The organism is Vibrio sp. SCSIO 43140 (assembly GCF_023716585.1).
Taxonomy (GTDB): Bacteria; Pseudomonadota; Gammaproteobacteria; order Enterobacterales; family Vibrionaceae; genus Vibrio; species Vibrio maritimus_B.
Genome location: NZ_CP071850.1, coordinates 1,207,716 through 1,265,386, shown reverse-complemented (window position 1 = coordinate 1,265,386; position 57,671 = coordinate 1,207,716). Strand labels below are relative to the sequence as shown.

Sequence of the window (57,671 nt, the reverse complement as noted above, 5' to 3'; positions counted from 1 at the left end):
AAAGCTTAGGAACCCTAGATCAGCAGCTATCAAAAACCAACCCAATTGTCGGCAGACTCGAAGAGCAAATCATTGAAATTCGTAGCGAACTGACACTGCTTAAAGCAAAGTACACAACCTCTCACAGTGCTGTTCAAGCCAAAGTTCGTGAGCTAAAACGACTAGAGCAAGAGCGAGCAGTGCTACTAAACAGCGAACAAGCTGGAATCAATTCGGAGCAGCTTTGGGATATCGCTAGCGCAACCAACAGCAGCAACCGAGAGCTGCAGCCATTGCTCATCACTCAACTGCAAAACTTGCAAATCGTTCGTGGTCGTTACGAATCGCTTAAGCAAGAAACTGCCAGCCTAGAATCTATGATCAAAGAGCTTACCGACAATGCCCAAAACTACGGCAGCAATGCCAAGCAGCTACTTCAACTCCAGCGTGACGTTTCCCTTAAAAGAGAACTCTACGATGATTTAGTTGAGCGATATGAAATGGCTGAACTGACCGGTTCACTCGGTGTATTCGAAGAGAATAAGCGCGTCAAGGTCATCGATCGTCCCTTCACACCGAGCAGCTCAACGAATCTGCCACCGGCTATTTTTGCGGTTTTAGGGTTAGTTGCGGGGATTGCACTAGGGATCGGTACGGCAATATTTCTCGAGCTCTTCGATACAACTGTCCGTCGTCGCCAGCAGTTAGAAACCGCAGCCAAAGCTCCTGTCATCACGACGATTCCGCAAATTGTTCAATCCGATTACTAATTTGAGAATCATTTCGACAACCCCAAAAAAAACCATCGTAAGCCATTGTTAAATTGAGGTTTTTAAACCTGGCATACAAGCTGCAAACATTTAAAAGCAGAAAGAGTGAATCTCAAGGAGAGAACCATGAAAACCAATAGCACAAAGGCTAAACAAGGTGGAGATATCCAAAAGCCGACGCTAACGACAGTTCACATCGTTCAGCACTTAGCGCCAGGTGGGTTAGAAACCATGGTTATCGAGCTTCTTAAGCAAACCCCCTCTAACGAGGCGTGCTTCATCATCAGCTTAGAGGGCAATGTACAGCAAGCGATAGAATGCTGGCCCATCTTAAGACATTATCAAACCAGTCTGGTTTTCTTAAGCAAATCTGATGGTCTACAACTCTCTCTTTTCAATCAAATCAAGCACGAGTTAAACCGACTCAACGCTGACGTGGTTCATACTCACCACATTGGTCCGCTTATCTACGGTGGACTCGCTGCCAAACTGAGCCGAGCACGCACCCGTATCCACACTGAGCATGATATGTGGCACTTACAGAACAGCAAGCGACGTTTGGTGGAGAAACTCGCCCTGAAAGTCGTAAACCCGATACTCGTCGCAGATGCGGACGAAGTCAGCAAGCAACTCAACGAAATGTTTCCGTTTACTCACTCAACCGTCATCAAAAATGGCATCGACTGTAATCGATTTGTCCCTTCGAATCGCGCTGCAGCAAGACGAATTCTGGGTCTACCAAACGATACCATCGTCATTGGCACCGCGGGACGATTAGTGCCGGTTAAATCGCATACCACGCTTATCAAGGCAGTCTCTCGTTTGCCAAATAATACACACCTCGCGATTGCAGGTGCCGGACCGCTTGAAAACGAACTAAAGCAACTCTGCCACCAGCTCGGCATCAGTCACAAGGTTCACTTCCTAGGTCTTGTAAACGATATGCCAAGTTTTTATCAAGCTTTAGATCTATTTTGCCTGCCTTCAAGCTGTGAGGGCTTTCCTCTTTCCCCGCTTGAAGCGCAAGCCTGCAACATCCCGGCGGTAGTGACGGATGTGGGTGCAGCCAAAGAAACCTTATGCCCCATGTCTGGCATTGCAACAAAGTCCAAACGAGTGTTCAGCCTTCTCAAAGCGTTGGAGCAAGCGCTCGCAACAAAACACCTATTTTCACCACGCGATTTCGTGGTCGCGAACAACGATGTGCGAGCGATGAGTCAAGCATATCGCCAATTGACTATCAAAGCCTAGATTCAAGGCATCAGCAACTCAAGGAGCAGATATGCAAGTTTTATTGATGGGCTTATTTTGGACGAGCGCTTTCTTAATCGTCTATCATCACGCGATTTACCCTCTCATTCTGCGATGGTGGGCCAAGCGTCACCCACTTCCTGAGATTGAAGACTGTAGTGCTACTTTGTACCGCACTACTGACAACAGTGTACTACCATCCATCACAATCATCATTCCAGCTTATAACGAAGCAGAGTGGATTGCTGACAAGATTAGAAACTGCGCGTCACTTGACTACCCCAGAGACAAGCTCAGTGTCGTGATCATCAATGATGGCAGTACCGATGACACCGCCACGATCGCCGAATCAGCGATACAGGAAGCGATTTGTAGCGACACCCTTTTCACCATCGTTAACCACAAAGACAACAAAGGAAAAATATGCCGACTCAATGAGTCTTTACCTGTTGTCGATAGCACTATTACCTGCATCTCGGATGTATCGGCACTTATTTCAATCGATGCGCTTAAGCTTGCCGCCACGCATTTTGAAGACTCCAAGGTCGGCGTGGTGAACTCAACTTACCAACTGCTCGATCAGCAACAAAGGGGCGAATCTCTGTATTGGCGCTATCAAAACCAATTGAAATACAGTGAATCAACTTTGGGGTCTACCATAGGCGCACACGGTGCACTCTATTTCATCAGAACGGGTCTGTTTGAAGCTCTGCCGTTTAACACAATTAACGATGATTTCATCATCCCTATGAACGTGGTTCGTGCAGGCTACCAAGCGGTCTACGAGTCAAACATGAATGCCATCGAGATGGAGCCGACCGAAGCAGCCCAAGACTTCAAACGTCGTTTGCGTATCTCTGCGGGCAATATGCAACAACTTCTTGTTTTACTACCTCTGTTCTCGCCTCAATACAAAGGAACAGCACTAACCTTCTTCTCAGGCAAGGGACTCAGAGTGTTAACGCCCTACTTGATGCTGATATGCCTTGTAACCTCAGCGATCCTGGCGAAGAGTTCTACTCTGTTTTTGGGACTACTAGTGATACAGGGAAGCATCTATCTTACTGCTGCAGCTAGCGTACTAATACCTGCACTTCAATCATTTACCGCAATACGAGCGCTCACGTATCTAGTCGTTGGGCATACCGCAAACCTAATTGGTGGTCTTCGCTATCTTGTCGGGTTGGAAAACGGAGCTTGGAAACGCACACCACAACAGGAGAATCATCATGAAAAAGGTTAATTTAGAAAAATCACTTATTCGCACCTCTAAGCGCATCTTTGATCTAGTTGGCGCGAGCGTCGGCATGATTATCCTTGGTCTCTTTTTTGTGCCTGTTGCTATTGCTATTAAGGCAACATCACGTGGCCCAATATTTTATCAGCAGCTTCGCGTTGGTAAGTGGAGCCCAACCAAAATGGACTTCATTCATGTCCTTAAGTTCAGAACCATGTACATCGATGCGGAGTCTCGAACTGGTGCTACTTGGGCGACGGAGAACGACCCGCGTATTACTCCTGTCGGGCGTTTTCTTCGCAAGACTCGCTTAGATGAATTACCGCAGTTCATTAATGTACTGCGCGGCGATATGTCATTAATTGGCCCACGTCCAGAGCGACCTGACTTTTATCAGAAGCTTGAAAAAGACATCCCGTTTTTTGTGGAGCGTACCTACGGTGTACTACCGGGAATCACAGGTTTAGCCCAAGTCAATCAAGGTTACGACACCTGTATTGAAGATGTACGTAGCAAAGTGGGTTTTGACCACAGCTATGCTTTGTCGCTCTCTTCTTTTAAGACATGGCTAGTAACCGATATTCATATCGTACTCAAAACACTCAAAATCATGGTTGACGGGCGAGGACGCTAACCAATGGCGACAACGCGCCTATACGTTAGCAAGGAGAATAACGATGAAAACGACACCTTTACTTCCACTAGAAAGCCCTGGCAAGCCACGAAGAGTAGTATTGATCGTACAGCACTTGGTGCGTGGTGAAATTGAATTTCAAGTGCTTGAGCAGTTAAAGCAAGCCAACGCTAATGAAAGGATCTTCATCATCAGCCTAGAGGGCAATATAGAGCAAGCGATTAAGTTGTGGCCTGAGCTAGAAACCTATCGACAACAGCTGTTTTTCTTGCGTAAAGAGCCTGGAGTGCATCCCTCACTATTAGTTGCTCTGTATAGACTACTAAAAGTACTAAAGCCTCAAGTGGTTCATACTCATCATATAGGCCCTCTACTTTATGGCGGAATTGCGGCAAGACTTAGTGGAGTTCGCAATAGAACGCACACAGAGCACTGCACGAAACACTTAGAATATACTCGGCTTGCACGCATTGAAGATGCTGCATTTAAAGCAGCCAGACCCGCTATTATCGCTGCGACTCCAAAAGTAAAACGCTCCCTGGCGAGCCTATTTCCAAAAGTAACTGCAAGAGTCATTAGACCTGGCATCGATTGCAATAGCTTTTCAAAAGGGGAACTATTGGTCGCAAGAGAGCAGCTCAACTTACCCAATGAGGTTGTACTACTTGGCGCCGATTGTCATATCGGGGACTCTCCGGGATTACTGAGCTTAATGCGAGCACTTTATTACCTGCCAGAAAACGTACATCTTGTGCTAAACAACTCAATGGAATTATCGAGTTCCATCAGAGTGTTATCAGAAAAATTAAGGGTCAGCTCACGAGTGCATCAGCTCCAGAACATAATTGACGAGCCATATTTTTATCAGGCACTAGACTTGTACTTCCAGCTTGGTTCGGGAGGCATACATGCGCTATCTGCTTTACGTGCCCAAGCCTGTGGCATTCGTGTGATAGCTTTGGAGAGTTGTACAAATAGTGAGGCGCTTTGCCCAAGTACTAGTATCATGACTTCAGGACATCTATTTGCGCTACTGAAACAGATTGAGATCGCGCTCAACACTCACGTTTCACCTTCTCCTCGCAAGTACACTATAGAAAAGTTTGATATTCAACGAGCTTGCGAAGAGTACCGCTCATTAGTGACGAGACTCACCATATGAAAACAGCAATCAAGAGTGAGTAATAAAAAATCCAGCCTAATCGCTGGATTTTTTTGCAGTAAATATAAGCGCAAGTCCGACAAGAATACACGCTATACCTGATAATTTAGTTAAGCTAAACGGTTCATCTAGCCAAGGCAAGGTAACCGCGAGTACATACACCAAAACATAGCTCAAGCTTAACAAGGGATAGGCGACGCCCAATGGTAAATGCTTCAATGCCATTACCCAACAGGCCATGGATAATGCATAGCAGCCTAACCCAAAGGCAACACACAATAGCGCAGGCCATACCGTGGAAATCAGAGGCGTCACATCCAGTGTATAGAGGAGCGGCTCAATGACCTCCCATTGTTTCGACAGATTACCCATCCCCCATTTCATAGCAAGTTGAGCAACTGAAATCAAACAAACACTAAGAAGCGCAACGGGAAGACCTGCCTTGATATCTTTCAACACCATTAGTGGGCGCCTCCCAGTATGCCAACACCCACCATAATCATCATCACACCTAGCCATTGCTTAGGGACAATAACTTCGCCAAAGGCAAACTTAGAAACCAATAGCATGATGACAAAATTAACGCTGAGTAAGGGGTACGCCACTGACACATCCCATTGCGATAGTACACCAAGCCAAGTCAGCGCACTTGTGCCTAAAAAGCCAATGCCCAGGATCATAGGGAAACTTAACAGTTTGCTAATGGCACTCAGCTCTGGGTTTTCTTCAAAATACATTGCAGCCCGCTTTTGCCAATATTGGCTAAGCGAGCTAGCAAGTACAGAAATGATGTACAGTAGGACCGTCATTACTCAGCCGAAACTTGATTGAAGATCAGCGCATGGTAGCGACCACGATCGACGTGTTCATCCGCAACAGGGAAATCTTCTGGTAATGGTGGCAAGTTTCTAAAGTGAAGCAGTACTGGTGCTGTTTTTTGCTTCTCTTTAATAAACGCACTAATGTTTTCAAACGGTATCCAGCGATGGTTAGCATCATCGTAGTTCAAACCGTAATCAACCTCACCCATACCCTTAGTTAGGTAGACGTCAGTGCGCTTCAAGTACCAGTTCAGTGCCGACATCGTGTCAGGGTAATCAGCAATCAACACCATCTCGTCTGTGACTTTTGGAGCAAGCTCTTCCATAAAGCGAGCTGGCATTTTTGAATCGATCGTGCTGTTTGGCACCACTGTTGAGAACAGTGCAAATAGCGCGAGCGGCGACACCATGTAAGCCATGAACTTGTGCTCAAATGCACTCGCTTTCGCTGCGTAAAATGCACATGCGGCCCAGAAACCAAGAATAAACAGTGCAATCCAAGGGCGGTAAGACTCAGTCTCATCCAATGGCAGCTTGCCCATAAAGAACATAACCATCAGCGTCACTGCTACGAGACCAAAAAAGGCACCATTGATTAAAGAGCCAATCGTCAAACCTTTCGCCTTGCTGTTATAGGCTTTGATAATGCCGTGTGTAAGCAAAATCGCGATTGGAGCCATACATGGAAGGATGTAAGTCGCCAATTTACCGCTCGCATAAGAAAACAATAGGAAAGGCATGACTGCCCACCAAATTGAATAGCGAATAAGTGGCTTACTAAACTCACCCTTAAGTTGCACGAGTGCGGACGGTGCCCAGAAAACCCAAGGTAACGTGCCCAAGAAAAGGAATGGGATGTAATACCAAGCCGGCGCAGCATGTTGAGCGTCTTCTGCAGAGAAGCGGTGGATGTGCTCTTCCCAGAAGAAGTAATTCCAGTAATCTGGTTCCGCCGCGTGAATCGCTAAAGACCAAGGTAAGCAAGTGATAAATGCCACCAGCATTACCCACCAACCCCAGCGAAGGATCTCTAAGAACTGCTTCTGCATAATCATGTATGGAACAACGACTATCACAGGCAATGCTAAGGCTAAGAAGCCTTTTGTGAGAACCGCACAACCACAGAAAAAGCCCGCTAAGCCATAGTAAAGCCAACGCTGTTTGGTGGTCGTCGATTCGGTTGCAAAGAAGAAGGCGGCATAACAAGCTGTCAACCAAAACGCCAGCATGCCATCAAGTACGCTATAAGTACCGATCGCTGCGACCATGAACATGCTCAAGAATACGCCCGCAGTAAGCCAACCTTGTCTGCGATCGGTCATACGACTAACCAAGGAGACAAGGAATAAAGCACCACCTAAGGATGCAAGTGCAGAGGCGATTCTGACTGCAAAGTTGGTGTCACCGAAAAGCACCTGTGCTATCGCGTTAGACCAATAGCCCATGATCGGTTTTTCAAAATAACGAAGATCGTTAAATGTAGGTACTATCCAGTTACCTGACTCGACCATCTCGCGCGAGATCTCACCGTAACGCAGTTCATCTGGCGACCATAGCGGACGCAAATCTAGCGGGAGTATGTACAGTGCAATAAAAAACAGCGGTACCCATACCGCCCAGTTAATTCGTGATTGTTGCATTCTTCATCCAGTTGAATAAAAGCCCATGCAGTCATGGGCTCTGATTGATGGCACGTGATAGCGTTGTTGTGCGATTTCTTCGCGCGCTGTTTTACCCCCTCTAACTCCCCCTTATCAAGGGGGAGAACCAGAACAGGCAAAGCCTGTGCATTTTGCTCCTCCCCTTAATAAGGGGAGGCTGGGAGGGGTAAAAACAGCGCGCGAACCTAAACCCAACTCACCGTAACTAAAGCCCCATGCGCTCCACAAAAGACGCCTGGTGCGTTAGCCACCCTTCTCGCCCTTCCATCTCGATATTTTTAATCGAGTCTTTAGGAAGTGGGGTTTCTGCTTCATTAAGCAGATCTATCATCGGCACGAATTCTATATTTTGTTGCTTAGCTCTGACAATCAATTCTTCAAACATATCAGCACAAACAATACCTTCCACCTCTGCATGGATGGTATACACATTCAGACCATCACGCTTGATGAGCTTAAGAATCGCGTCGTTATAGTTACTGTTATCGACACCATCTTGACCGACTAACTCATCGTAAGTTGGAAGTGTTACAGGAATTTGCGGAGCCATTCCCTCACCCGGAGAGAAGATATGATCGCCGCGGCAATCACTATTATATTTGAAAGGAAATGCGTCTTTTTCTACCAGTGTTTGATCGGTACAACGCCAACCGGCTACCGCACTGCAAGGTAAGTCACGACCAGTGATCTCCTTGAGCATTGAATAACCTTTTGTGATTTCACCACGCAGCTGTTCGGCCGTCATAGTGTCAGTTTTCATCTGCCACTTATGATGATCCCAGGCATGAAGCCCGATTTCATGACCTGCCGTATCGGTCGCTTCGATAATGTGGCGCAGTTTCTTACCGATCACTGGACCAGGCCAGATCGTTCCACGAATAAGGATATCGTAACCATATAAGCTGGCGGCTTTAGAGCGAAGCATCTTCTTCAAAAATGCAGGACGCAAAAGGCGCCAAATATGGCGCCCCATGTTATCAGGTCCAACAGTAAAGAAGAATGAAGCCTTCACTCCGTGCTTCTCGAAAATCTCGAGTAGCTTAGGTACACCTAACTTGGTACCTCGGAAAGTGTCTACATCGATACGAAGACCGACTTTAGTGACTTCATTCTGTTCCATTACTTCTCTTCTACTACTGCACCTTTAAGGAAGAAATCTAGTGTCTCTTCGATGGTATCGTTCATGTGAACTTTTGGTTCCCAATCAAGCAGCTTCTTCGCGTTTGCGATGCTTGGTTTACGGTGTTGAACGTCTTGATAGCCGTCACCGTAGAACGCTTTACTCTCAACTAGGTTGTAGCCAGCGAATGGAGGGAACTGATCACGAAGTGGGTGGTTCTCAAACTTCTCTACCAGCGTCTCAGCAAGCTCTTTGATACTTGCTTCGTTTTCTGGCGCACCAATGTTGATGATTTGACCGTCACACAGACCTTCTTTGTTTTCGATGATGCGGAATAGCGCTTCGATCGCTTCAGAGATGTCAGTGAAACAACGCTTCTGCTCACCACCGTCGATAAGCTTGATCGGCGTACCTTCAACTAGGTTTAGGATAAGCTGAGTGATCGCACGGCTCGAACCGATACGCGCAGAGTTTAGGCTGTCTAGACGTGGACCCATCCAGTTGAACGGACGGAATAGCGTAAACTTAAGACCGTCTTTCTTACCGTAAGCCCAGATCACGCGGTCTAGTAGTTGCTTAGATACTGAGTAAATCCAGCGCTGACGGTTGATTGGACCAACAATCAGTGGCGAGGTATCTTCATTGAACTCAGAGTCTGTAGACATGCCGTAAACTTCAGACGTTGACGGGAAGATAATGCGCTTGTTGTATTTCACACATGCACGAACGATCTTCAGGTTCTCTTCGAAGTCCAACTCAAATACGCGAAGTGGGTTACGCGTGTATTCGATAGGCGTTGCGATAGCCACTAGCGGAAGAATGATGTCACACTTCTTAACGTGGTATTCGATCCACTCATTGTGGATAGTGATATCACCTTCAACGAAGTGGAAATCAGGGTGGCTTAGGTGCTCTTCGATCTGGTTCGAGTTCATGTCCATTGCATACACTTCGTAACCACCGTCGTCTAGAAGACGCTTAGTTAGGTGAGTACCGATGAAGCCGTTTGCACCAAGGATAAGTACCTTTTGACGCTTCTTAGCGTTAATAAGTGCACTTGCTTGAGGACCAAAACGCATGCCTTCAACAAGGTGAAGTTCTGCAGCTAGCTGCTCGCCACCTAGGTAAAGACCGTTTTCAGCCTCACCAGACTTAACAATCAATGAGCCTTGAGCACAAGCGATGGTTAGTGGAGATGTAGCAACGATAGTGCCCGGAGTCACGTCGTAAGTTTTATCACTCGCTTCCGCACCCCAGATAATAAGTTTGCGCTCACCTAGGAAAGTGAATGCACCTGGGAATGGTTCAGTCACAGCACGTACTAGGTTAAATACGGTGCGAGAATCATTTGACCACTTTATTTCACCGTCAGCTGGCGTGCGACGACCGAAGTAAGTCGCTTTGCTTTCGTCTTGAGCCGTTGCAGTGAACGAACCATCAACGATAGTTGGCAGCACTTTGCTTAGAAGATCGCTTGAAGCCGCGTTCATGCGCTTATGCAGTGTTTCTGCAGTATCTTCATCAGTGATAGCGATCTTTTCTTGACCAACGATATCACCCGCATCCGCTTTCTGAACCATTTTGTGTAGGGTTACACCAGTCTCAGTCTCGCCGTTTACTAGTGCCCAGTTGATTGGAGCGCGACCGCGGTAAGTTGGAAGCAGAGAACCGTGAAGGTTAAAGCCGCCTTTAGGTGCAATATCCAGCACTTCTTGGCTGATCATGTTGCGATAGTAGAATGAGAACAGAGCATCTGGCTTCATTGCACGGATCTTGTCTACCCATAGTGGGTGGTTTACGTCTTCTGGAGCGTAAACTGGAATACCGTTTTTCGCTGCTAGCTTAGCTACAGATTCAAAAAACACATTCTCGTTGCTGTCATCAACATGGGTGAATACTGCTTCGATCTCAACACCTGCGTCTAGCAAGCTGCGAACACCAGTACAACCGATATTGTGGTAGGCAAACACTACTACTTTCATGGAATATTCCTCTGGATATAAATCTTATTCTTTATTCTTTGATTCATCAGTCTCACGTGCTTTTTGAGTGGCTTCACCCACCAAAACATCTTGCACGTAAAAACGCGGGCGGGCTCTAACGTCAGAGTAAATACGCCCGATGTACTCGCCTAGTAGTCCTAGACCTACAAACTGCGCGCCCACAAATACAAATAGGATGGCAAATAGAGTAAACAGACCGTCACCTGCCCACTCAGAGCCGAATATAATGCGCATCAGCATTAGGATAATACCAAATGCGATACCTGCCGCAGCGATACCACCACCGACGATGCTCAGCAGACGCAACGGCGCCGTAGTCATACTGGTGATCAAGTCAAACATTAGGCTAATAAGCTTCATAAAGCTATATTTCGACTCGCCGTCCGCGCGCTCATCATGGTGAACGTCAATCTCAGTTGTGTGACGAGAAAAACCATTTGCCAAAACAGGGATAAACGTACTGCGCTCGTGACATTCAAGCATGGCGTCAACAACATGGCGACGATACGCTCGCAGCATACAGCCGTAGTCGTTCATCTCAACACCGGTAGAACGCTTAACTAGCTTATTGATAAGCTTTGAAGGATAGCGACGAAGCGCGCTATCTTGGCGATTCTTACGCACGGTGCCGACTGAATCGAACCCTTCTTCAGCTTTAGCGACTAGATTCGGGATCTCTTCTGGTGGGTTTTGCAGATCCGCGTCTAAAGTGATAATGAGGTCACCACGAACTTGTTCGAAACCCGCCATAATCGCATTATGCTGACCATAGTTGCGGTTAAGGATAACGCCAACCACATGGCTACCTTCTTTCGATGATGCTTGTTCAATGATTTCTGCACTGCGGTCACGGCTACCGTCATCAACGAGAATAAGCTCATAGTCTTTACCTAGGCTATCACCAGCTTTAGTCGTGCGGTCAATCAGTTCTTGCAGGCAGTTTTCTTCGTTGTATACCGGTATTACGATAGACACGAAGTTAATGGCTTCATTGTGTTTCATGGTTTATCCAATTATCTCTGACACGGCACTCACTACACGCTCTACGTCGTCCTGAGTCATATCAGGGAAGAGCGGCAACGAGCAAATTTGATTACTGTTACGTTCTGTATTCTGAAGGTTTGGGTTCATCGCCCCAAATAGTTCCGCATAGTTTTCGCGGTAATATTTTTGTGTGTGGCATGCCTTGAAGTGGATACCGGCGCCGATGCCCTTCTCTTTCAAAGCAGCAATCAGGTCATCACGCGTTAGCCCCGCTACCGCAGGATCAACACGGACGATCATGAGATGCCAACAGTGTTTGTGGTCATGTGAAGCTAGACCTAGCGGCGTAACACCCTTGATCGACTCAAGTTTGCTACGATAAGAGAGCGCAATTTCTGTACGCTTTGCCGTGATCGCTTCAATACGATCCATTTGCCCAAGCGCCAAAACAGCACAAATATCAGGCATGTTGTATTTGAAACCAGGCTCGACAACTTCTGCTTGTGGCGCTCTGCCTTGCGTTTCTCGGTCAAAAGCGTCAACACCCAAGCCATGAAACTTGAGACGGCGAACTTTGTCAGCCAATTCAGCATCATGTGTGGTTAGAATACCACCCTCGGCTGTGGTTACGTTCTTGATAGCGTGAGTTGAGAACAAGCAAGTACCGCGCTCACCAATAGGCTTCCCTTTATACTCTGTCCCTAAAGCGTGGGCAGCGTCTTCGACGACCGGAATGCCATACTTCTCGCCCAAGGCATAGATTGGATCAAGATCAAGGGCCGCTCCCGCGTAATGAACAGGAATAATCAGCTTTGTCTTGTCATTGATTAGGGGCTCAATCTTATCTGCGTCCGTCATCAATGTATCGGCATCAACGTCAACAAATACTGGCTTCGCGCCAACCAAGGTGATCATGTTGACCGTCGACACCCACGTAAGTGACGGTGTAATCACCTCATCGCCAGGTCCAATACCCATAGCTAGCAAGACCAAGTGCATACCCGCCGTCGCACTGCTGAGCGCGACACTATGTGGTGCACCTGTATGCTGGGAGATTTTGGCTTCTAGTTCTGCGTTTTTTGGTCCGGTGGTTATCCAACCTGAACGAAGCACATCGACTACAGACTGGATGTCTTGCTCGTCGACAGCAGGTCGACATAACGGAAGAAAGGACTGGCTCATTTTTTAAACTCACAGTTAGTTCGTGATGTTAAGCACGAAAAATTGACAATAAAGTTTACTAGGGCGTTCAACGAATTAAAAGGCTTGATATCTATTTCCCACACAAAACATAGACACTCTGTACACATTTGCCGCAAACATTTCTTGGTTGAATTAATATTTACTCATTTTTAGTAAAAAAATAGTGCCAAATGGGCTCTTCGTCTAAAAATGTCAATTAACTCGACAAAAGAGTGGCTTTTTAGCAGCAAAAAACATCGCTAATTACGCAACGTCAACTTTGTGTCAATTTCCCTAGCCCGCTCTACCGACCGCTAGCATGATGGCATAGCAAAGCATTCGACTATGTAACGGTTTGTCGTGAGTTCGTTTGTATCTATCTACTTCAGAGAGTAAACTCTCGCTCCTTTCTTGCCATAACTGACATACCAACAAAGGTAGCACCCGTGAAACTCAATGACAGCCCAGTAACAGAGCATCACTTTCAAGGTCATCACTTCTACCTAAAAAGGGACGATTTGCTCCACGGTCACTTTAACGGCAACAAAGCCAGAAAGTTTATGACTACTTTGCTTCAACCGTTAGAAGGCAAAACCAGGTTAATTGGTTGGGGTTCAGCTCAAGCCAACTCGCTTACTTCTCTTGCTGCACTTGCGAAAATTAAAGGGCTGAAACTGACATTTTATGTCGACCACAAACCGAGTTGGTTAGACGCGAAACCCATGGGTAATTACCGAACAGCATTGGAGTTAGGTGCAGAGGTTATCTCATTGCAAGAGACCATTGGGCCTAATGCACCACACCCATCAGAGTTTGTCATTCAAGAGCATGGCGATGACCCAGATTGTTTGATAATTCCGGAAGGAGGCCACTTCGAGCAAGCAAAAGAGGGAGTCACTCAACTGGCTAATGAAATTTTATCTTGGTCTAGATTTGAGAAAGGTCGCAGTATAAAAGTCGCGCTCCCTTCGGGTACTGGAACGACGGCACTTTACTTAAGTCAGGTTCTTAAGCCACAAGGCATAGAGGTACTGACCTGCCCTTGTGTTTCAGGTAAAGATTACTTGCTTAAACAGTATACGGCGCTTGGTGAAACCGAAGACCTACCTACTATTTTAGAGCTCGACACTAAGCATCACTTTGGCAAACTTTACAAACAAGATTATGAGATATGGCAAGCTTTGCAGGAAGAGACCCATATTGAATTTGACCTTCTCTATGACCCCATGATGTGGCGCTGTCTGCTACCTTGGTTGGAGACCAATCCAGATACCACAATTCTGTACGTCCATCAGGGCGGGCTCTTGGGAAATGAGACTATGTTGGCTCGTTACCGTCGCAAATACTGTGATCAGCAGATCGATTGGTAGTAGCAACAAAAAAGGAAGCTCGAGGCTTCCTTTGTAGTACTTGGGTACTATTGATCATTGATGCGAGGTGTATTGCTCAAGATATGACTCTGCTTTTGTTTTCGCTTCAGCAAGTTGACTTGCAGAAAGCTTCATCGCTAGGTCATCACGCAGTTTTTCCGCGGTAGTATAACCGTTTGTAGAGGCAACTGACGCCCACGCATACGCTTCTACATTATCAAGCTCAACGCCCTCACCCAGAGAATATTTAAACGCTAGGTTTCTTTGACCATAAGCGTAACCATTTTCCGCTGAGCGACGGTACCATTTGACCGCTTCGTCATCATTTTTTTCGATACCGAGTCCTTTAGCGTACATAACCCCAAGGCTATTTTGCGCGACATCAAAACCTTTCTCGGCCGCCAAACGGTAGTACTCAACTGCTTTCTCGTTACTCTTAGGAACACCGCGTCCCCACTTGTACATCCCAGCTAAGTAATATTGCGCTTTTACGTGACCCTGTGCCGATGCTTTTTCAAACCAAGCGGCAGCTTCTTTTGCGCTATAAGCAACACCATGACCGTTGTCATACATCATGCCAAGCTTGTACATCGCCGTTTCACTGCCTTTCTTAGCGGCTTTGTGATACCACTCGACAGCTTTCACGTCATCTTCTTCTAAGCCATTACCCGTAGCTAAACGATCTCCGAGCTCAATTTGAGCATAAATATCGCCACGCTTCGCTTCTGTAGTGACTTCCTTGTTGCTTCGCTTTGAATAATCCTGGACAAATGCAAAGCTCGTTGCACTAAAACACAGACCACATAGTGAAACCGCTAACAGTGTTTTCCGCATCATCTTTTCCCATCCTTAAAGAATTCGTCAAATTCTGCCATATGATGATTAATGTTCTCAGCAAAATATGAATAATTGTCGATACTCTGACAAAGAGTTTCGTTCAAGTCACAAAAACATAAGTATTTGCGTACATTATAGCCAATAAGTAGCACGTTATTTTGTAAAGCAACAGTGGCTAGAAACCAATGTTTACTTACTGTAATCGTTTGCAAATACTTCTCGTTTTAGAGTGTGTTATTTTGTAGACTTGCAGTATCGTACTGAGAATTAATCAAGCATCTAGAATTGGAGATATTATGGCGTCTAAATGGGCAAAACGATTCATTCAAATGGCAGAATTGGTCGGCTCATGGAGTAAGGATCCATCAACACAAGTTGGTGCCGTCATTACCAAGCAAAATCGTATCGTGTCGGTTGGCTTCAACGGCTATCCACACGGTATCTCTGATAGCGCAGAAGTGGATGAGAGAGAAACTAAATATCTGAAAACGCTGCATGCTGAAGAAAATGCTATTTTGTTCGCAAAGCGAGACCTCGACGGCTGTGAAATCTGGGTCACACACTTTCCATGCCCAAACTGCGCAGCGAAAATCATTCAAACTGGTATTTCAGTTGTCCATTGCCCAGCTCAAACCGAAGATTTTTTATCTCGTTGGGGTGAAAAAATTTCCCTTAGCCAAGATATGTTTGATCAAGCGGGAGTAGAAGTAGACTGGCTTCCAATAGAAAACTAATGTTGTGTAGCGTGTGCAACACGATGCTTTACCAAAAGTTTATTTTTAACTGACTTATGAACTAATCCAAATTTCCTGCCGTAAGTCTCTTTGCGAATAACATGAGCATAGAGGCTTACCATGAATATTATTAAAACATCAGTTATCGCAGCCGCAGCAATCACCATTGTCGGCTGTGGCAGCGACTCCGACTCTACACCCACCACGCAAGTTCGCGTAACACATGCCAGTCCCGACGCCCCTCTCGTCGAAATAAAGGCGAATGGTTCGGTAGTAAGCGGTTTAGGTAATGTAGATTATCAAGAAAGCAGCGGTGTGATCACTCTAGACGCGGGAACCTACGACTTCTCGGTGGATGCAAAACTTCCAGGAGTTCAGACCGTACAGGTGTTAGACCTAGCCGGAACTAATTTGGCCGCAGACATGAGGTATGACGTGATTGCTATCGATAATGTCGACCTCTCTGGCGCGAGCCCTACGATTCAGGGGTCGGTCATTGCTCGCAGCTCGACAGCACCTAGCGGTGACATGGCAAGGCTTTCGGTGCTGCATGCACACCCAACTGCCGGAGCGGTTGATGTTTATTTGACAACAGACGCCACCCTAGACCAAGCATCTCCAACCTTGGACGACTTCGCATTTACAGACACATTTTCGGGTGAAGTCCCAATGGGCGATGTACGAATCCGAGTCACAGGTCCAGACGACAAAACCGTCTTGTTCGACACTGGCGAGGCAGCTATCAACCTGGCTAGCGGAAGCGATACTATCGTCGTCGCAACGGAAAACACGCGTGTCGGTGAAAGTACTTCTCCTTTAACGCTACTTGCTGGGTTTGGAACTGCAGCCTTATCGCCGGTCTACTCCTCGACTGAAAATGCAACGGTAAGAGTCGCGCACTCAGTATTCGGCTTAGGCGGCGTTGACGTAAATGCCTCTGGCAGTGCCGTTGACGGGCTCGTCAACATCACTTTCCCAACGGATGTGACGATCTCTAACTTCCGCTCGAAAGACTTACCTGGCGCGACAGCATTTGATCTCACCGTATCTCCAACAGGTGACCCCAGTACCGTCGCTATCGACCTCGGATCACAAACGTTTGATGCAGGTTCGGAGACCACGGTATTTGCTGTAGGAAACGCTGACGGAGACCCTGAGGCAATCTCGGCACTACCAATCGTAGACGACATGCGTAGTGTTTCTGCTTACGCAAAGGTGAGAGTCGTACATGCGCATCCAGAAGCCGGACTGGTCGACATTCATGCTGTTGCCGCAGGTGGAGATTTTGACACCACCACAGTTGTCGTAGCTGGCGTTAACTTTAAAGACTTTACCGAAGAGCACCTGATCATTAACGCGGGGATGTATGATCTAGCGGTAGCCGAAGCAGGAACCACGAACGTTCTCCTATCACTTAACGGTGCTGATTTGACAGGCGGATTGGTCGCCACAGTCTTTGCTACTGAAAACGGAATAAAAGTAAACGTAGACAACAGTTCTGGTAACTAGACAAGCCAAATAGCGATCCCGAAAGGTCACAGCTAATACTGTGGCCTTTTTGTATTTAAAACTTCTTTTCAATCAGACTTTGCTCATCTACAATCCGCCAACCTATAATTGTGATGTATATCACCAACCCTTTGGAAAGCGCATCCTTATGACATTCAATGCCAAAACACCGTTTAAAGTAATTTCTTTGGCAACATTATTTTTCTCTAGCTGTGCAGCAGCTATTGAACTTCCTTTATTTAAAAAAGAAGCGGAAGAGCGTGGTTATACACTACCAGAAGCCGTAGGCCTCAGCCTTGGGTATATGAATGTCTCTCAAGGGATTAATGTGAATTCGATAGCGTTATCTGGTTTGCCAAGCATAGTTAAGAACCTCAACATCAAGACTGAAGGTGGTTACCAAGAGAGTGAAGTCTTAACGCTTAAAGCGGATGTTTGGGTCCTGCCGTTTTTAAACTTTTACGCTATCGGCGGTAAGCTGAACGGCTACTCCGAAACAACCATCAAATCCGTCAGTGGAACATTGGATTTCGGCATTTTCGAGCGCGACATCGAGATTGATAACATCAATGCTCCCTTCCGGTTAGATCTAGATGGCTACACCTATGGTGCAGGAACGGTTATTGCAGGTGGATATGAGAGCTTCTTTGCATTGGTAGATGCGAGCTACACAAAAACTAGCCTTACAGTGATTGACGGTGAGATTGACTCAATAGTCGTGTCTCCAAGAATTGGTTGGGATTTTTCTCGAAATACAGATTGGCCGCTTCGCGCATGGGTCGGAGCTCAATACCAAAATATCGAACAAACACTGAGTGGTAATGTTAAAGATCTGCCACTTGGTTCGTTGAGCGACCTACCTCTGCTAGACGATGCGAGATTTACAGTAAATCAGAGCCTCGCAAACAATTGGAACAGCCTTGTTGGCGCACAATACGAATTCACACCAAACTGGGTATTGATAAGTGAGCTAGGTTTCGGACAAAGAAAGAGCTTCTTTATCACTCTCGATGCCCGATTCTAGACACTAGCTACTGATTTAAGCCCATCACTCGATGGGCTTTTTCTTAGTCACTTCTAACAATAATGGCAATAGTACAAGACTGAAAACCAATATGCTGCTCAATGCAATCGTCAGAACTAAGCCTATAGAATGCATGCCTTGATGCTCCGCCACTATCAGCGCACCAAAAGTCGCTAGCGTCGTTAAGCAACTTACCAGTGAGGCTTTTGGCGTCGAGGTATTAAAGAATGCGTCTAAAGTTCTTACCGAGCGGAATCGCTTAACAATATGAATGCCATTATCCACCCCCAAACCAAAGATTAGGGGTATTACGATTATGTTAGCCATGTTCATTGAAAGATTGAACCAGTGCATCAAGCCAAGCGTTGTCAATGAAGCCAGCCCTAACGGAATAAAGATAAGAATGACGTCTCGCTTCTTATCGACGGTCCAAATCAAAATAAGTGCAATAGCAAATACCGACATCATGATTGCCGCTTGAAATGCACCCGTGATAATTCCGCCAACTTCTTGTTCCGCCACGGCTCTACCTGTGGCATTAGGCGCTATTTGCTTACTCTCTTTAATAAAGGTTTCTAGCGCCTTCACATTGGTCATATCTTCTTTAGGTGAAATGACAACTAACCATTCTCCTTGCTCACTGATATAACGCTCTCGTAGTTCAACAGGTAGCGAATCTATGGTGACTTGATCCTGATGAGTTAAAGCAGTCAAACTCTTTGAAAGATCCCCAAACAAGTTTGACGCGGTTATAGTTGGATCAATTGTGGTTGAAAGTTGAGAGCTTCCACTCCAATTGTTCTCTTTCGCCTGCTGCAAAAACTGCTCGTAGCTCATTGGAGCAACGGTAACTGGCTCATTGAAAATGGCTTGGATTCGCGCCGTTCTCTTTTCTAACTCATTCGGCATAAAATCACTCGCGATAACCACAGAAGCGATAGACGGTTGCATCGCCAAACGCGCTTTCCACTCTTGAGCTTGTTTTTGGTCTTTTGCAATGGCAAACAATTGGTAGCTTGAGCCTAGCCCCTCTTGTTGCAGTTGATTCAGCGCCAATACAGATTCTGAGCTAGGGTTTTTCAACACCAAAGTCGAGAAATCAAACTTAAACTGAGTCGCGCCGTACCCCATCACCAAAGTAAGTGCGACGACAAGAGTAAAAATCAGGCTTTTGAATCTAATGAGCCGGGAGCCAAACCAAGCAAACCTATGTGTATCGGTTTGATGACGAACCGTAGGGTAACCAAACAAGGTAAAGAAAAGTGGAATAACAACGAAAGTCGCAATAAGCCCTAAGATCATTCCAAGCGCTGAAACTATCCCCAGTTCGCCCAACCCTGTGTAAGCGGTAGGATAAAAGCTAAGGAAACCCAGAGCAGAAGATAGTGCGCATAAAGAAAGAGGACGAATCGAGTGCGCTATTGCGTGGCGCATCCCGACTTCATTGCTTTCACCTTTGACTCTTAGCTCTTGAATATGAAGGCACAGATGAATAGAAAAATCGACGGCAAGACCAATAAACATGACCATAAACACGATGGAGATCGTGTTGTAATGACCTATCACCAGAAGACCTGCGGCAAAAGTCCACGCTAAGCCAACAAGCACCGTCAAATAACAAGCAATGATCACTCGCAGAGAACGAATACCAATCGCGAGAATAAGGATTAGCCCTAACAGAGATGCAGTGCCAGCCACCGCGATGCTGTTATTGGCATCTGCAATTTCATCGAAGTCGAGCGCGGCCTGCCCCGTCACCTTTACGTTAATACTGTCGGGCAAATCAGCTTGTTTTATACTAGCAGCGATCGCATTCATAATAGCGCGATTCGGTTCTGTTGCAGTAGAGTCCGCATCAGCGACTAAGGTAATGGCATACGCGGATGGCAAGGTCACATCTTCTTGGAAGAAACTCGGCCAATCAACACGATTATCCTCTGTCGCTTTTATTAGCGGATTTAGATTTGGACTTTCGCTTTCTGCTAACAAGGCAAAGTACAGCTCTAAGCTGTTTGCTTGCGCAGCGACAGCAGCCGGTCGTACGGACTCTTCGAGAGACGCCTTAATCTGCTCGAACTCTTTATGAGACAAAAACCCGAGCGCATGCTCTTCAAACCAAGGCAATATTTGTGGTGCAAAGACATGATGAACCAAGGACTGATCGTTTAACGCTTTAGCAATGTCAGAAACAGAAGATTTCAGGACAGCTGGATCGGCACCGGTGACTAGTAACGTTACGTTACCGGAATCAGGGAAGGCTTGATTGAGGTGGTCGAGTTCATCAACCCAGGCTCCCTGCTGCTCAACGAGTGACGAAAGATCAGCATTCATTTTAAAATGCTGTTGTCCGTACCAAACAGAGATAGACGTCAGAATAGCGACGAGTAGAAGAACAAGCCTAGGAAAGCGCTGGATCAGAGAGAATAGACGTTCCACAGAATCGAGATTAGCAAAAATACAATAGGATAATTGTATCTTAGTTATTGAAGATAGATAGTTAGATTCTTGTCATTTCAAGTGTAAAAAAGGGGCGAAAAGCCCCTTAGTTTTATTATAAATAGCATAAAACCATTATTCTTGGTCAATCATCCATTTACGGAATTCTTTGCGTTCAGCCTTTGACGCTTTTAGGTACCAAGCTTTGAGCTGCTCAACAGTCTCTGGATTGTTTACTACCTGTGCGACAGCGTCATTAGACGAGTCACTGTTTGCTACTGCCGATACAGACGCGGTGGTAGCAACCGTTGCTGCCACAGGTGCGGCACTAGCTTGTGCTGCTGCGCCCTCTACAAATGAAATGCTTCGCTGTTCATTATGCTTAGCAACCAACTCTCCTATGTTAGAGTATGGAAGGAAGCCGTCACGACCTTGAAGCTTTTCCTGAGTGAACTGAAGGGTATTCCCATCTTGTGTGATTCGCCATTCTGGTTCACTGGTGCGAAATGCGGCTTCTGCCTCTTGTTTACTGCGAGCAACTGGATGGTTAACCTTAACCTCTTCTCCAGTTACATTAATGTTGATCACATAAGGCGCCGATGTATACACAGTTTGGCTACTGCCACGCCCTACTTTTTTATCCATTCGCAAAACAACTTGATTTTTGCCTTCCTCAATGGTGTTTGCAGAGGTTTTGCTCTCCGCCTCCTGGCCATTTATGTAAAGTAAAGAAACCCCTTTCATTGGTACCAGAGTTGCCGCGCTTGCAGACAATGTGAAACCAACCGTTAATAATGCAGCTACGATAGACCTCTTCACTATGGTCACTCCTTTATTATATTTTTTGATGTTTCCCTGCTTGGGAGTTACATCATGCCATATTGTGGTTATTACCCAAACATTTACATCGAGAAAATGAAGACTCTGTCAAGCGAGGTTTGGGGTAATAACTGAACTTACTTAAACAAAAAAGCCACCCGAAGGTGGCTTTAGTCATTTCACAATCAAACAGAATTAGAATTCTGCTTTAGCACCGATAGCGAAACCTACATCGTTCTTAGCGTAGAAGTTGTTATTACCTTGGCTGTAACCATCGTTACCACCAACTTCAGCGTAGATAGTTGCACCAGGAGCGATTAGGTAACCTGCGTTAAGGAACCAACCTGTTTGCTTGTCTTGAGATTCTGTAGTGTTTGTACCAGTTTGGAACGTTGCTTCGTCAAAGCTAGCGAACTCTAAACCACCAGCGAAGATGAACTTGTTGTACGTGTAGTCAGCAGCTAGTGCGAAGATGTCGTATTTCATCTTCTCTGCGCCATCATCTTGGTTTTCTAGGTGGTAGAAACCCGCTTCAAGATTTAGATTTTCGAAGCCACCGTAACGAAGTTCAGCTGCGATTAGACTCTCGTCGCCATTTTGTACGTTAGGGCCATCAAACTTAGAATCACCGTAGAAAATTGTTGCGTCGAAATCAGCGACGCGTGCACCGATTTTTGCATCAACCATGTTACCGTTTTGACCAAGACCTGAATTTTGATTCTTGTCTTGCTTGTATGCTAGAGCACCGTAGAAAGTACCTTTGTCAATGTCGTAACGGATAGATTCGTCAGCGCCGAATGGAGAGTTGTTTGAGAAGAAAGCGCTTAGACCAAACTGGTAGTCTGAACCGATACCAGCGTCATCAAGTACTGAGTCAAGACGACCAAACTTGATAGAGCCTGCTGTTTGTGAGTAAAGAGCTACGTAAGCGTTGCCCGCTTTAGCAGCGTTGTCTAGAAGACCATTGTCCGCGCTACCGTCAAATTCCCAGTAACCGCCGAATTGTAGGTCATCGTTTACTGCGTAGCGTACGTCGAAACCGAAATCCGCGTCTTGGATTTCTTGTTTCATTTCTTCGTCAACGCCAATGCCTTGCTTGTAAACAACTTCGATGTCACCAGCTAGGTTAACTGTTACACCGTCTTGATTATAAAGTTCGATTGCTTGCGCAGAACCAGCTGCCGCTAGAACTGCTAGAGCTACTAGAGTCTTTTTCATGATAATCCACTGCCTTTTCTTAGATGGGAATTCCTTTTCGGTTCCCTTTTTTAATATATGTGACGTCTAAATCTTCCAGAAGAACGACAACCTTTTGTCCTTTGGTTGACTTAGCGTCTTTAAATCTCGGAACCAAGAATGCAAAAGTTCTCAGTAGTTGTCAAACACTCTAAATAAAAATAACAAAAGAATATAAATTCAATAAAAACAACAATATACAAAAACCTCAGTGACAAAGCGCAAGTTTTTTGAACACCTTTCGATTGCAACTCACACACCGTTTTTGATGCGCCAACTTATATAAGACTCCAAAAAATGCGACCAATAACACTATTTACCAGGATAATAATCTAGCAACATATATTTTTTGGAGTTTTATATTTTTTAGACACCAAAAAATATAGCCCCTTGTGAAAGTTCACTCGATTTTTGTGATTTTGATCTAAATACCAGCTGTAAGTTTGAGACTACTTGCCCATATTTTTCGCCGCTCGAAGTGTGGTACACTCCCCGCTCGTCTACATAGGGCTTATCATGCTGACCAGTAAAATCCAAAAATCCATTCGCCAAAGCTATCAAAACCTGCAAACTCAATTAGATAATTTCGTTCCTAGGCGAGCTCAGAACTATCTTGTTTCAGAAATCGCTAAAACACTCTGTGGTCAATATCACAAGTCCACACGCATGATCGTTGCTGAGGCAGGAACTGGGATCGGTAAAAGCCTTTCGTATTTAATGGCAACCATTCCTGTCGCGGTCCAAAACAACCGCAAAGTCGTCATTTCTACTGCGACGGTGGCACTTCAGGAGCAGTTGCTTAATAAAGATCTACCGCTGTTCAGACGGATTACCGATCAAAACTTCTCTTTTATCATTGCTAAAGGTCGCCAACGTTATTGCTGCGCGGAAAAACTTGCCGTGGCTTGTGGTGCTGACGGCGGTCAAATGGCGATGTTTGAAACCAAACCCAAAGCATCTGACATTGCTCAGCTACAACTTATGTATGAAAAACTGGCGCAAGGTAAATGGGATGGTGATAGAGATTCATGGCCTAAACCTATCGATGACGCCATCTGGCAAACCATTGTGAGCGAAAAACACAGCTGTAATAACAGTCTTCCAGCACACCGCGGCTGCCCGTTTTCTAAAGCACGCTCAGAGCTCGATAAAAATGATGTGATAATTGCTAACCATAGTTTAGTGATGGCAGATGCAGACTTAGGCGGCGGGGTGATCCTTCCAGAGCCCGAAAACACCATCTTTATATTCGATGAAGCGCATCACCTTCCGCATGTTGCGAGAGATCACGCTTCTGCATCAGCCACTCTCAAAGGTGCAGGCAGTTGGTTAGAGCGACTCAATCAGTCGGCTAGCAAGTTTTCAGGAATGGCGGATGAGAAGCGAGTTAGCCGTTTTCGCAATGAGCTGCAAGATGCAATACAGCAGTTAATACCGCTTTTGGGCGAAGTGAACACCTATTGCGGCGGACTTCCATTTGAAGAAGATAGCTGTCGATTCGAGAACGGCGAGCTTCCTAGTTGGTTAGAAGAGCAAGCAAAAGTGCTCAAGCAATACTCGCAAAAAGGCGCTCAAGCGTCAGCGAAAATCGCGGATCTAATCTCAGAGCGACTAAAAGATGGAGAGATAGGTGCCAAACTTGCAGAGCCAGCGTTGGCAGAGCTCGGCTTTTATATCCAACGATTTGATAATCTTGCTGCTGTATGGCGCTTGATGGCTGAGCCACAAAAAGAGAAAGGTGCACCACTTGCGCGTTGGATTGAGAAAAGTAAAGAGCGTGAGGGCGACCACCTCGTAAGCGTGGCGCCACTTGAGGTCGGTTGGCAATTAGATCAGCAGCTTTGGTCTCGGTGTGTGGGGGCTGTGCTGGTGTCAGCGACCATGCGCGCTCTCAACTCTTTCTCTTTCTTCTGTCATCAGGCTGGAATCAGCCAAAAGGACGAAGACGGTGTTCAGTTCCTGGCGCTAGCTTCCCCGTTTAACTACGCGGAACAGGCTGAGCTTATCGTGCCCAAAATGAAGAATGAACCACAAGCCCCTCAATTTACCGAGGAGCTTGTAGAAAAAATCCCAGGCATTATCGAAGATGGTAAAAGTAACCTCATTCTTTTCTCGTCTTATTGGCAAATGAATAAAGTGGCCGATGAGTTGCGAGCAAAATTTGCGCTTAAAGGTTGGCACTTGCAAATTCAAGGCGAAAAATCACGCTCAGAAATCCTAAATAAACATAAAACCCTCACTCAATGCGGGAAAACGAGCGTTCTTTTTGGGACAGGCAGTTTTTCTGAAGGATTAGATCTACCCGGTGAACTGCTAGAGAACTTAGTGATCACTAAGATACCTTTTGCTGTGCCTACGTCACCGATCGAACAAGCTCATGCTGAGTATATAGAGAGTAAAGGTGGCAATGCTTTTCTCCAGATTACAGTTCCAGAAGCGAGCAAAAAACTGATACAATCGGCGGGCCGTTTGCTGAGGAAAGAAAGGGACTGTGGAACTCTCTATATTCTAGATAGGCGAATCGTCACTAAAAGGTATGGCAAATCTTTGCTTGATTCCCTACCCCCATTTAAAAGAAAAATAGAATACTAAGGGTCATTCGTCTCGATGGAATTTATCGAACCAAGTATGTTGGTTATTTTGGCTATCGTCGCCTTTGCTGCTGGCTTTATTGATGCCGTTGCTGGCGGTGGTGGTATGCTGACTGTGCCTGCCCTATTGTCATTGGGTCTTCCTCCACATATCGCATTAGGAACCAATAAACTCGCTGCAACCTTCGCTTCGTCGACTGCAGCGTTCACCTATTACCGTAAAAGACTCTTTAAACCAGAATGTTGGCGTCGAGCTTTTGTCGCTACTCTGTTTGGTGCCACGCTTGGGACCGTCGTTGTTGACATGATTAGTACCGAGTGGCTTGAAAAAGTTCTTCCCCTTGTAATCTTAGCGGCGGCACTTTACACCGTTTTTCATCGCGCTCCTCAAGGCGAGAGCAGTAAGGTCAACGTTGGCTGCCCCAAGTTTAATCGTAAACAGTACCTTCAGGGCTTGTCGCTCGGTTTCTATGATGGTGTTGCCGGTCCTGGTACCGGTGCGTTTTGGACAGTTAGCTCAATGGCTCTGTATCGTCTCAACATTTTGTTCGCCTCCGGCTTGTCAAAGGCGATGAACTTTACCAGCAACTTTACCTCGCTAGTGACGTTTGCGATTCTCGGTCATATCAACTGGGTACTTGGTTTAACCATGGGTGTATGTCTTATGGCTGGCGCTTATATAGGCGCACACTCCGCAATACGATTTGGTGCTAAATTTATAAGACCAATATTTGTGACAGTCGTGAGCATTCTCGCTATCAAGCTTGCTTACGATGCTTGGTTGTAAATCTGGCTGTCGTTATCGTTTGAATATAGAAACAGCCCGTAATACCAACGGGAAACCCGCTATCAATGAAGCTAAATCAACTCAAGTTAAGATTACAGTCGCTAAAAGAAGCAGCTAAGGCCTTTGATGCTTCTAGTCGGCAGACAAAAGTCAGACAATTTGATGAACACCTCTTTCAATCAAGCGGCTTTTTGACTCTGCCTTGCGTTATCGAAGCCGAATCACTACTCAATAAGATCGTTACTTTAAGTCAGAATTCATGTAGTCAAAGCACATCAGAGGCTCTGGTCGAAAGGTTTTCATGTCAGCTCGAAGCGCTAGAAAGAGTTCTCGCGAAGGTGCCTAACCGTGAAGCAGATAGTATCGAGCAGCAATCATTGGCAGAATTGAAAGCATCGCTTGCTCAGCATAAAGTCTGGGAACAAAAACTCTGTAAGCTGGTTCGAGACAAAGAACAAAATCAACACGACGAGCAATCACTTATCGAGACCGAACAAAGGCTGCAGCGCTGCCGCAGCGCAATGAACCAGATTCAATACAAGATCAATCAAAGGATGAAATTTATCTAATGTCGAATGAAACAGGCTTAGACAGTGCGCCAGAGGAAATCAAACTCGCTGTGGATCTGATCTTCTTACTTGAGAGCAATGAGATCGATCCAAAAGTGGCGTTAGAGGCACTTGAGATTGTGAAAGGTGATCTCTTAAGAAAAATTGAAAGCTAATTTTTCACAACAACCTTTCTCAACTTATCATTTTGCATCGCGTTACCCCCACTACAAATAGCGTCATCCTCACGAAAGTGAGGATCTTTCACAGCGTGTGAAAAACTAAAAACATGTGACTTGTCGCGTAATTCTAGTGCACAGTGCGCTGTAAAAGATCCCCTTTTTCAAGGGGATGACGATATTGTTGTCCTTCGTGTAGAAGAACAGGTTGAAATTCATGAGAAACTCAGCTTTGAGTGCTCAACAACAACGCCGGAATTCACACCCCTACAATGGGAAAACGCTCTGTTGGCTCCACCAACTCGTTCTGCGCCGCTATGGTTTGCAGCTCCCACTCATCTCTTCGCTGTGTTTCCTTAAGTACGGCATAGCTAGCATTATTGGCATGCTCAAATGCTTGCTCAGGTGACCAACCTTTTAAAAGTCCTGCAGTGAATAGCGCAGAAATCAGATCCCCTACTCCAACTGGCTGCTTAGCAAACTTAAGATGAGGACGCTGGGCAATAAAGCATCCCGATTTTGTTGCCAGCATCATGGTAAATTTGTCATCAGAAACACTATGTAGATGTTTTACCAACACCATTTTCGGTCCACGTGACAAAGCCTTTTTGCAGGCCACTACGGCACTTTCTAAGTCTGTGATTTCCATATTGGTAAACTGAGCCAACTCGAATTGATTAGGTACAATCACATCCGCGCTTGGCATTACATCATTGACCAAATATTCGGTCGTCCCCTGAGGGACGATGCAACCTTTCTCTGGGTCGCCCATAACGGGGTCACACACGTAGATCGCGTCAGGATTTTGAGTTTTGACTTGGCGCACCGCATCAAGAACTGCAAGACATTGATCCGCGCTTCCCTGATAACCCGACAGTAGCGCTTGGCAGTTTTTAAGCTGCTCGATATTGGCGATGCCTGAGATAAGCTCAGATATGTCATCTGCTGAAAAAGCCTTACCTTTCCAGCCTTGCTGATACTGTGTATGGTTCGAGAATTGAACCGTGTGAATAGGCCAAACCTCAAACCCCATTCGTTGCATTGGGAAAACGGCCGAACTGTTGCCTGCATGTCCGTATACGACATGAGACTGGATTGAGATGATACCTTTCATGAATGCTCCTCACAGCACGATAAGTTATTCTGATTACCCTTTAAATATGGGGTGGGTCTGACTCGCAGACAAGTTTCAGATTAAAAAGTAGTTGAGTACTACAGAATCAAAAAATCCGATATTGGAAACCAATATCGGATTTTGCTTAATGATTAAGAATTTGAGAACTAGACCGTTGCTTGTTCGACGAGCTGCTCAGCTTCTTCCAATCGCTTGTTCTCTCCAAAGCCTCGCAAACCAACCACGTGTACATGTTCATGGTCTTTAAATACCTTACGCACAAGCTTATAGGTGGTGCCTTTTTCTGGGCTGATATTCTCAGGTGCCGCAATCAATAACTGCATACCCTGGCGGTCACATAGCTCGAATAAGGTCGCGATCGACTTGGCATCCAGACGCGCAGCCTCATCGAGGAACAGTAGACGACATGGCAGAATGTCTTTGCTTCGCAGGCGGCGCGACTCTTCTTCCCAGCTCTGTACTACCATCAATAGAATTGACTGACCAGTACCGATCGCTTCACCTGTCGATAGCGCGCCAGATTCCGCTTGCAGCCAACCGTCAGAGCCACGGTTTACTTCAACGCTTAGCTCTAGGTAGTTACGATAATCAAGCAGCTCTTCGCCCAATACTTGTGGCGAGCGCTGACCCATATCGATATGCGGGTTGACGCGTTGGAATAACTTAGCCATCGCTTCCGAGAAGGTATAACGCGAAGTCTCAAACAAATCTTTATGCTCACCCGTTAGCGCCACCAGCAACTGCTCATGACTTTCACGGATCTTCACATTCAGACGAACGCCCTTAACCTGACCAAAGTGAATATTCGACAAGCCTTGGTTAAGCATACGAATACGGTTTTGCTCACGCTGAATCGTCTTCTTGATGATGCTCGACACCGACTCTGAGCTGATCGCAAGACGATTTTCACGTTGAGTGAGCTCTTCGGTTAGGCGTGCGAGCTCCACTTCCATCTCTTCAATCGCTTCGACCGGATCGTCCGTACGGATGATGTCTTGACGGATACGCTCACGAAGATGCTGGTAAACAGCGATGTAGAACAGAACCTTACGCTCTGGCTTCGAGGTATCTTCTGACTGACGCAGTGAATCGCGAAGATCTTCATTATCCGCCACAGCAAGACGCAATGCACCCAAAGACTTATCCGACATAGAGCGAAGCTCACCCGCGCTCATGTATGCTAGTTCGCGTTTATGAAGGCGACGTTCAACATCGTTCGCTTTCGCTAGACGAAGTACGCTACACCACCCCGCTTTCGCGGCAACCACATAGGTGCGCAGCTCAATGTATTCTTTCTGAACCTTCTTAAGACGCTTAGCCAGACCTTTCATCTCAAGCTCTGTCGACGTCATCGTCTTCTCATATTCAGACTTGCGAGTGCGAGAGGTTTGCAGTGCTAAGTGCAGCTCATCACGACGCTTTTCTGCACGCTCAAGTGCTGATTCATCAGGGACAATGCCGTACTCTTGAAGCTCGGCCTTGAACTCTTGAACTGTCTCTAGCTTAGCTTGATGCGAGCTCTTAAGTGACGCCAATACTTGGTTGTACTGGTTGGCTTGCTCTTGAACCTGCTTAAGTCCTTCACGAAGACGTGCGCGCGTTGCTTCCGCTTGCACCAATTTCGCTTTTAGCTGCTCGCTCAACTCACTGCTTTGGTTAAGCATGTCCATTGAATCAGCATAGGCAAAGTAAGGACGACGCTCAGCTAGATCCGCAACAGCAAAGATCTGTGCTTTGAGTGTTTGCAGTGCTTTATCGGCATTTTTGTATTGGCTCGTCAGTGCATCAAATTGCTCTGGATCGCTGTCTAGAACATTGACTACCGCAGCCAGTTTTTCTGCCGCCACGCCGTGCTGCTGAATGTAGCTCTTAGCACCGTTGAGATCTTCAATTTGAGATTGAAGCTCTTGATGGCGCTCAGCTAGAGTCTCATCAAATAGTACGTTAGCGCTAATCGATAGACGATCCAGTAAAGTCACGCACTGCTTAGATGTCGACAACTGCGCACTCGCTTGTTGCTCACGCTGTTTGTTGTCATTTAGCTCACGCGCTACCTGGCTGCGAAGCTCGCGTAAACGCGCCAGCTCCACTTCAGGGTCGGCTTCAAACGCCAACTGCATGTGCTCTGCTGCGAACGCGTTGAACGCTTGGTACAGGCGCTGCAGTTTTTGTGCATCAAACGCCGCTTTCGCATGTTTTTCTACCGTTTCTTCACGCTGTTCACGAAGCAGCTCTAAACGCTGTTCGCGTGCTGCGCGACCAAACAGAGGGATCTTAGGGAAGCGTGAGTAGCGCAATTGACGTTCATTAAGCTGAACGCAGACCGCGCCATCAAGCTCGTCGGCATCGAATGAGCTGTCATCAAAGGCATCGATGTCGCCTTCAATGATGTAAAGATCTTCTGGACAATCATCCAGCTCAACCAGCTTTTCTTTGATGCCGTCTAGGTTTGATACCACGATAGCATGACGTGCAGGACCATACATTGCACTAAAGTAAGGCGCATCATCGATGGTGATATCGTCATAAATTTCAGACAGCAGAACGCCGCCAAGCGTATCGGCAAGACCTTTTAAGCGTGGGTCGTTTGAACCACCAGGAGAGGCTAAACGCTCAATCTCTAGCTCGAGTTCTTCACGGCGCTTCGCCAGCGAGTCGCGTTCGAAAGAGGTCTTACGCTCATTATCGTTCGTCGCTTGCATTGAACTGATCACATCCGCGCGATCCACCAGCTCCATGCCACTTTGTTCACGAAGATCTTCGAGTGCATTAAAAGATTTGATCCACTTCGGCGCGTAGCTCTCTAGCTTACTGATCTCAGACACAAACTCTTGTTCGCGCTGCTTGATTTCGCCAGATGCCTCACGAAGAGCTTCAAGCTGCTGCTCGCACTCAAGGACGCGTTCACGTTGGCTCTCCGCTTCTATTTCAAGATCTGCTTCGCTATCCACACGGATACCGGCATCACTAAGCTCACTTGCCAATTTCTGCGCTTGCTGTTGACGCTCAATGTTTTTCTCGAGCTCACGATACTGAGCGCGAAGCTGAGATTCGTTTTTCAGTAGCTGACGATGCTCGTCCGCTTGCTTGATTGCCGCTTTCGCTACTTGGCTCGCTTCACTGCGCGCAACATCACCGGCAATCTGCTTGACCAACGATAACGCTTGCTCAAACTGCTGCGCCGCGGCCGATGACATATCAAGGCGGTGTTTCAGCTCAAGAAGTTCGGTTGTGCTTTGTGATTCTTGCGATTTTAGTTGGCTCAGCATTTCTGCCGCGCCATCTTGATTCAATGATTCGTTTTCAAGCAAGTTACGCGCTTTCTCAAGGGCTTGTACCGCTTGTTGATATTGCAGTGCACGCGTCTGCTGAACATCCAGAGCTTGCTGGTAATCAGCCAACTGAGTCTTGAGGCTATCCACCTCTTCTTCCGCGAATGTCGCTTGCTCTTCAGCGGCAAGCTTACGCTCACTCGCTTCTTCCACAACCATCATCTGCTCTTCAAGACGCTCGTTTAGCTCTTCAAGGTCTTCTTGGTAGCGTTCAATCTTTTCTTGCTGACGCAGCGCGTTTTGTACCAATAATAAGTGGTCTTGTGCCGCTTGATGGTCTTGCTCTAGACCTGATTCATTCTCAACCAACAGCGTCAGTTCTTGCTGAACTTTGTTAAGCAGTTCGTTTTGCGCGATAAGTGTTTGACGAGAACCAAACAGCTCGCCACGAAGCTTCATCGTTGTTTCAAGCTTGTTGCGGCGTTCGTTAGCATGGCGCATGTAGTCCGCGGCTACATAATTGGTCGACTCGGTGATCAAGTGCTTAAATAGGTCACGGTCTGCTTGGGTGGTTTTGATAGCTTCTAGCGTTAGGCGGTTTTCGCGTAGCGCAGATTCCATGTCTTGGAACGCTTTCTTTACACCACCATTCTGTGGCAGAAGATAGTCACGAAGTGAACGAGTAATCGCGCTCGAGATACCACCGTAAAGCGACGCTTCAATCAGGCGATAGAACTTAGAGCGATCGCTGCTGTTACGCAGCTTCTTCGGCAATACGCCAAACTCGAACATCTGCGCATGATAATCAACGATCGAGTTGAAGGCTTTAAAATGGACGCCTTCCATTGCGCTGACCGACTCTTTTACTTCATTGATTTGACGTACGCGTGCATGGTTATCCGATACGGCTTCGATCAAAATATCAGTTGGTTTTACGCTGCTTGGTAAGCCTTGAATGATAAATGGCTTGATGTCCACTTTCTTATCACGACCCGCTACTTGTTGTAGCTTGACCACAAACAGAACGCGTTGGTTACGTGAGTTCACCACATCCAGCGCAGAGTAACAGGTACCTGGCTGAAGCTTACCGTACAAGCCTTTGTCGCGAGATGCTTGAGAGCTACCCGCTTCAGTAGTGTTTCTAAAGTGCAGCAGGCTTTGATCTGGAATCAGCGCTGTAATGAACGATGCCATGGTGGTAGATTTACCCGCACCATTACCACCAGAAAGCGTGGTGACGAGCGTGTCGATATCAAAAGTACGTGCAAAGAAGCCGTTCCAGTTGACCATCGTCATCGATTGATACTTACCTCTTTCAATCATGCGTCAGCCTCCTGTTGATTGTGCTCGGTGTCGTTGTCATTTGAGTCGCTGCTTTCATCGCTTGGGATCAAGCTGCCTTGCGATGGGGCTTGTGTGTGTACCACTGCTTCACCATCACGGATGAGACGAAGCTGCGCATCACGCATATCGTCACCCACGCGTACGTCAGCACCAAAGCGGAATACCGCTTCGCTGATGCGGAATTTGTCGGTATCACCAATGGAAATGGTCATACCTAAACGGCGCAAGCGACGCAGTGAAGTACGTACTTTTTCAAACAGCTTCTCTTTGTCTAGATCAGAACCCGTTGCACGGTTTGTCACAAGGCGCATCAGCTTCTTTTCGTCCGCAAGCGCGAGGATCTCTTCATAAAGCTCTTGGTTAGTAAAGATACCTTCATGGGCAAGACGCTCTGGGCTTAGGTATAGGAAACACAGCACCTTACCCACTAGCATGTCGAGCTCTGACAGCACGCTACGACCAATTAATGTCGTCGAGCGTGGACGTAGATAGAAAAAGCCTTCCGGTGCTTTCACCAACTCGGTGTTGTAGCGCTGATAGAAACTGGCCAGTTCAACCTCAAAATCACAAAGTAGTGCGTGATTATCGAGGTCTTCAGATGAAATGTGTCGACCCGCGCGCAGTGCACTATCCAATGCAGGGAATAGCGGGTTGGTGATCGCTTTTGCCAGTTTCTCTGGCATGTATTCGTCAATATTTGTCGATGACATTTGCTTGTACCTTTGCGCCAAAATCGTTGATAGCTTGCCAGTCTGGCTGAATAGCCGAGTAATCGGACTGGGAGTAACCCAGTCTCACAGCTTGGTCTACAACGATTCTTGCGAGATCGAAATGATGAGTATGTGGGTGTGACGCGAGGTAATCGCGCAGCACCAAGCCAAGATCGATTGGAGCGCCTTGTTCTTTATGACCTTTCAGCATGTCCCCAATTCGCTCAGCGAGCTCATCATTAACTTGTTCAAATTCTTCGTATTCCACTTCAAGTGGCACGGCACCGGTTACCTCATCGTTGCGAAGCACTAGGGCTTCATCACGAAGGTCGGTGAGTTTCTCAGCATCGGCATACGTGAGATACCAAGGAGAGTCAAAATAGTCTGTGACCGATTGGCGCAACCTTTGGCTGAAGGCGCGGTTTTGGTCCATATCAATCGCAGTACGGATAAACTTGTGCACGTGGCGGTCATAACCGATCCACAAATCAATCGCTTGTTGGCCCCAACTAATGATGCGGTCCAATTTCATCTGTAAACCAAACAAGGCTTCACCGACAAACTCAAGCTCATCATCACCATAAACAATTTCTTGGATGTCTAAGATCTGGGTTTGCAGCTCATCGCCCGCTGCTTGCAAAGTATCTTGCAGCTCTCGAAGCGTTGCTGAGGTTTCTGAAAGCAAAGTCTCACAGTTATTGATCGCATCGCGCCAATCTTTGTTAAGCAGCTCAGCGATCTGAAGTTTCACGGACTGCTGCTGCTCATCCATTACGCGCTGGTTAAGGTCGATCTGGTCGAAAATCTCACCAACGGAATATTTCAACACGCCAAATACGTTCTTGCGCCAATGGGCAACGGTCCCGCCTTCTTGCGCAGCTTCGATAGCTTTTGCCATCTCGCCTGCCACCATTGAAAGCTGGATAGAGAGTCGTAGTTTAGAGAATTCGCGATGTCTGACGTAGTAATCGGTGATACCGATGGCAAGAGGGCTGAGCCTGTAAATACTCGCCCCATCGTTGACTTCACTGGTAAAACGGCTCAATAAGCGCTGCTTGACCAGTTCATTAATCGCATTGTTCGCACGAAACGCGGTGGCTTCGCCCGTTTGCTCAAACTGCCCGGTGACGATCTTAAATGCATCATGCAACTCGCCCTCGCCCAGCTCTTCATCAAATCTTTCATTACTCAGCACCGCGATGGAGATGAGAAATGCCAACCGTTCAGTGGAAAGATTCAACGCAAAATCATGCTGTTTGACCCATCCGACTAGCTCGTCTATTGGTCGGTCATCAGCATTTAGAGTGTTATCACTCATGGTCTTTCCTGTTATTGTTTTTTCCTAGCCCATACATGTATGTATCGACCCATGGAGAGATAAGGCTCTTGGCGACACAGCTGTTGTTCAAGTTTCAGAACATCCTCCGCTGTGTAATCTCCCATGTATTGCATATTGCCAATGTAATCACTGAAAGAACGAATGCCAGATTTGCCACATATTTCAAACCCGGCTTCTTCAATCCACTGATACACGTCCTCTGGCTTCAACCCTTTCTGGGGCTGGAGCTTGAATCTTTTTCTATGTGGCATCCCATCTAACACGTGAGGAATGTTGCCACAAATGACGTTCTTAAATACCAATCCATGATGATTGTAAAACATGACAGAAGCGATACCGCCAGGTTTCACTTGCTGTAATACCGCCTCTAGCGCTGGTCTCGGTTCAGCCAGCCACTCCATCACCGCATGAAACAAGGTCAAGTCAACCTCTTGTTCCATATGCTCTGCAATATCTTGCACTGGACTGTGGATCCAGCGATATTGCGAGAGTAACCCGTTTTTTTCAACCTCTGCTTTAGCTAATTTCAGCATTTCAGAAGACAGGTCACATAAGGTGATATGGTGTCCACGCTCAGCGATGCGCTGTGAAACCTGACCTAATCCACCACCTGCATCTAATACTTTGAGTGTTTTTTTAGTATCATCCAGTTCGGCGAGAGCCTGGGTTAAATCTTCCCAAACAATGGTTTGGCGGATTTCACCCTTCTCTGAGCCGTAAATATTTTTTGCAAATTTGTGGGCGATATCGTCGAAATTACGGTCTTGCATCACGATTTATTGAGTTAAGATAACCAGTCGTACAGCTATTCTGTCATATAAGTGACAGGAATAAAGGGGCAACTCCCTTTTTTAGCGTTAAGTGGTGTTTTTTCGGACTATTATTCTATGTTTGAGCTGAAAAAGCTGGTGTCTGCATTACTAATGCCTTTGCCCGCTATGCTAATCCTAGGTTTCTTGGGATTGCTCCTTATTATGTTTACTACTAGGCGTAAGTTTGGAAGCCTGATGGTTCTCGTATCATTGTGTGGGACATTTCTTATCGCATTCCAGCCGCTTTCAAGTCGCCTGTTGATGCCATTAGAGCGTCAATACAGTGCCTTCTTACCCATAAATGAATCCATTGACTACGTTATGGTCCTTGGCGGCGGTCACGTTGTGGATGACGATATTCCGCCCACTTCTGAACTATCCCGTACTTCTCTCATGCGCCTAAGCGAGGGTATTCGTGTGATGCGCATGTATCCAGGTAGTAAGCTCATTTTATCGGGATATGCGGGCGGAACAGACGTAAGCCATGCTCGCGTAATGGCCAAAGTGGCACTGGCATTGGGCGTATCTAAGCCAGATATTATTTTACTAGAGTCTGCTAAAGACACGTGGGAAGAAGCAAGACAAGCGTCTGCCTTCGTGCAAAGTAAAAAAATGGTGCTGGTTACCTCCGCAAGCCATATGCAACGCGCTATGTACGAATTTGAAGCAGCAGGTCTTAAGCCATACCCTGCACCAACGAACTTCCTAGCCCAAGAAAATGTTGAACAAGCTTGGCAACGCTACGCACCGCAAGCTCGCTACCTTGAGCAAACAGAGCGCTACTGGCACGAGACCATGGGATTAGTTTGGCAGAGATTACGAGATTGGGTGGCAAACGAAAGCATTCGTGATTTGACATTTTCTGTATCTGAATTCGATCCTGAAAGTGTAGAACCTACGCAACTGGAACAAGATGAGTTAGAACAGCAGCTCGCGCCCCAGGAAACGCAGGATGACACTTCCGCTGTCTCTGAAGCAGATTCGACGATCTCAGGTGCCAGCTAAACCATCAGGTGACAACCAAACCCGGTTAAAAAAGACCTCATCATTGGATGAGGTCTTTTGCTATTGAGGCTAGTTGGCATTTAGCTGATTCAGCTTGGCTTTCAGTGGAACAGAGAAATTAAAGCCATCATGCTGATCCCAATTGATCGACCATGTCATCACTCCACCAAACTTTGGTGATGCTTGAGTAGGTACGATAGAGCCACAACGACTTAGGGAGATCATACAATCCAATGCGTCTTCGATGTTAGCAATCGGAGCCTGCCCCGAGTTCGCTGAGCTTGGACCTGAAGGTAATCCAATGGCGACTTGATCATCACGCAGTGGCATAAATCGACTGCCGTCAGCTAACTCAAATCCCTCAGTAAGCATACGTGATGCCGCCACCATCATATCCACAGAACCCTCTGGCGCAGCGCCCGTCGTATAAGGATTGGCCAGCCCACCATTGTTGTATAACTGCACATGCAAAAGATCTAAGGTATCGCGTAATTGATCGATAAGGGGAATGTAAGCGCCCCAAATGCCTGAGTAAGCGACCATTCCGCCTTGCACATACGGATGTTCCGGTGCCATGGTAAGGTACATGTCGCCGCCCGTATTCGCTTCGATTGCTTTTAGTGCACGTGGCAAGCGCGCTTGGATTTGACTGCCGTGGACGAGATTTGAGCCGCTTTCGTAATCAACATCCAATCCATCAAACCCCCACTCATTGATGATCTCGGACAAGCTCGAAACAAACGCTGTTTCATCCGTGTCTGTGTTCAGTGTGATCGTGCCTTCAGCGCCACCAAGCGACAGAACGATAATCTTACCTTCCGCTTGTAAGTCTTTGATGTCTTGTTTGAACTGAACGGGATCTATCGGAGCACAGCTCGAGTAGATGTCACCATTGTAGAGATTAAAATGCACCGTACCATTACTGTTACGATCATTGTCAGCAAAAGCAATGTCGATAATGTCCCAGTCTTTCGACATTTGGTTAAGTGGGATTGGACAGCCCGCACCATTGACAAAGTTGTGCCAGTAGCCGATGAGCTTATGTTTCGGTTGGACTACAGATTTTGCCGACACGCCAACGCTAGCAGACGTCACCGTATTCCCTTGCAGATCCGTGCTGATGACACTCAATTGATAGTTCCCTATGGTAGTTGGCGTCCAAGAGAACTGATACGGCGCCGTGGTGTCACCGTTGACCAAAAGACCATTAGCGTAGAGTTCAACCTTAGCCACCTCACTCTGCAGGGAGCTGACATTCGCATTCACAGTCACAGCTTTGCCAATCGCGACGACATCGCCAGAGGAAGGAGAGGTAATTGCAGCGACCATAGGTTGATCAGTCACTGATACCGTTGTGTTTAATTGATTGCTGTTACCTTCATTGTCAGTAGCAATGACCTTTAAATCTACAGAGGCCTGTCCCACTGCATTCCACGTCCATTGATAAGGTGATGCCGTCACTAAGCCTATTGACGTACCATTCACGAATGCCTCAGCATCGGCAACTGTTCCATCTAGATCCTCAATATTCGCAAGGATAGTGACATCACTTCCTAGCAGAACCGTTTCGCCTTCTACCGGCGAAATAAGTTCAATATTTGGTGCTGTCGCACAGGCACCCTGTCCACTCCAGGCATCTTGCCAGTACTGTCCAACGCCAGGCTCATAAGCCCATGCCGAGTCAGATGAACACCAGCCGCCAACAAGACATTGATAGAGCTCGCCATTGTTGACCACATTCTGCCCGGTTGCGTAGCTACTGCCAGCGATATAGGTTGTCGCACCTGAGCACTTACCTCCTGCCGACGCTATGGCTTCAACCGTGATAACTTGCGACTGGGACGTCGCGCCTTTATCGTCTGTCGCAACGGCTTGTATCGTATAGCTGCCCTCGGCAGTTGATATCCAATCCATGACCCAAGGAGCGACAGTCACAGACTTTTCTAGTGCACCATTGACTCTAAATTCAACCTTGCTAATGGTGCCATCCGAGTCTGAGGGCTCTGCGGTAAACTGGACACTATCTCCTACCGAAACTTGAGTCTTCGAACTGGTAAAGGTAACAACAGGTGGTTGATTAGATGCGTCTACGACTGAGAATGTCTGAGCCGATTGTGTAGACGCACCTTTATCATCAATGGCTGTGACTACCAGCTCATAATTGCCACTTTCCGTCAACCAAGTTACTTGGTAAGGAGCGCTCGACAACACTGCCAGTTGCGCCCCTTGCAGCTCAAATATCACCTCTCGAACTTCCCCATCACTGTCTTCAGCCAATGCAGAGAAGGTAACTTGGTTTCCTGAGGCTAACTGTGCGTTGGAGGCTGGAGAAGTAATCGTCACTGAGGGAGCAGCGTTTGTGCCACCAGCATCACAGGCCCCTATTAGTGACCATTCTTGATAAGGTTTGGAGTGGTTAACAGGGTTAGCGTTAAGGTTCCACCAGTTCGCTTGGTACGCCGATGATTGCCATTGAACTTGAGCGCCACCGTTGTAGCTTGTGCCGTCGTCCCAAATAGGCAAACTGTCACACTGTACTGCCAAGCTTGGTGCAGAAAACAGTAAACTCGAGGTAAGCATCAGCGACAAATTCACTGACCGTTTAAATATTGGAATAGAGCCTAATTGTAGCTTGGTCATGGAAAATCCTTTTGTTGAACCAAAGAATGTCGTTGCCAATCAATGCTGCCCAATCGAAGCAGTTCAACGGAAACGACGCCACTATCAAACTAGCTCAGGTTTATAGAGTCTTTTTCCGACTCAGAAAGCACCGACTTCTCACGCGAGTCAGTTAACAAAAATAGTTACAAGTTGCATATACAACGACCAGGTATCTCTACATTGCTCCCATAAAAAAGCTCCAGCTATCAAAGAGACAACTGGAGCATTTTCTATCACTACACGCTAGCCGACTTTAATCACCAGCAAACATGTAGCCCTCGCCATGGACAGTGATAAATATCTGTGGATTCTTTGGATCGGATTCCATCTTGGCACGCATGCGACGGATAAGAACATCAATGGTTCTATCGTTTGGCGCATCAACTCGATGACTGATCATATTGAGGATACGCTCACGGCTCAGAACTTGATTTGGATACGTTGAGAGTGCAACTAACAATTCATATTCAGCCTTGGTCAGTTTTACAGGGTCGCCATTATTCGTCAGTGAACGACGCTGCTTATCGAACGTCCATTCACCAAAGTGAACCACATGCTCGTTTTGCACTGACTCTTCAAGTACTGGCTGTTTGCGCGCTAGTGAAATACGCCACAATAGGTTTTTTACTCGCACTAACAGTTCGCGTAGCTCAAACGGCTTAGTGACATAGTCGTCTGCACCCATCTCAAGGCCAACAATACGGTCAATACTATCGGTGCGACCGGTCACCAAAATGATTCCAATGTCTGACTGACTTCTTAACTCTCTTGTCAGCATCAAACCATCTTCACCAGGGAGGTTAATATCTAACATAACGAGATCGATACTGGATTCTTCCAGCACCTGACGCATCGTCTGACCATCTTCAGCTTCGCTAACCAAGTAGCCTTCATTTTCGAAGTAGCCAGCCAGCTTACTGCGAGTGACTACGTCATCTTCTACAACCAAAACGTGATATTTCATCTGTGGTTTCTCAATCTTGTCATGACAGGGACATTCTATTCATAAACATTCACAATTCTAGTCTACATCCCCTCATAGGCATGGAAACCTTACTATTTTTTGATTCAAAACAACCAAAACGATTGCGTCTCATATGCAACGAATACTCGAGTCAACTTACCCTTAAAGCAATTAATTTTTGTCTTATTTTTTCATAAGTTAACTCAATTTTTCACACAACAAGTTATTGCTATTCATCTTTATTGGCTAAAATAGAGTTATCATTTTTGGAGATTATTCAAATGCAAGAAATCAAAGCATTTAATGAGCAACGCGCAGAAATCTATTGGTGGCTTTCAAGCCTATTCGCTGCGGAGCTCACTGATGATGAACTCAACAAATACCACAGCCCTGAAATTCGCTCTTTCTTATCTGGCTTAGGAGAAAACCCTTCCCTAAAAGAACCCATTCAGGTCTTTACAGAGTCCTTGAACCGCCTTCAAGTCAGAGAAGACGCCCAATTAGAGCTTTCTGCCGATTTTTGCGATCTCTTTTTAAAGTCGGACAAGCACGGCGCACTGCCTTATGCCTCTATGTATATTGGTAAGTCTGGTCTTTTAAATGATCAACCTGCACAAGATATGGCAGATCTTTTAGCTAAGCACAATGTAGCGGTGAATAAGGACTTAAATGAGCCAGCGGATCACCTCGCGATCGAGCTAGATTTCCTAGGCAACTTAATCATTCGCTCCAATGAGCTTGAAGCGGAGGCACATATGAACGATGCGCTGCACGAGCAAGCAGAGTTCATCAAGAACTACTTGATGACATGGCTACCTCAGTTTGTTGCGAAATGCCAAACTAACGACGAGTTTGGGTTTTATGCCGCTGCCGCTAAACTACTCGAAGCATTCTGCCAACTTGACTACACCTACCTAGAGGGTGAGCAAGACTAGCCAACCTAAAGCGCAAATCACTTGCATCACATCTGTGAGAATTAATTTGCGCTTTAGTTATAAATTTATTGGATAAGTCATTGCCAGCGCTCAAACCTAAGTCTACAATCCGCCGTTTAAATGCAAATGCCCTTGGCATTCAACGCGGACTTGTGTCCAAAAACACCTGTTGAAATCTACGCTCTGAGCTTTTTTCGCCGTGGCTTGCATGCAACTTTCGGTTTTCGCAGCCAAATACTATGTTTACAACAACATAGCGTTATATGTTTGCAAAGACCACTATACTTGAAGCGGTACCAACGTTAATTATCAAGCCGCGACTAATAGGATATCACTATGGCAACTATTAAAGATGTCGCCCGCCTTGCAGGCGTTTCAACGACCACAGTATCCCACGTTATTAATAAGACTCGCTTTGTTGCTGAAGCAACTCAAGAAAAAGTGATGGCGGCGGTCGACGAACTCAACTACGCACCAAGCGCCGTTGCACGTAGCTTAAAATGCAACTCAACAAAAACCATCGGTATGTTAGTGACTCAGTCAACTAACCTGTTCTTTTCAGAGGTTATCGATGGTGTTGAGAGCTACTGCTACCGCCAAGGCTACACGCTGATCCTATGTAACACTGGTGGCGTGTATGAAAAGCAACGCGATTACATTCGCATGCTGGCAGAGAAACGCGTGGATGGCATCCTCGTGATGTGCTCTGATCTTACCGAAGAGCTGCTAGAGATGCTTGATCGTCACGCCGACATTCCTAAAGTTATCATGGACTGGGGCCCAGAAAGCTCACAAGCGGACAAGATCATCGATAACTCTGAAGAAGGCGGTTATCTCGCAACGAAATTCCTGATCGAAAAAGGTCACACGGATATTGCTTGTCTAAGCGGTCACTTAGAAAAAGCTGTGTGCCAAGAGCGTATCATCGGTTACAAACGTGCCCTTGCAGAAGCAGGTATCGAGATGAAAGACGATCGTATTCTTGAAGGCAACTTCGAATGCGATACAGCGGTTATCGCAGCTAATCGTATTGCTGCAATGGAAGACCGACCTACCGCTATCTTCTGTTTCAACGACACCATGGCGTTTGGCCTGATGAGTCGCCTGCAGCAACTGGGTGTGCGCGTACCTGAGGACATCTCTGTCATTGGATACGATAATATTGAGCTGGCTGAGTACTTCTCGCCACCACTAACGACGGTTCACCAACCTAAACGACGTGTGGGCAAAAACGCGTTTGAGATTCTATTAGAACGAATCAAAGATAAAGGTCATGAAAAGCGCATTTTCGAAATGCACCCAGAGATTGTTGAACGAGACTCTGTCAAAAGCCTTACATAACGCTGACAAAAGTGCCTTTCTAGGCACTTTTTTTTGAACTTCATTCAAGTTTTCTTCTCTCGATTGTTAGTTTTTTACGCACCCTCAAGCACAAATAACCTACCATTATTTGAACCAATGTCACATTTTTGCCACTGAGTAATCATAGGCTTATGTCGTTTTCATTTATTCTAATGAAGTCACGCACAGGGCAAACCATCTGAAAGGGTGGGACGCAAAGCCTCCGGCCTAAACCAATTTTTAATTGATAGGTAGCGGGGTTGCCGATGGCAAGGGGAGAAGACTCAGTTATGGCATATGCCTAACAGAGCTCTGACACCTGATTGCTATACTCTCGGACCTGATTCTGGTGACACAATCAATAACACCGAGAAAAGAATAAAGCATGGATAATCCTATACTAAAAAATTCAATGCAATTATTCGCTCAGCTTGGAAGAGTAAAGTCTCGCTCCATGTTTGGGGGATTTGGCATCTTCGTAGATGATACGATGTTTGCCTTAGCAGTGAATAACAAATTACATATCAGAACTAACCGTCAGACCGTATCCACCTTCAAAAAACTGGGTTACAAGCCTTATGTTTATAAAAAGCGTGGATTTCCCGTTGTTACTAAGTACTTCGCGTTACCTGAAGACTGTTGGCAAGATCAAGAAGGTATTCTCGATCACGCTAAACAGGCACTCGAGTTCGCGAAAACTGAGAAAGAGCAACAATCCGAAGCGAAACCTAATCGCCTGAAAGACCTTCCGAATCTTCGCCTTGCCACTGAGCGCATGCTCAAAAAAGCAGGCATTGAATCAGTGGTTGAACTTCAGGATCATGGTTCGGTTGAGGCTTTCAAGGCCATTCAGAGAACCCATTCAAGTACCGTAGGTTTAGAGCTTTTATGGGCTCTTGAAGGTGCGATAAATGGTACTCATTGGTCTGTGATTCCTCAGACTAAAAGAGATGAACTGGCTAGCTTAATTAATTAAGCTACGGTAATCTCGAGAAAAAATCAGCCTTATGGCTGATTTTTTTGTATTAGCTGAAAGGAAAAACATACTCATCCTGTCTACTACACTAATACTGAGTCATCAAAAGGATATCGTCATGAGCAAGAAGCTGATACTAGGATTGGTTTTGGTTGCTGTCGTCATTTACTTAGGCATCAACTTTGGTCAACACCTCACACTAGAAAACGCAAAAGCACAACAAGTAGCACTGAGTGAATACATCAATGAGAACTTCGTGGCTGCTGCCCTCACCTATTTCTTCGCTTACATAGCGATTACTGCATTCTCTGTTCCAGGCGCTGCCGTGGTTACCTTACTTGGCGCTGCACTGTTTGGCTTTTGGACTAGTTTACTGCTTGTTTCATTTGCGAGTACCATAGGCGCTACATTGGCATTCTTGAGCAGTCGCTTCCTACTTCGCGATTGGGTACAAAGTAAGTTCGGTTCGAAACTTGAGACGATCAATAAAGGTGTCGAAAAAGACGGTGCTTTCTATCTATTTTCTCTAAGACTCATTCCTGTGTTCCCATTTTTCTTGATTAACTTATTAATGGGTCTCACGCCAATTCGAGTCTCTAAGTATTACTTGGTGAGTCAACTGGGCATGCTGCCAGGAACTGCAGTATACCTCAATGCAGGTACCCAGCTAGCGAACATTGACAGTCTATCAGGCATTGTTTCCCCCACCGTGTTGGCATCGTTTGCCCTACTTGGTTTGTTCCCACTTATTGCCAAATGGATTATGGGAAAAATCTCTCGCTCACCACAGGTACAGGAATAGATGAAGATATTTGTAGGCAATAACCCACCAGAAACACATATTGTCCAACAGCAGTTGATGGCTGAAGGTATAGAGTGTGAAGTACGAGGCGAAGGTGTTTTTGGGTTACGAGGGGAAGTACCGTTTGACGAAAGTTCTCTACCCTACGTTTGGCTTTTCAACAAAGAGCAAGAAATGATGGCACGAGCTGTCATTCAAGATTGGCAAAAACAGGCTGAGAAAAGCGGTAACTTGCCGTGGGTATGTTCAGCTTGCCATGAGACTAACGAAGCGCAATTTGGCGTCTGCTGGAACTGTCAGACGCCACAAACGGCTACGATGCCACAGACTTAATGAAATCTATTGAGTGCTTATTGAACTCTTCTGGACGCTCAACATTGCACACATGACCACAATCTTTGATCTCTAATAGACGGCTGGACTTATGTTCAGCCACCATCTCTTTGACTGGCTTAATAAACATATAGTCTTTATCACCCATCAAATACAAAGTCGGAATCGGCAACTCTCGGTCTTTAAAGTAGCGGTTGAGAGGGTTCACTTCTGTCGTTAGACGATACCAACGCTTGAACTCTTTTTGGCACAGCTTTTTCGCCTCTCGGACGAATAACAATCGTGACTCTTTTTGGCCTTTTTGCGGCATGACAATGTACGCGAACAAGCTGTAAAGCCACATATAAGGGATAATGTGCTTACTCCAGTTGCCAATTTTCACCAGAATTTGCGAGCGAGTATTAAAGCGAGTGACCGCACCGCCTAAGACCATGGAACGAACTCGGGAGTGTGCCAACTCGGCGATGTTGCGCACAATAATCGTTCCCAAAGACATACCGACAAAATGGGCTGACTGAATCTTAAGGTGATCAAGTACTTTGACGATATCCATCGTCACCTCTTTAAAGGTGTACTTGTTCGACATAATGTCTTTAAGGAGTTGGTTTGACTTACCGTGACCGCGCAGATCAATAAACAGCAGGTTAAAGTGCTCTCGGTAAGCACGAATCTGTTTAAACCATATGTTTGAGCTTCCGCCTGCCCCATGTACAAATACCACCCACTCATTACTCGTTGGGTGCTGATAAGTTTTATGGAATAGCAAGCTCTCTGACATAGTTCTCAAGTTTCGTGATGTATGTGGGCGTTACGTTACCATAATTCGCCGTTTTACGGACAAAAACTAACAGGAATTTTGGTAAAAATGATTTACAAGTGTAGTCGATTATAAAAAAAAGCGGCATAACGCCGCTTTTCAGTTTTTGCTCTAGTTTGCCTCGAGCGCCAGGTCGTACATCTTAACGTACTCTTTGGCTGACTCAGTCCAACTGAAGTCTTTTCGCATTGAGCGAAGCTGCATTTCATGCATCTGCTCAGGGTGTTGCAGATAGAATAGCAGTGCGCGTTGCAGGACAATTAACAAAGCATCATGGCAAGGCTCAACAAAACCAAAACCAGTGGCATTGTTAGGGTCATCATCAAAATCAATAACCGTGTCTTTCAAACCGCCGACTTTACGTACGATTGGCAACGTACCATAAGCCATACTATAAATCTGGTTCAACCCACACGCTTCAAACTCAGAAGGCATTAGGAAGAAGTCTGACCCTGCTTCTACCAAATGAGCAAAGCGATTGCTGTAAGCTTCTACAAACGCCAACTTATCTGAAAACTCTTCCGCTAGGTCATTAAGATGAGAAGCAATTTGTGGCTCACCCGTACCAATAATGACGACTTGAACGTCATTTTTTAGGAACTTATCCAAAATAGGAAGGATGTAGTGAAAACCTTTTTGGTGCGTCAAGCGACAAACCATGCCAATCATCGGCACTTCACGCTCTGGCAGGCCGAGCTCTTTTTGTAGCGCTGTTTTCGATGCGAGCTTACCCGCTAGCATGCTCTCTAGGTCATCACTGTAATGCTTAGGCAAATACTCATCGTGGCTTGGGTTCCACTCTGAGTAATCGCATCCATTAACGATGCCATGGAGATCTTTGGCGCGATGAACGAAATCATCAACCAAGCCATGCGAGCCTAACGGTGTCACCAGCTCAGCGGCATAGTTAGGGCTCACTGCGTTGATCTTATCTGCAAAAGCGATACCCGCTCGCAATGTACTTACCCAGCCATCACCGTACTGTAGAAACTCCATTCCAGAGAGATGAAGCTCAGGAATAATCTCTAACTGACTGTAAGAGAAAATCCCTTTGAAAATCGCGTTGTGTACTGTCAGTACTGACTTGGTACCTTGAAAGCGATCGTCTTCAGCGTAACGAGTCTTAAGCAAGAATGGGATAAGGCCTGTGTGCCAATCATTCGCGTGAACAATTGCAGGCTTAATGCCCAGCTTTGGTAACACATCCAAACTGGCGGCTGCGAAAAATCCAAAGCGCTCGCCATTATCAGCGTACGCTCGGTTGTGTTCTGCATACAGTTCTGGACGGTCAAAGTAACGGTCACATTCAATGACGTAGACTTCGACACCATCGAGATGGGTTTTCTTGACTTGATAAGGTGTATGAGGCCAATGCTCTAGCTCAGTGGCTAGCACGAACTCATACTGATCCTTGTTTGGTAATTTTTGGTAGCCTGGCAGAGTGATGGCTACGTCCTTGCCAAGTTCTTGCAGAGCTTTCGGCAGAGCCTTGGCAACATCTGCCAAGCCTCCACTTTTAATAAGTCCCTGAACTTCTGAAACTGGAAACCATACGTCTATGTTTCTCATTCTAGAATCCAACTTTTGTCCCTTTTTTGATGACAACGATGCCACCTGGAGACACATGGAAACGCTTCGCGTCGAGTTCTAGATCTTCACCGATCACAGTTCCAGGGGCAATTTCAACATTCTTGTCAATGATTGCGCGCTTGATTGTACAACCTGCACCAATCTTAACGTCACCTAGAATAACAGATTCACTCACAATAGAACCAGCAGCAATGTTACTTCTGAATCCTAGTACTGATTTGAAGATTGATGATCCACGTACGTAACTACCACCAGCAATTAAGCTGTCGGTAACTTTGATCTTTTCGTGCTCAGCATCCACAAAGGTAGCAGGTGGCAACGGTGGGTAATACGTATGCAGTGGCCATTTGCGGTTGTACAGTGAGAACTCAGGGTCTTCATGAAGCAGATCCATGTGAGCAGCCCAGTACGAGTCGATAGTACCTACATCACGCCAGTACGTTGTATCCTTCTCGCCGCTGATTTTATTGGTTGAGAAATCATAAACATAAACGCCACCTTCAGGGAACATCTTAGGAATAATGTCTTTACCAAAATCATGGCTAGAGTTTTCATTCTCAGCATCAAGACGGAGCTCTTTGCATAAACTTTCTGCTTCAAAGATGTAGTTACCCATAGACACCAGTGCCATATCAGGGTGACCAGGAATCGATTTCGGGTTCTCTGGTTTCTCTTCAAAACCAATCATGTTGCCGTTTTCATCGACCTCGATAACACCAAACTCTGATGCTTCTGCCAACGGCATACGCAGCGCAGAAACCGTAAGTTTCGCCTCACGACGTTTGTGGAAGTCTAACATCTGACGGATATCCATCTTGTAGATATGGTCAGAACCAAAGATACAAACATGCTCAGGGTTGGCAAGTTCGACAAAGCGAACGTTTTGGTAGATAGCATCAGCGGTGCCTTCATACCAACGTTTACCGTCGCGCATCTGAGCTGGGATTGGGTCAATAAATCGGTCAGTGATGCCCGTCAGGTTCCAACCTTTGCGCATATGCTGATACAGGGATTGAGATTTAAATTGGGTAAGAACGTAAATTCGCATCAAGTCCGCATTAATAAAATTATTAAGTGCGAAGTCTATAAGGCGATAGCTTCCTCCAAAAGGGACTGCAGGCTTACTGCGAGATTCCGTAAGAGGACGTAGGCGAGAACCTTCGCCTCCAGCAAGGATCATTCCTAAAACACCAGCCATTGATTACTCCGTTTTTATTACAGCTTTCCATGTTGCTAGACACTAAATGTATTTATTTGGGGGGTATCTAGCTTCGTTATTAACGGATGACAATGTCGATAACTACACCGAACATTCAAACGTTGAATCTTGTATATAAGTCGTTTGAGAGGCTCTATTTTGCTTATTTTTCAGCCTCAAATGTTCCATAACTTTCGTATGGTTTTTCTCTAAATTATCGTTTTGAAGCGAGATTACAATGCATGATCACTCAATATTAATCATTGAACCCAATTGCATTTAAACTCGTGTTGTTGATCACAGAATGCCATACCGAGATTACCCATTCAACACATATGGTTAACATTAAATTCACCAAACTGACAGAATTCATAAAACTCGAAGTAAATCAGACACGTAAAGTGATACGACCAGTTATTTGAAACAAAAAGTGTTTCATTTGGTTAAAAATGCAACCGGAGTTCATAAATTCTGTATGAGAGAAAAACAAAAAGCCTCTTGCGCGATAATTCACCACAAGAGGCTTTTTTAATTTGACGTGTTTTGTGTTACGAAAGGGTTAACTAATTACATCAAGGTTAATGTACTTGCCTAGGTCTCGTTTCTTGCAGCCTGGGACGTAAGGCACCTCACCAAGCTTTGGAGCGTCTATCGCGCCTTCCAGCATTTCGATGATCTCAGCGTAATGTTCGACGCCCGGATTGACGCGGTTAGCTACCCAACCAACAAGCTCAAGACCATCTGCCTTAATCGCTTCGGCCGTCAACATCGCATGACTCAAACAACCAAGCTTAATACCCACTACGAGAACGACAGGTAACTTTTCTTGTTTCACCCAAGTAGAAAGGCAATCATCTTTTGATACTGGTACTCGCCAACCACCTGCGCCTTCGACCAACACAAAATCACTGTTCTGTTTGTGTTGCTCAAGTAAATTCGAGAGAACGTCGTATTTGACCTCAACGTTATCCGCTATTGCCGCGATATGAGGTGACGCAGGCAAAGATAACGCATACGGGTTAACGAGATCATAATCAACTTCTTGGTTTGCTGCTGCTTGCAAATGCAATGCGTCCGAGTTACGCCAACCTTCGGTAGTTTTCTCACTGCCTGCAGCTACAGGCTTATAACCTATAGTCTTTTTTCCTTGTGCACCAACAGCACTTAATATCGCTTTTGATACAACGGTTTTCCCAACTTCAGTATCCGTACCTGCAATAAATAGTGCTTTCATCATAATGCAACTGACCCTAAACAAATTTGATAACTGGCTGGTAGTAAGCCGTTCTGGTTTTCGTACCTCTTGTATTCCAGCTCGAGCTTCTTCAATGAGCGTCGGCTGGTACACCCTTTGGAACGACCTTCTACATGAGTCGCACCAATTCCTTTTAGGTCTTTCATCAAACCAAAAGCAGTCTCATACCACATAACTATTTTCGGCAAGTCTAGTTGATGGTTGATGCACTCAGATTGCGCTAACGCAATTTTTACCTGATTGAGCGAGGTAAAGTCGTTGACATGTTGATATGCATCAATTTTGCTCCACGACCGCTTTAGCTCCTCCAGTGAGCCATCGAGCAAGGTAGAAAAATGCACTCTACCGCCGGGTTTTGTCACGCGCTTCATTTCCCCTAGCGGCACGGCTAAGTCATTGCACCACTGCAGCGCTAAGCTCGATATCACAATATCAAACGTACTGTTTTCAAATGGAAGAGCCTCAGCATCTGCGACTTGATAGCTGACGTTTTCACTACCACAGCGACTTTTCGCTACACTGAGCATCTCGCTCGATAAGTCAGCGCAAACCACCTTGGCTCCCCGCTCTAATAGGACTTGCGAACAATAACCCGTACCGCAACCTAAATCGAGAATGCGATAGCCTTTTAAATCACTGGGTAATAACGCCAATAAACGGTCTGCGACTCGGCGCTGCAGCTCAGCATGTTGGTCGTACTGTTTTGCAGCCCGGCCAAACGATTCTGATATTGCCGCTTTATTGGTCTGATAATCCGTAAGATTTGCTAGTACCTCAGACATTTAGCATCCCTCCGAATGTCGTTTTAAACTGGTGGCTAGCTGCTCTACAGCCTCAATGTCATGTGCCGCGGATAATGTAATTCGTAATCGCGCCGATCCTTTAGGTACCGTAGGTGGGCGAATGGCTGTCGTCCAAATCTGTTCTTGTTTCAACGCATTACACAACCTAAGCACTTGCTCCTCACCACCGACAAGCCACGGTTTTATTGGCGTTTGAGTTGAGATATAACCAGGAGCACTCTGCAGAACTTCGTCATACACAGCGCCCAACTCACTGAGCTTTTCACGGCGCCAATGTTGGGTTTGAATCATCTCGATCGCTTTCGTGATTGCTACAGCGTGAGCCGCAGAGAACGCAGTCGAGTAGACATAGTGGCGGGCAAATTGGGTGAGATACTCTTTCATCTCGTTAGAGCACAAGATAGCAGCCCCATTGAGTCCAAACGCTTTTCCAAACGTTACCACAAGAACATCCGCGCGCTGAGCCGTGCTGCCTATTGCACCATTTCCCTGCTCACCGATCACACCAATTCCATGCGCATCATCGATCATCGATAGAGCACCCGCTTGTTGGCACGCAGAAATAAAAGTGTCTAGATCGGCAATATCGCCATCCATACTAAACACACTCTCAGTAACCACCATCTTCGGCTTGTCCGTTTGCAATAGAGTTGCAAGGTGGTCATTATCGCAGTGGCGGTAGCGCTTCATGTCAGCATCACAAAGCGCTCCTGCTTCCATCAGTGATGCATGGTTCAGCCTGTCTTGAATCAGTAAGTCACCCTTTTTGAGCAGCGCGAAGACAGCGGCTTGATTGACCGCAAACCCTGAAGAGAAAAACAGGGCTCCCTCATAGCCAAGCCACTCCGTCAGAGCTAACTCTAAGCTGTGGTGTTGGTTAGAGTAACCCGTCACTAAAGGAGACGCTCCACTACCTACTCCAAACTCACTGACCGCTCGCTGGTAGCTGGATTTAAGCTCATCACTCGATGCCAAACCAAGGTAATCATTGGAAGAGAAGTTATGAAAACGCTGACCATTGTTTTGGAAAACCGGTTGATTTCCCCCTTCCAACGCCAGCACAGAGCGAAAAAGATCGCTCTGCTTTCTATCATCGAGTGCTTGGCGGATTCGTTTGTTAAACGCTAGCGTCATAAAACATATCGTCTTTCGTCGGGCGCGCTGCCACTCGGCTTACCACCTGATCTAGAAGATCGTTTTCATGCACCTCATCCGGTTTTTGCGAGGTTTCTTCTCGGTTGATGCCGAGTTTCTTAAACAGCTGAAGATCTTTATCTTCATCCGGGTTAGGTGTGGTGAGAAGCTTGCAGCCATAGAACACTGAGTTAGCACCGGCCATGAAACACAGCGCCTGCATTTGTTCGTTCATATTCTCGCGTCCGGCAGACAGTCGCACCGCAGATTTAGGCATCATGATTCGAGCGATGGCAATTAGGCGGATAAAATCAAAAGGCTCAACATCATCGACTTCTTCTAGTGGTGTGCCTTTAACTTTGACAAGCATATTGATAGGCACACTCTCAGGCTGAACCGGAAGGTTAGCAAGCTCCATCAACAAGCCAGCTCGGTCATTGGCACTTTCACCCATACCGATAATGCCACCGGAGCAGATTTTCATGCCTGCATCACGAACATGGCTCAATGTATCCAGTCTATCTTGGTAAGTGCGAGTGGTAATGATATTGCCGTAGAACTCTGGAGAGGTATCGAGGTTGTGGTTGTAGTAATCAAGACCCGCATCGGCAAGGTGTGTTGCTTGCTCAGGCGTTAGCATACCTAGCGTCATGCAGGTCTCTAGCCCCATCTCTTTTACACCCTTAATCATGTCTGTTAGCAAAGGCATATCGCGCTCTTTTGGATTCTTCCACGCTGCACCCATACAAAAACGTGTTGAACCTGCATTCTTAGCTTTCTGAGCCGCATCTAGAACGCGCTCGACTTCCATCAGACGCTCTGCTTCAACATCCGTTTTGTAGCGCGCACTTTGTGGACAGTACTTACAATCTTCAGGGCAGGCACCCGTCTTGATAGATAACAGTGTGCTAACTTGAACATGGTTGGTTTGCTGATGTTGGCGGTGTACGGTTTGCGCCTCGAACAATAGATCCATAAAAGGCTTGTTCATCAGCTCTTGCACTTCGGCATGCGTCCAATCGTGTCGTACTTCCACAGTTAATTCCTTTGCTCTCATTGTTTTTAGTCTTGGCTAGTGTACCGACAAGCGATACACTGTCAACACCGACCACAAGCACAAGTTTACACTTGTTTATTTTTTGAGCGACTGTATTTCATGGATTTAGATTTCGACCGAAACCACATTTGGCATCCCTACACTTCTACTCTCAACCCGCTTAGCTGCTACCCTGTAGTCTCTGCAAAAGGTGTCCACCTTACGCTCGAAAACGGCTCAGACCTGGTAGATGGCATGTCATCATGGTGGTCGACCATCCATGGGTACAACCACCCTAAGCTGAACGAGGCGATCCAATCTCAGAGTGAAAAAATGTCTCATGTCATGTTCGGTGGCATCACCCACCAGCCAGCGATTGATGTGAGCAAAAAGCTGCTTGAGTTAGCACCAAGCAATATGGAACATATTTTTCTCGCCGATTCAGGCTCAGTGGCGGTTGAAGTCTCGTTAAAAATGGCGCTGCAATACTGGCATGCTCGTGGGGAGCGTCGACCTAAGTTTCTAACGCTGAGCCACGGCTATCATGGCGATACCTTTGCGGCAATGTCAGTGACTGACCCAAACAACTCGATGCACAGTCTTTACAAGGGCTTTTTGCCAGAGCATATCTTCGCGGCATCACCAAAGGTTGGGTTTTGGGATGAGTGGAATGAAAGTGACATCGATGACTTCAAAAATAAGATTGCAGCCCATCATTCAGAGGTTGCTGCCGTCATCCTCGAACCGATCGTCCAAGGCGCAGGAGGAATGCGTCTATACCACCCGACTTTTCTAAAGCGCGTCAGAGAGCTGTGTGACCAATACGGGGTACTACTTATTCTTGATGAAATCGCTACAGGTTTTGGTCGCACCGGCAAGCTATTTGCTAGTGAACATGCACAAGTTCAGCCTGATATCATGTGCGTTGGCAAAGCCTTAACAGGTGGCTACATGACATTGTCGGCAACATTAACCAGCAAGCACGTCGCAGATACGGTTTGTGGTGGCGAGGCGGGTTGTTTTATGCATGGACCAACCTTTATGGGTAATCCACTAGCCTGTGCCGTTGCAAGTGCCAGTTTGGATATTGTGGCGACTGGTGATTGGCAGTCACAGGTAACAAGCATAGAGTCGCTATTTTCAGAGCTCCTTCCTAAGTTAACCCGCTTTTCCAACGTGAAAGATGTGCGCTGGTTAGGCGCAATCGGTGTGGTAGAAACGCATACCGCGGTCAACATGGAAATCATCCAAAAGCACTTTGTCGAACAAGGGGTTTGGATCCGCCCGTTTGGCAAGCTCATCTACATGATGCCGCCGTATATCAGCCAGCCCGAACATATTGAGAAGCTGATTAGGGCTATTGAGACGGCTCTGGATAATGAAAGCTGCTTTAGTTGATGTGAAAAGCGGTTGCTGATGCAACCGCTTTTTTACACTTATCGAAGCTGACTGTCTTTGCTGCCACGACGATTGAATAGCGCTAAGCGCTGGCTTTCATGTTCATGACTCGACTGGCACTCAACACAGAGTCTAACGCCCTTGATGGCGGTTCTCCGAGCCAGTGGAATTGGCTCGCCACATTCATCACAAAACTCGGCGCTCACACCTTGCATTGATAGGCTTCGAACTCTAGAGATTTCGTCTTCAATCGTATTTTGAATCTGCTGGCTGACGCTATCGTCATTTGCCCAACCTACTGCCATTACATCCCCTCCTCATTATGTTGAGAAACAAATACTCTCCGCGGTAGAGGGCAAATTATAGGCGTTTAGGTGAGTTTGATAATCTCACCAAAAACAGAAAGACTATTACCAATACGTAATAATCTACACAACAAGAAGTTCAAGACAAAAAAAAGCTCGGCATCGCCGAGCTTTTAGAAACGTTAGCAGCAATCATTAGCCGATGTGTGTTGCGCCACCCATGTACTTCTGAAGTGCTGTTGGAATTGCGATACGACCGTCAGCTTCCTGATTGTTCTCAAGAATAGCTACCATAGTACGACCCACTGCAAGACCAGAACCGTTTAGCGTGTGAACAAGCTCTGGCTTCTTCTCACCTTTACGACGGAAACGTGCTTGCATACGACGAGCTTGGAAATCCCACATGTTTGAGCAAGAAGAGATCTCACGGTATGTCTCTTGTGCTGGAACCCAGACCTCAAGGTCGTAAGTCTTACGAGCACCGAAGCCCATGTCACCAGTACAAAGTACGACTTTGCGGTATGGAAGCTCTAGCAACTGAAGAACTTTCTCAGCATGACCTGTTAGTTCTTCTAGTGCGTCCATTGAATCTTCTGGCTTAGTGATCTGAACAAGCTCAACCTTATCAAACTGGTGCATACGGATAAGACCGCGAGTATCACGACCGTAAGAACCCGCTTCTGAACGGAAACATGGTGTGTGAGCCGTCATCTTAAGTGGCAGGTCTGTCTCTTCAGAGATAGTGTCACGAACAAGGTTAGTCACCGGCACTTCAGCTGTAGGGATAAGAGACAGTTTACGTGGCTCTTCATCGCTTGCTTTTTCTGTCAGTGGCTCTGTGTGGAATAGATCTTTACCGAACTTAGGTAGCTGACCTGTACCAAATAGGCTGTCAGAGTTAACTAGGTAAGGTACGTACAGCTCAGTATAGCCGTGCTCTTCAGTGTGAAGATCAAGCATGAACTGTGCGATCGCACGGTGTAGACGAGCGAACTGACCTTTCATAACGATGAAACGCGCACCCGTGATCTTAGTCGCGCTAGCGAAATCTAGACCGTCGCCCATTTCACCAAGGTCAACATGGTCCTTAACCTCGAAGTCATAAGTTTTAGGCTCGCCCCAACGAGAAATTTCTACGTTGTCGTTCTCATCTTTACCTTGTGGTACATCATCCGCAGGAAGGTTTGGAACAGAAAGCGTGATGTCTTCAAGTTGAGCCATTACCGCGGTGAGCTCTTCTTTCTTCGCTTCAAGATCGCTACCTAGGGTACCGATCTGCTTTTTGATCTCTTCAGCGCCTTCTTTGTCGCCTGCAGCCATCTTCTGACCGATCTGCTTAGAAATGGAGTTACGCGTGGATTGTAAATTCTCAACTTCTACTTGAATCGACTTACGTTGCTCTTCAAGTTTACCGATAGTTTCTACGTCTAGCTTAAAGCCACGACGCGCTAGTTTTTCAGCTGTTTCATCCAGCTCTGTACGAAGTAATTTAGAATCCAGCATTGCCAATCCTATGCTTTTTAGTTGTGAATAGCTCTGCAACTGATTAATTTCCAATCAGTTGCAGATATTGATTTGTTAACCGAGTAAAGATAACGAAAAGCCACTACTTTTCATAGCGCTTTTGTGGGCTTTTTGCGTCTAAATCCGCCAGATAATCTAACTTTTCGCCAATTTTGGTTTCGAGCCCGCGATTTGTCGGTTCGTAATAGCGAGTCCCTGTCATTTCTGGTGGCAGATAACGCTCTCCAGCGGCGTACGCGCCCGGCTCATCATGGGCATAGCGATACTCAGCGCCGTACCCCATATCTTTCATCAAGGACGTAGGGGCGTTTCTCAAATGAGGTGGAACTTCATACTCTGGGAGATTGTGAGCATCTCGCAGCGCTTGCTTCCACGCCGTGTAAACTGCATTGCTCTTTGGTGCACACGCAAGATACACAATCGCTTGTGCGATAGCGCGCTCACCTTCGGCAGGACCAACTCGAGTGAAACAGTCCCAAGCGGATAACGCAACTTGCATTGCTCTTGGATCCGCATTGCCAACATCTTCTGACGCTATCGCCAATAACCGCCTCGCGATATACAAAGGGTCGCAGCCTGCCGCTATCATTCTTGCAGACCAATACAGAGCAGCATCTGGGTTTGAGCCACGAATCGACTTGTGAACCGCAGAAATTAGGTCGTACCAGATGTCACCTTTGTTATCGAAGCGATTAACTTTCTCTCCAGCGACTTCAGCAAGTAACGGCAACGTAATGTCTTTCTCACCAGCCTCGTTTTCTTCTGCCATGTCGTAGAGCAGTTCAAGGTAGTTCAACGACATCCTTGCATCGCCATTGACCAACTCAGCAAGGCGCTCGAGTACATTGTCATGGAAGGTCGCAGCGACACTGCCTAAACCTCGCTGTTCATCGTTTTTAGCTTGTTCAAGGACAAGCAGAATATCTGAGGTATCGAGAGAAGTAAGTTTATACACCCTTGCGCGAGAAAGCAGTGCGTTGTTGAGTTCAAACGACGGGTTCTCTGTCGTCGCACCGATAAAGGTAACCGTGCCATCCTCGATGTGGGGTAAGAAGGCATCTTGCTGGCTTTTGTTAAAGCGATGTACCTCGTCAACAAACAAAATAGTGCGCTTACCCGCAAGCTTGTTTTCGCGAGCTCGCTCTATCGCAGCACGGATTTCTTTGACGCCAGAGGTAACCGCGGACACCCTTTCAACTTCAGCGTTAGCGTAATTTGCGGCAACTTCCGCCAAAGTCGTCTTGCCCGTACCAGGCGGTCCCCATAAGATCATTGAATGCAGCTGCCCTGCCTCTAACGCACGTCTCAGAGGTTTACCCACGCCTAGAATATGTTGCTGACCAATGTATTGTTCAACCGTTTCTGGGCGCATTCTAGCAGCAAGGGGACGAAAATCTTCGTCCCCTGAAAAGTCAAAACTGAAATTACTCACAATAACGTCCTAACGACACGTCTTAACGACTTAGTTGCGCTGATCATCGATCTCAACACCATCAGGAATGACAAACGTGAATCTGTCTGAAGCGGGTTTGCCGACTTTAATGTTATCGAACACAAAGGTGCCTTTTTGACCGTCTTGTTCAATCACATTGAAGCCGTGAACGATGCCTTTGCTATCGATATTAATTTGAAACTGCCCTTGAGTTGAGTCTACGGCTGTTGGGACCAATGTGAATACATCGCCTTTTTGGTTCACGCTGTAGTTGTCCCAATCACTGGCACGATTACGCGTCAGCAAAACAAATGGCGTCTGCTCGGTGGCTTGCTCTTGGTTGTAGATACTAACCTGCTCGATGAACGGGCTGTAATACCATAGATTTTGCCCATCCGAGACTAAGACATTTTCATCTGGCAAGGTTGTCACCCAGCGAAACATGCTTGGGCGTGAGATCTCAACATTGCCTTCTCCTTCCATCACCACATCCCCATCTGGGCTGGTCACTTCCTGAGTAAAGGTAGCGCTAAAACCATCATTTAGTTGAAGCCTCTCACTAAGCTCCTGTTGCGGCGTTGCAAGAGCTGAAAAACTCATTGCTGTTACAGTTAACATCGCTGCATTAACCCATTTCTTCATTTGATTTCCTCTTACCTCTTAAGGCGAATCGAAA

At 46.3% G+C, this 57,671-nt stretch carries 49 protein-coding genes and 1 riboswitch (1 of these 50 only partly in view); of the genes, 20 read left to right on the top strand and 29 right to left on the bottom strand.

Going from position 1 to position 57,671, the window contains the following annotated elements; all coding sequences use genetic code 11:
• From J4N45_RS05950 to J4N45_RS05930, 5 genes are all read left to right on the top strand, one after another.
• Window positions 1-749 carry the 3' portion of a GumC family protein gene (locus tag J4N45_RS05950; protein WP_252014084.1) on the top strand. The gene continues 685 nt to the left of window position 1, outside the view, so 749 of the gene's 1,434 nt are visible here — the last part of the coding sequence; its start codon lies beyond the left edge, outside the window; the stop codon is at window positions 747-749.
• Window positions 750-875: 126 nt separating this feature from the next.
• On the top strand, window positions 876-2,000 hold the full coding sequence (locus J4N45_RS05945) for a glycosyltransferase (protein WP_252014083.1): 1,125 nt from the start codon (window positions 876-878) through the stop codon (window positions 1,998-2,000).
• Window positions 2,001-2,031: 31 nt separating this feature from the next.
• On the top strand, window positions 2,032-3,243 hold the full coding sequence (locus J4N45_RS05940; RefSeq protein ID WP_252014082.1) for a glycosyltransferase family 2 protein: 1,212 nt from the start codon (window positions 2,032-2,034) through the stop codon (window positions 3,241-3,243).
• Complete coding sequence (locus J4N45_RS05935) at window positions 3,230-3,871, top strand: sugar transferase (protein WP_252014081.1); 642 nt, start codon at window positions 3,230-3,232, stop codon at window positions 3,869-3,871. The genes J4N45_RS05940 and J4N45_RS05935 overlap by 14 nt, the downstream gene beginning before the upstream one ends.
• Before the next feature lie 43 nt (window positions 3,872-3,914).
• A complete protein-coding gene (locus J4N45_RS05930) occupies window positions 3,915-5,033 on the top strand; it encodes a glycosyltransferase (RefSeq protein WP_252014080.1) in 1,119 nt (372 codons plus the stop codon).
• Window positions 5,034-5,069: 36 nt separating this feature from the next.
• Here J4N45_RS05930 and arnF read toward each other — a convergent pair whose 3' ends face one another.
• From arnF to arnB, 7 genes are all read right to left on the bottom strand, one after another.
• Complete coding sequence (gene arnF, locus J4N45_RS05925; protein WP_252014078.1) at window positions 5,070-5,495, bottom strand: 4-amino-4-deoxy-L-arabinose-phosphoundecaprenol flippase subunit ArnF; 426 nt, start codon at window positions 5,493-5,495, stop codon at window positions 5,070-5,072.
• Window positions 5,495-5,842, bottom strand: a complete 348-nt coding sequence (locus J4N45_RS05920; protein WP_252014076.1) for a DMT family transporter — start codon at window positions 5,840-5,842, stop codon at window positions 5,495-5,497. Before J4N45_RS05920 ends, arnF begins: the two co-directional genes overlap by 1 nt.
• Window positions 5,842-7,494 (bottom strand): lipid IV(A) 4-amino-4-deoxy-L-arabinosyltransferase, encoded by a 1,653-nt coding sequence (gene arnT, locus J4N45_RS05915; RefSeq protein WP_252014074.1) that lies wholly within the window; start codon window positions 7,492-7,494, stop codon window positions 5,842-5,844. The genes J4N45_RS05920 and arnT overlap by 1 nt, the downstream gene beginning before the upstream one ends.
• A 226-nt stretch (window positions 7,495-7,720) precedes the next feature.
• The gene (gene arnD / locus J4N45_RS05910) at window positions 7,721-8,635 is read right to left on the bottom strand and encodes a 4-deoxy-4-formamido-L-arabinose-phosphoundecaprenol deformylase (RefSeq protein ID WP_252014073.1); all 915 of its coding nucleotides are present in this window, start codon (window positions 8,633-8,635) and stop codon (window positions 7,721-7,723) included.
• Window positions 8,635-10,617, bottom strand: coding sequence for a bifunctional UDP-4-amino-4-deoxy-L-arabinose formyltransferase/UDP-glucuronic acid oxidase ArnA (arnA, locus tag J4N45_RS05905; RefSeq protein ID WP_252014071.1), 1,983 nt, complete (start codon window positions 10,615-10,617; stop codon window positions 8,635-8,637). Before arnA ends, arnD begins: the two co-directional genes overlap by 1 nt.
• 24 nt (window positions 10,618-10,641) lie before the next feature.
• Complete coding sequence (gene arnC / locus J4N45_RS05900; RefSeq protein WP_252014069.1) at window positions 10,642-11,640, bottom strand: undecaprenyl-phosphate 4-deoxy-4-formamido-L-arabinose transferase; 999 nt, start codon at window positions 11,638-11,640, stop codon at window positions 10,642-10,644.
• 3 nt (window positions 11,641-11,643) lie between these two features.
• Window positions 11,644-12,804 (bottom strand): UDP-4-amino-4-deoxy-L-arabinose aminotransferase, encoded by a 1,161-nt coding sequence (gene arnB, locus J4N45_RS05895; RefSeq protein WP_252014068.1) that lies wholly within the window; start codon window positions 12,802-12,804, stop codon window positions 11,644-11,646.
• 446 nt (window positions 12,805-13,250) lie between these two features.
• Here arnB and J4N45_RS05890 point away from each other — a divergent pair, with 446 nt between their 5' ends.
• Window positions 13,251-14,174: a pyridoxal-phosphate dependent enzyme gene (locus J4N45_RS05890; RefSeq protein WP_252014067.1), complete on the top strand. Its 924-nt coding sequence runs from the start codon at window positions 13,251-13,253 to the stop codon at window positions 14,172-14,174.
• A gap of 54 nt (window positions 14,175-14,228) precedes the next feature.
• Here J4N45_RS05890 and J4N45_RS05885 read toward each other — a convergent pair whose 3' ends face one another.
• Window positions 14,229-15,011, bottom strand: a complete 783-nt coding sequence (locus J4N45_RS05885) for a tetratricopeptide repeat protein (protein WP_234494084.1) — start codon at window positions 15,009-15,011, stop codon at window positions 14,229-14,231.
• 296 nt (window positions 15,012-15,307) lie between these two features.
• Here J4N45_RS05885 and J4N45_RS05880 point away from each other — a divergent pair, with 296 nt between their 5' ends.
• The 3 genes from J4N45_RS05880 (at window position 15,308) to J4N45_RS05870 (ending at window position 18,278) form a co-directional block, all read left to right on the top strand.
• Window positions 15,308-15,745: a dCMP deaminase family protein gene (locus J4N45_RS05880; RefSeq protein WP_234494085.1), complete on the top strand. Its 438-nt coding sequence runs from the start codon at window positions 15,308-15,310 to the stop codon at window positions 15,743-15,745.
• Between the two features lie 120 nt (window positions 15,746-15,865).
• Window positions 15,866-17,254: a DUF4397 domain-containing protein gene (locus J4N45_RS05875; RefSeq protein WP_252014066.1), complete on the top strand. Its 1,389-nt coding sequence runs from the start codon at window positions 15,866-15,868 to the stop codon at window positions 17,252-17,254.
• A 148-nt stretch (window positions 17,255-17,402) separates the two neighbouring features.
• Entirely contained in the window at window positions 17,403-18,278 is an 876-nt protein-coding gene (locus J4N45_RS05870) for a TonB-dependent receptor (RefSeq protein ID WP_252014065.1), read from the top strand.
• Window positions 18,279-18,302: 24 nt separating this feature from the next.
• Here the strand turns inward: J4N45_RS05870 and J4N45_RS05865 are convergent, their stop codons facing one another.
• The 3 genes from J4N45_RS05865 to J4N45_RS05855 all read right to left on the bottom strand — a co-directional run bounded on the left by J4N45_RS05865 (window position 18,303) and on the right by J4N45_RS05855 (window position 22,751).
• A complete protein-coding gene (locus J4N45_RS05865; protein ID WP_252014063.1) occupies window positions 18,303-20,714 on the bottom strand; it encodes an efflux RND transporter permease subunit in 2,412 nt (803 codons plus the stop codon).
• Window positions 20,715-20,849: 135 nt separating this feature from the next.
• Window positions 20,850-21,533 carry a YccT family protein gene (locus tag J4N45_RS05860; protein ID WP_252014062.1) on the bottom strand — a complete coding sequence of 228 codons (684 nt, stop codon included), beginning with the start codon at window positions 21,531-21,533 and terminating at the stop codon, window positions 20,850-20,852.
• A 195-nt stretch (window positions 21,534-21,728) separates the two neighbouring features.
• On the bottom strand, window positions 21,729-22,751 hold the full coding sequence (locus J4N45_RS05855; RefSeq protein WP_252014060.1) for a porin: 1,023 nt from the start codon (window positions 22,749-22,751) through the stop codon (window positions 21,729-21,731).
• A 534-nt stretch (window positions 22,752-23,285) separates the two neighbouring features.
• On the opposite strand from J4N45_RS05855, the gene dinG reads away from it, so the two are divergent.
• The 4 genes from dinG (at window position 23,286) to rsmS (ending at window position 26,871) form a co-directional block, all read left to right on the top strand.
• Window positions 23,286-25,361: an ATP-dependent DNA helicase DinG gene (gene dinG / locus J4N45_RS05850; protein ID WP_252014058.1), complete on the top strand. Its 2,076-nt coding sequence runs from the start codon at window positions 23,286-23,288 to the stop codon at window positions 25,359-25,361.
• Window positions 25,362-25,376: 15 nt separating this feature from the next.
• Window positions 25,377-26,147, top strand: a complete 771-nt coding sequence (locus J4N45_RS05845) for a TSUP family transporter (protein WP_042474398.1) — start codon at window positions 25,377-25,379, stop codon at window positions 26,145-26,147.
• 65 nt (window positions 26,148-26,212) lie between these two features.
• Window positions 26,213-26,716, top strand: a complete 504-nt coding sequence (gene priC / locus J4N45_RS05840; protein WP_252014057.1) for a primosomal replication protein PriC — start codon at window positions 26,213-26,215, stop codon at window positions 26,714-26,716.
• Complete coding sequence (gene rsmS, locus J4N45_RS05835; protein WP_128648515.1) at window positions 26,716-26,871, top strand: pleiotropic regulatory protein RsmS; 156 nt, start codon at window positions 26,716-26,718, stop codon at window positions 26,869-26,871. The genes priC and rsmS overlap by 1 nt, the downstream gene beginning before the upstream one ends.
• Window positions 26,872-27,133: 262 nt before the next feature.
• On the opposite strand, the gene pdxY is transcribed toward rsmS, so the two are convergent.
• From pdxY to cmoM, 5 genes are all read right to left on the bottom strand, one after another.
• Entirely contained in the window at window positions 27,134-27,988 is an 855-nt protein-coding gene (pdxY, locus tag J4N45_RS05830) for a pyridoxal kinase PdxY (RefSeq protein WP_252014056.1), read from the bottom strand.
• A 167-nt stretch (window positions 27,989-28,155) separates the two neighbouring features.
• Window positions 28,156-32,604 carry a chromosome partition protein MukB gene (gene mukB / locus J4N45_RS05825; RefSeq protein ID WP_252014055.1) on the bottom strand — a complete coding sequence of 1,483 codons (4,449 nt, stop codon included), beginning with the start codon at window positions 32,602-32,604 and terminating at the stop codon, window positions 28,156-28,158.
• Window positions 32,601-33,335 carry a chromosome partition protein MukE gene (mukE, locus tag J4N45_RS05820; RefSeq protein ID WP_252014054.1) on the bottom strand — a complete coding sequence of 245 codons (735 nt, stop codon included), beginning with the start codon at window positions 33,333-33,335 and terminating at the stop codon, window positions 32,601-32,603. Before mukE ends, mukB begins: the two co-directional genes overlap by 4 nt.
• Window positions 33,316-34,653 carry a chromosome partition protein MukF gene (gene mukF, locus J4N45_RS05815; RefSeq protein ID WP_252014052.1) on the bottom strand — a complete coding sequence of 446 codons (1,338 nt, stop codon included), beginning with the start codon at window positions 34,651-34,653 and terminating at the stop codon, window positions 33,316-33,318. The genes mukE and mukF overlap by 20 nt, the downstream gene beginning before the upstream one ends.
• 11 nt (window positions 34,654-34,664) lie before the next feature.
• Window positions 34,665-35,447, bottom strand: a complete 783-nt coding sequence (gene cmoM / locus J4N45_RS05810) for a tRNA uridine 5-oxyacetic acid(34) methyltransferase CmoM (RefSeq protein WP_234494097.1) — start codon at window positions 35,445-35,447, stop codon at window positions 34,665-34,667.
• A 114-nt stretch (window positions 35,448-35,561) separates the two neighbouring features.
• Here cmoM and elyC point away from each other — a divergent pair, with 114 nt between their 5' ends.
• Entirely contained in the window at window positions 35,562-36,491 is a 930-nt protein-coding gene (elyC, locus tag J4N45_RS05805) for an envelope biogenesis factor ElyC (protein ID WP_252014051.1), read from the top strand.
• A 69-nt stretch (window positions 36,492-36,560) separates the two neighbouring features.
• On the opposite strand, the gene J4N45_RS05800 is transcribed toward elyC, so the two are convergent.
• Together J4N45_RS05800 and torR are read right to left on the bottom strand one after the other, a co-directional pair.
• Window positions 36,561-39,131, bottom strand: a complete 2,571-nt coding sequence (locus J4N45_RS05800; protein WP_252014049.1) for an Ig-like domain-containing protein — start codon at window positions 39,129-39,131, stop codon at window positions 36,561-36,563.
• Between the two features lie 274 nt (window positions 39,132-39,405).
• Window positions 39,406-40,116, bottom strand: coding sequence for a two-component system response regulator TorR (gene torR / locus J4N45_RS05795; RefSeq protein ID WP_042474375.1), 711 nt, complete (start codon window positions 40,114-40,116; stop codon window positions 39,406-39,408).
• 281 nt (window positions 40,117-40,397) lie between these two features.
• Here torR and torD point away from each other — a divergent pair, with 281 nt between their 5' ends.
• From torD to J4N45_RS05770, 5 genes are all read left to right on the top strand, one after another.
• Window positions 40,398-41,051, top strand: coding sequence for a molecular chaperone TorD (gene torD, locus J4N45_RS05790; RefSeq protein ID WP_252014047.1), 654 nt, complete (start codon window positions 40,398-40,400; stop codon window positions 41,049-41,051).
• Between the two features lie 336 nt (window positions 41,052-41,387).
• Complete coding sequence (gene purR, locus J4N45_RS05785) at window positions 41,388-42,392, top strand: HTH-type transcriptional repressor PurR (protein ID WP_234494101.1); 1,005 nt, start codon at window positions 41,388-41,390, stop codon at window positions 42,390-42,392.
• A gap of 179 nt (window positions 42,393-42,571) precedes the next feature.
• Window positions 42,572-42,660, top strand: a riboswitch (cyclic di-GMP riboswitch).
• Between the two features lie 117 nt (window positions 42,661-42,777).
• Window positions 42,778-43,368, top strand: coding sequence for a TfoX/Sxy family DNA transformation protein (locus J4N45_RS05780; RefSeq protein WP_128649870.1), 591 nt, complete (start codon window positions 42,778-42,780; stop codon window positions 43,366-43,368).
• A 118-nt stretch (window positions 43,369-43,486) separates the two neighbouring features.
• Complete coding sequence (locus J4N45_RS05775; protein ID WP_252014045.1) at window positions 43,487-44,170, top strand: TVP38/TMEM64 family protein; 684 nt, start codon at window positions 43,487-43,489, stop codon at window positions 44,168-44,170.
• Complete coding sequence (locus J4N45_RS05770) at window positions 44,171-44,503, top strand: putative signal transducing protein (protein WP_252014043.1); 333 nt, start codon at window positions 44,171-44,173, stop codon at window positions 44,501-44,503.
• Here J4N45_RS05770 and J4N45_RS05765 read toward each other — a convergent pair.
• The 7 genes from J4N45_RS05765 to bioB all read right to left on the bottom strand — a co-directional run bounded on the left by J4N45_RS05765 (window position 44,484) and on the right by bioB (window position 52,336).
• Entirely contained in the window at window positions 44,484-45,281 is a 798-nt protein-coding gene (locus tag J4N45_RS05765; RefSeq protein WP_042474365.1) for an alpha/beta fold hydrolase, read from the bottom strand. The two genes, J4N45_RS05770 and J4N45_RS05765, sit on opposite strands and share 20 nt — an antisense overlap.
• Before the next feature lie 150 nt (window positions 45,282-45,431).
• Window positions 45,432-46,889, bottom strand: a complete 1,458-nt coding sequence (glgA, locus tag J4N45_RS05760; RefSeq protein ID WP_252014041.1) for a glycogen synthase GlgA — start codon at window positions 46,887-46,889, stop codon at window positions 45,432-45,434.
• 1 nt (window position 46,890) lies between these two features.
• Entirely contained in the window at window positions 46,891-48,108 is a 1,218-nt protein-coding gene (gene glgC / locus J4N45_RS05755; RefSeq protein ID WP_252014039.1) for a glucose-1-phosphate adenylyltransferase, read from the bottom strand.
• A gap of 559 nt (window positions 48,109-48,667) precedes the next feature.
• Window positions 48,668-49,345 (bottom strand): dethiobiotin synthase, encoded by a 678-nt coding sequence (gene bioD / locus J4N45_RS05750; RefSeq protein ID WP_252014038.1) that lies wholly within the window; start codon window positions 49,343-49,345, stop codon window positions 48,668-48,670.
• Entirely contained in the window at window positions 49,342-50,145 is an 804-nt protein-coding gene (bioC, locus tag J4N45_RS05745; protein WP_252014036.1) for a malonyl-ACP O-methyltransferase BioC, read from the bottom strand. Before bioC ends, bioD begins: the two co-directional genes overlap by 4 nt.
• A complete protein-coding gene (locus tag J4N45_RS05740) occupies window positions 50,146-51,300 on the bottom strand; it encodes an 8-amino-7-oxononanoate synthase (RefSeq protein WP_252014034.1) in 1,155 nt (384 codons plus the stop codon).
• A complete protein-coding gene (bioB, locus tag J4N45_RS05735; protein WP_042474355.1) occupies window positions 51,284-52,336 on the bottom strand; it encodes a biotin synthase BioB in 1,053 nt (350 codons plus the stop codon). Before bioB ends, J4N45_RS05740 begins: the two co-directional genes overlap by 17 nt.
• 120 nt (window positions 52,337-52,456) lie before the next feature.
• On the opposite strand from bioB, the gene bioA reads away from it, so the two are divergent.
• Complete coding sequence (bioA, locus tag J4N45_RS05730; protein ID WP_252014032.1) at window positions 52,457-53,734, top strand: adenosylmethionine--8-amino-7-oxononanoate transaminase; 1,278 nt, start codon at window positions 52,457-52,459, stop codon at window positions 53,732-53,734.
• Between the two features lie 38 nt (window positions 53,735-53,772).
• On the opposite strand, the gene J4N45_RS05725 is transcribed toward bioA, so the two are convergent.
• The 4 genes from J4N45_RS05725 to lolA all read right to left on the bottom strand — a co-directional run bounded on the left by J4N45_RS05725 (window position 53,773) and on the right by lolA (window position 57,637).
• On the bottom strand, window positions 53,773-54,039 hold the full coding sequence (locus J4N45_RS05725) for a DksA/TraR family C4-type zinc finger protein (protein WP_042474353.1): 267 nt from the start codon (window positions 54,037-54,039) through the stop codon (window positions 53,773-53,775).
• Window positions 54,040-54,234: 195 nt separating this feature from the next.
• Entirely contained in the window at window positions 54,235-55,542 is a 1,308-nt protein-coding gene (serS, locus tag J4N45_RS05720) for a serine--tRNA ligase (RefSeq protein ID WP_252014031.1), read from the bottom strand.
• Window positions 55,543-55,645: 103 nt separating this feature from the next.
• The gene (locus tag J4N45_RS05715; RefSeq protein WP_252014030.1) at window positions 55,646-56,995 is read right to left on the bottom strand and encodes a replication-associated recombination protein A; all 1,350 of its coding nucleotides are present in this window, start codon (window positions 56,993-56,995) and stop codon (window positions 55,646-55,648) included.
• Window positions 56,996-57,025: 30 nt separating this feature from the next.
• Window positions 57,026-57,637 carry an outer membrane lipoprotein periplasmic chaperone LolA gene (lolA, locus tag J4N45_RS05710; protein ID WP_234494112.1) on the bottom strand — a complete coding sequence of 204 codons (612 nt, stop codon included), beginning with the start codon at window positions 57,635-57,637 and terminating at the stop codon, window positions 57,026-57,028.
• Window positions 57,638-57,671 lie beyond the last annotated feature (34 nt).

Excerpts from the sequence above, each read along its gene's own strand:
- J4N45_RS05765 (WP_042474365.1), bottom strand. The coding sequence starts at position 45,281 with ATGTCAGAGAGCTTGCTATTCCATAAAACTTATCAGCACCCAACGAGT.
- torD (WP_252014047.1), top strand. The coding sequence starts at position 40,398 with ATGCAAGAAATCAAAGCATTTAATGAGCAACGCGCAGAAATCTATTGG.
- J4N45_RS05930 (WP_252014080.1), top strand. The coding sequence starts at position 3,915 with ATGAAAACGACACCTTTACTTCCACTAGAAAGCCCTGGCAAGCCACGA.
- J4N45_RS05740 (WP_252014034.1), bottom strand. The coding sequence starts at position 51,300 with ATGACGCTAGCGTTTAACAAACGAATCCGCCAAGCACTCGATGATAGA.
- J4N45_RS05770 (WP_252014043.1), top strand. The coding sequence starts at position 44,171 with ATGAAGATATTTGTAGGCAATAACCCACCAGAAACACATATTGTCCAA.
- torR (WP_042474375.1), bottom strand. The coding sequence starts at position 40,116 with ATGAAATATCACGTTTTGGTTGTAGAAGATGACGTAGTCACTCGCAGT.
- J4N45_RS05935 (WP_252014081.1), top strand. The coding sequence starts at position 3,230 with ATGAAAAAGGTTAATTTAGAAAAATCACTTATTCGCACCTCTAAGCGC.
- arnA (WP_252014071.1), bottom strand. The coding sequence starts at position 10,617 with ATGAAAGTAGTAGTGTTTGCCTACCACAATATCGGTTGTACTGGTGTT.
- glgC (WP_252014039.1), bottom strand. The coding sequence starts at position 48,108 with ATGGCTGGTGTTTTAGGAATGATCCTTGCTGGAGGCGAAGGTTCTCGC.
- arnB (WP_252014068.1), bottom strand. The coding sequence starts at position 12,804 with ATGAGCCAGTCCTTTCTTCCGTTATGTCGACCTGCTGTCGACGAGCAA.
- J4N45_RS05775 (WP_252014045.1), top strand. The coding sequence starts at position 43,487 with ATGAGCAAGAAGCTGATACTAGGATTGGTTTTGGTTGCTGTCGTCATT.
- elyC (WP_252014051.1), top strand. The coding sequence starts at position 35,562 with ATGTTTGAGCTGAAAAAGCTGGTGTCTGCATTACTAATGCCTTTGCCC.
- J4N45_RS05845 (WP_042474398.1), top strand. The coding sequence starts at position 25,377 with ATGGAATTTATCGAACCAAGTATGTTGGTTATTTTGGCTATCGTCGCC.
- bioC (WP_252014036.1), bottom strand. The coding sequence starts at position 50,145 with ATGTCTGAGGTACTAGCAAATCTTACGGATTATCAGACCAATAAAGCG.
- mukE (WP_252014054.1), bottom strand. The coding sequence starts at position 33,335 with ATGTCATCGACAAATATTGACGAATACATGCCAGAGAAACTGGCAAAA.
- bioD (WP_252014038.1), bottom strand. The coding sequence starts at position 49,345 with ATGATGAAAGCACTATTTATTGCAGGTACGGATACTGAAGTTGGGAAA.
- J4N45_RS05870 (WP_252014065.1), top strand. The coding sequence starts at position 17,403 with ATGACATTCAATGCCAAAACACCGTTTAAAGTAATTTCTTTGGCAACA.
- J4N45_RS05945 (WP_252014083.1), top strand. The coding sequence starts at position 876 with ATGAAAACCAATAGCACAAAGGCTAAACAAGGTGGAGATATCCAAAAG.
- J4N45_RS05885 (WP_234494084.1), bottom strand. The coding sequence starts at position 15,011 with ATGATGCGGAAAACACTGTTAGCGGTTTCACTATGTGGTCTGTGTTTT.
- serS (WP_252014031.1), bottom strand. The coding sequence starts at position 55,542 with ATGCTGGATTCTAAATTACTTCGTACAGAGCTGGATGAAACAGCTGAA.
- J4N45_RS05780 (WP_128649870.1), top strand. The coding sequence starts at position 42,778 with ATGGATAATCCTATACTAAAAAATTCAATGCAATTATTCGCTCAGCTT.
- glgA (WP_252014041.1), bottom strand. The coding sequence starts at position 46,889 with ATGAGAAACATAGACGTATGGTTTCCAGTTTCAGAAGTTCAGGGACTT.
- pdxY (WP_252014056.1), bottom strand. The coding sequence starts at position 27,988 with ATGAAAGGTATCATCTCAATCCAGTCTCATGTCGTATACGGACATGCA.
- lolA (WP_234494112.1), bottom strand. The coding sequence starts at position 57,637 with ATGAAGAAATGGGTTAATGCAGCGATGTTAACTGTAACAGCAATGAGT.
- priC (WP_252014057.1), top strand. The coding sequence starts at position 26,213 with ATGAAGCTAAATCAACTCAAGTTAAGATTACAGTCGCTAAAAGAAGCA.
- J4N45_RS05800 (WP_252014049.1), bottom strand. The coding sequence starts at position 39,131 with ATGACCAAGCTACAATTAGGCTCTATTCCAATATTTAAACGGTCAGTG.
- J4N45_RS05855 (WP_252014060.1), bottom strand. The coding sequence starts at position 22,751 with ATGAAAAAGACTCTAGTAGCTCTAGCAGTTCTAGCGGCAGCTGGTTCT.
- mukB (WP_252014055.1), bottom strand. The coding sequence starts at position 32,604 with ATGATTGAAAGAGGTAAGTATCAATCGATGACGATGGTCAACTGGAAC.
- J4N45_RS05875 (WP_252014066.1), top strand. The coding sequence starts at position 15,866 with ATGAATATTATTAAAACATCAGTTATCGCAGCCGCAGCAATCACCATT.
- J4N45_RS05940 (WP_252014082.1), top strand. The coding sequence starts at position 2,032 with ATGCAAGTTTTATTGATGGGCTTATTTTGGACGAGCGCTTTCTTAATC.
- rsmS (WP_128648515.1), top strand. The coding sequence starts at position 26,716 with ATGTCGAATGAAACAGGCTTAGACAGTGCGCCAGAGGAAATCAAACTC.
- mukF (WP_252014052.1), bottom strand. The coding sequence starts at position 34,653 with ATGAGTGATAACACTCTAAATGCTGATGACCGACCAATAGACGAGCTA.
- J4N45_RS05920 (WP_252014076.1), bottom strand. The coding sequence starts at position 5,842 with ATGACGGTCCTACTGTACATCATTTCTGTACTTGCTAGCTCGCTTAGC.
- arnT (WP_252014074.1), bottom strand. The coding sequence starts at position 7,494 with ATGCAACAATCACGAATTAACTGGGCGGTATGGGTACCGCTGTTTTTT.
- arnF (WP_252014078.1), bottom strand. The coding sequence starts at position 5,495 with ATGGTGTTGAAAGATATCAAGGCAGGTCTTCCCGTTGCGCTTCTTAGT.
- bioA (WP_252014032.1), top strand. The coding sequence starts at position 52,457 with ATGGATTTAGATTTCGACCGAAACCACATTTGGCATCCCTACACTTCT.
- purR (WP_234494101.1), top strand. The coding sequence starts at position 41,388 with ATGGCAACTATTAAAGATGTCGCCCGCCTTGCAGGCGTTTCAACGACC.
- arnC (WP_252014069.1), bottom strand. The coding sequence starts at position 11,640 with ATGAAACACAATGAAGCCATTAACTTCGTGTCTATCGTAATACCGGTA.
- dinG (WP_252014058.1), top strand. The coding sequence starts at position 23,286 with ATGCTGACCAGTAAAATCCAAAAATCCATTCGCCAAAGCTATCAAAAC.
- arnD (WP_252014073.1), bottom strand. The coding sequence starts at position 8,635 with ATGGAACAGAATGAAGTCACTAAAGTCGGTCTTCGTATCGATGTAGAC.
- J4N45_RS05880 (WP_234494085.1), top strand. The coding sequence starts at position 15,308 with ATGGCGTCTAAATGGGCAAAACGATTCATTCAAATGGCAGAATTGGTC.
- J4N45_RS05725 (WP_042474353.1), bottom strand. The coding sequence starts at position 54,039 with ATGGCAGTAGGTTGGGCAAATGACGATAGCGTCAGCCAGCAGATTCAA.